The sequence below is a fragment of the Terrimonas alba genome (assembly GCF_042434975.1).
Taxonomy (GTDB): Bacteria; Bacteroidota; Bacteroidia; order Chitinophagales; family Chitinophagaceae; genus Terrimonas_B; species Terrimonas_B alba.
The window spans coordinates 57,672-115,342 of sequence record NZ_JBHMQM010000001.1; the positions used below are offsets into that span (position 1 = coordinate 57,672).

54 protein-coding genes (2 of these 54 cut by a window edge) are annotated in these 57,671 nt (G+C 40.5%); 35 read left to right on the forward strand and 19 right to left on the reverse strand.

Annotation, left to right across the window (positions count from 1 at the left end):
* Positions 1-101, forward strand: the final stretch of a protein-coding gene (locus tag ACFEL9_RS00260; protein WP_385885070.1) for a hypothetical protein. 1,192 nt of this gene lie to the left of the window's left edge; 101 of the gene's 1,293 nt are visible here — the last part of the coding sequence; its start codon lies beyond the left edge, outside the window; it ends in the stop codon at positions 99-101.
* Positions 102-483: 382 nt separating this feature from the next.
* Here the strand turns inward: ACFEL9_RS00260 and ACFEL9_RS00265 are convergent, their stop codons facing one another.
* The 7 genes from ACFEL9_RS00265 to ACFEL9_RS00295 form a co-directional block, all read right to left on the reverse strand.
* A complete protein-coding gene (locus ACFEL9_RS00265; RefSeq protein ID WP_385885072.1) occupies positions 484-1,251 on the reverse strand; it encodes an ABC transporter permease subunit in 768 nt (255 codons plus the stop codon).
* A gap of 149 nt (positions 1,252-1,400) precedes the next feature.
* The gene (locus tag ACFEL9_RS00270; RefSeq protein ID WP_385885074.1) at positions 1,401-2,168 is read right to left on the reverse strand and encodes an ABC transporter ATP-binding protein; all 768 of its coding nucleotides are present in this window, start codon (positions 2,166-2,168) and stop codon (positions 1,401-1,403) included.
* Positions 2,165-3,397, reverse strand: coding sequence for a nitrous oxide reductase family maturation protein NosD (locus tag ACFEL9_RS00275; RefSeq protein ID WP_385885076.1), 1,233 nt, complete (start codon positions 3,395-3,397; stop codon positions 2,165-2,167). The genes ACFEL9_RS00270 and ACFEL9_RS00275 overlap by 4 nt, the downstream gene beginning before the upstream one ends.
* Positions 3,394-4,434: a nitrous oxide reductase accessory protein NosL gene (locus ACFEL9_RS00280; protein ID WP_385885077.1), complete on the reverse strand. Its 1,041-nt coding sequence runs from the start codon at positions 4,432-4,434 to the stop codon at positions 3,394-3,396. The genes ACFEL9_RS00275 and ACFEL9_RS00280 overlap by 4 nt, the downstream gene beginning before the upstream one ends.
* A 172-nt stretch (positions 4,435-4,606) precedes the next feature.
* Positions 4,607-5,173 (reverse strand): fasciclin domain-containing protein, encoded by a 567-nt coding sequence (locus ACFEL9_RS00285; protein WP_385885079.1) that lies wholly within the window; start codon positions 5,171-5,173, stop codon positions 4,607-4,609.
* A gap of 64 nt (positions 5,174-5,237) precedes the next feature.
* Positions 5,238-7,268: a Sec-dependent nitrous-oxide reductase gene (nosZ, locus tag ACFEL9_RS00290; RefSeq protein WP_385885081.1), complete on the reverse strand. Its 2,031-nt coding sequence runs from the start codon at positions 7,266-7,268 to the stop codon at positions 5,238-5,240.
* Between the two features lie 37 nt (positions 7,269-7,305).
* Entirely contained in the window at positions 7,306-7,788 is a 483-nt protein-coding gene (locus tag ACFEL9_RS00295; protein ID WP_385885083.1) for a c-type cytochrome, read from the reverse strand.
* Positions 7,789-7,961: 173 nt separating this feature from the next.
* Between ACFEL9_RS00295 and ACFEL9_RS00300 the strand changes: the two genes are divergently transcribed.
* The 5 genes from ACFEL9_RS00300 (at position 7,962) to ACFEL9_RS00320 (ending at position 12,315) form a co-directional block, all read left to right on the forward strand.
* On the forward strand, positions 7,962-8,402 hold the full coding sequence (locus tag ACFEL9_RS00300; RefSeq protein WP_385885085.1) for an RrF2 family transcriptional regulator: 441 nt from the start codon (positions 7,962-7,964) through the stop codon (positions 8,400-8,402).
* An 84-nt stretch (positions 8,403-8,486) separates the two neighbouring features.
* Entirely contained in the window at positions 8,487-9,236 is a 750-nt protein-coding gene (locus ACFEL9_RS00305) for a DUF542 domain-containing protein (RefSeq protein ID WP_385885087.1), read from the forward strand.
* Positions 9,237-9,261: 25 nt separating this feature from the next.
* Positions 9,262-9,798 (forward strand): flavodoxin domain-containing protein, encoded by a 537-nt coding sequence (locus tag ACFEL9_RS00310; RefSeq protein WP_385885088.1) that lies wholly within the window; start codon positions 9,262-9,264, stop codon positions 9,796-9,798.
* A gap of 96 nt (positions 9,799-9,894) precedes the next feature.
* A complete protein-coding gene (locus ACFEL9_RS00315) occupies positions 9,895-11,106 on the forward strand; it encodes a PAS domain-containing sensor histidine kinase (protein ID WP_385885089.1) in 1,212 nt (403 codons plus the stop codon).
* Between the two features lie 153 nt (positions 11,107-11,259).
* Positions 11,260-12,315, forward strand: a complete 1,056-nt coding sequence (locus ACFEL9_RS00320) for a response regulator (RefSeq protein WP_385885091.1) — start codon at positions 11,260-11,262, stop codon at positions 12,313-12,315.
* Here ACFEL9_RS00320 and ACFEL9_RS00325 read toward each other — a convergent pair.
* A complete protein-coding gene (locus ACFEL9_RS00325; RefSeq protein WP_385885093.1) occupies positions 12,309-12,713 on the reverse strand; it encodes a hypothetical protein in 405 nt (134 codons plus the stop codon). The genes ACFEL9_RS00320 and ACFEL9_RS00325 overlap by 7 nt on opposite strands.
* Before the next feature lie 192 nt (positions 12,714-12,905).
* Between ACFEL9_RS00325 and ACFEL9_RS00330 the strand changes: the two genes are divergently transcribed.
* Together ACFEL9_RS00330 and ACFEL9_RS00335 are read left to right on the forward strand one after the other, a co-directional pair.
* The gene (locus ACFEL9_RS00330) at positions 12,906-13,253 is read left to right on the forward strand and encodes a hypothetical protein (RefSeq protein ID WP_385885095.1); all 348 of its coding nucleotides are present in this window, start codon (positions 12,906-12,908) and stop codon (positions 13,251-13,253) included.
* A 308-nt stretch (positions 13,254-13,561) separates the two neighbouring features.
* A complete protein-coding gene (locus tag ACFEL9_RS00335; RefSeq protein ID WP_385885097.1) occupies positions 13,562-14,794 on the forward strand; it encodes a DUF2130 domain-containing protein in 1,233 nt (410 codons plus the stop codon).
* 3 nt (positions 14,795-14,797) lie between these two features.
* On the opposite strand, the gene ACFEL9_RS00340 is transcribed toward ACFEL9_RS00335, so the two are convergent.
* Entirely contained in the window at positions 14,798-15,421 is a 624-nt protein-coding gene (locus ACFEL9_RS00340) for a 4'-phosphopantetheinyl transferase family protein (protein WP_385885099.1), read from the reverse strand.
* 62 nt (positions 15,422-15,483) lie between these two features.
* Here ACFEL9_RS00340 and dcd point away from each other — a divergent pair, with 62 nt between their 5' ends.
* Positions 15,484-16,020: a dCTP deaminase gene (dcd, locus tag ACFEL9_RS00345; RefSeq protein ID WP_385885101.1), complete on the forward strand. Its 537-nt coding sequence runs from the start codon at positions 15,484-15,486 to the stop codon at positions 16,018-16,020.
* Here the strand turns inward: dcd and ACFEL9_RS00350 are convergent.
* Positions 16,017-16,502, reverse strand: a complete 486-nt coding sequence (locus ACFEL9_RS00350; RefSeq protein WP_385885103.1) for a TspO/MBR family protein — start codon at positions 16,500-16,502, stop codon at positions 16,017-16,019. The two genes, dcd and ACFEL9_RS00350, sit on opposite strands and share 4 nt — an antisense overlap.
* 34 nt (positions 16,503-16,536) lie before the next feature.
* Positions 16,537-17,649, reverse strand: a complete 1,113-nt coding sequence (locus ACFEL9_RS00355) for a DUF3810 domain-containing protein (protein ID WP_385885105.1) — start codon at positions 17,647-17,649, stop codon at positions 16,537-16,539.
* A gap of 128 nt (positions 17,650-17,777) precedes the next feature.
* Between ACFEL9_RS00355 and ACFEL9_RS00360 the strand changes: the two genes are divergently transcribed.
* The 12 genes from ACFEL9_RS00360 (at position 17,778) to ACFEL9_RS00415 (ending at position 30,468) form a co-directional block, all read left to right on the forward strand.
* Positions 17,778-18,326, forward strand: coding sequence for a YceD family protein (locus tag ACFEL9_RS00360; RefSeq protein ID WP_385885107.1), 549 nt, complete (start codon positions 17,778-17,780; stop codon positions 18,324-18,326).
* A 31-nt stretch (positions 18,327-18,357) separates the two neighbouring features.
* On the forward strand, positions 18,358-18,549 hold the full coding sequence (rpmF, locus tag ACFEL9_RS00365; protein WP_276502630.1) for a 50S ribosomal protein L32: 192 nt from the start codon (positions 18,358-18,360) through the stop codon (positions 18,547-18,549).
* A 110-nt stretch (positions 18,550-18,659) separates the two neighbouring features.
* Positions 18,660-19,598, forward strand: a complete 939-nt coding sequence (gene plsX, locus ACFEL9_RS00370; protein WP_385885109.1) for a phosphate acyltransferase PlsX — start codon at positions 18,660-18,662, stop codon at positions 19,596-19,598.
* Between the two features lie 29 nt (positions 19,599-19,627).
* Complete coding sequence (locus ACFEL9_RS00375; protein WP_385885111.1) at positions 19,628-20,785, forward strand: hypothetical protein; 1,158 nt, start codon at positions 19,628-19,630, stop codon at positions 20,783-20,785.
* Between the two features lie 294 nt (positions 20,786-21,079).
* Complete coding sequence (locus tag ACFEL9_RS00380; RefSeq protein WP_385885113.1) at positions 21,080-21,883, forward strand: polysaccharide biosynthesis/export family protein; 804 nt, start codon at positions 21,080-21,082, stop codon at positions 21,881-21,883.
* Between the two features lie 4 nt (positions 21,884-21,887).
* Positions 21,888-24,245 (forward strand): GumC family protein, encoded by a 2,358-nt coding sequence (locus ACFEL9_RS00385; RefSeq protein ID WP_385885115.1) that lies wholly within the window; start codon positions 21,888-21,890, stop codon positions 24,243-24,245.
* Positions 24,246-24,374: 129 nt separating this feature from the next.
* On the forward strand, positions 24,375-24,905 hold the full coding sequence (gene nusG / locus ACFEL9_RS00390; RefSeq protein WP_385885117.1) for a transcription termination/antitermination protein NusG: 531 nt from the start codon (positions 24,375-24,377) through the stop codon (positions 24,903-24,905).
* Positions 24,906-24,951: 46 nt separating this feature from the next.
* Positions 24,952-26,310: a lipopolysaccharide biosynthesis protein gene (locus tag ACFEL9_RS00395; protein ID WP_385885118.1), complete on the forward strand. Its 1,359-nt coding sequence runs from the start codon at positions 24,952-24,954 to the stop codon at positions 26,308-26,310.
* A gap of 95 nt (positions 26,311-26,405) precedes the next feature.
* Positions 26,406-27,668, forward strand: a complete 1,263-nt coding sequence (locus ACFEL9_RS00400) for a glycosyltransferase family 4 protein (RefSeq protein ID WP_385885119.1) — start codon at positions 26,406-26,408, stop codon at positions 27,666-27,668.
* A 2-nt stretch (positions 27,669-27,670) separates the two neighbouring features.
* The gene (locus tag ACFEL9_RS00405; RefSeq protein ID WP_385885121.1) at positions 27,671-28,318 is read left to right on the forward strand and encodes an acyltransferase; all 648 of its coding nucleotides are present in this window, start codon (positions 27,671-27,673) and stop codon (positions 28,316-28,318) included.
* A 28-nt stretch (positions 28,319-28,346) separates the two neighbouring features.
* The gene (locus ACFEL9_RS00410) at positions 28,347-29,621 is read left to right on the forward strand and encodes an O-antigen ligase family protein (RefSeq protein WP_385885122.1); all 1,275 of its coding nucleotides are present in this window, start codon (positions 28,347-28,349) and stop codon (positions 29,619-29,621) included.
* A 97-nt stretch (positions 29,622-29,718) separates the two neighbouring features.
* Positions 29,719-30,468, forward strand: a complete 750-nt coding sequence (locus ACFEL9_RS00415; protein ID WP_385885124.1) for a polysaccharide deacetylase family protein — start codon at positions 29,719-29,721, stop codon at positions 30,466-30,468.
* An 81-nt stretch (positions 30,469-30,549) separates the two neighbouring features.
* Here the strand turns inward: ACFEL9_RS00415 and ACFEL9_RS00420 are convergent, their stop codons facing one another.
* A complete protein-coding gene (locus tag ACFEL9_RS00420; RefSeq protein WP_385885125.1) occupies positions 30,550-35,874 on the reverse strand; it encodes a PKD domain-containing protein in 5,325 nt (1,774 codons plus the stop codon).
* Between the two features lie 355 nt (positions 35,875-36,229).
* Between ACFEL9_RS00420 and ACFEL9_RS00425 the strand changes: the two genes are divergently transcribed.
* From ACFEL9_RS00425 to ACFEL9_RS00460, 8 genes are all read left to right on the forward strand, one after another.
* A complete protein-coding gene (locus tag ACFEL9_RS00425) occupies positions 36,230-37,135 on the forward strand; it encodes a glycosyltransferase family protein (protein WP_385885127.1) in 906 nt (301 codons plus the stop codon).
* A 56-nt stretch (positions 37,136-37,191) separates the two neighbouring features.
* Complete coding sequence (locus ACFEL9_RS00430) at positions 37,192-37,911, forward strand: polysaccharide deacetylase family protein (RefSeq protein WP_385885129.1); 720 nt, start codon at positions 37,192-37,194, stop codon at positions 37,909-37,911.
* 93 nt (positions 37,912-38,004) lie between these two features.
* The gene (locus ACFEL9_RS00435) at positions 38,005-39,111 is read left to right on the forward strand and encodes a glycosyltransferase family 4 protein (RefSeq protein ID WP_385885130.1); all 1,107 of its coding nucleotides are present in this window, start codon (positions 38,005-38,007) and stop codon (positions 39,109-39,111) included.
* Between the two features lie 110 nt (positions 39,112-39,221).
* On the forward strand, positions 39,222-39,962 hold the full coding sequence (locus ACFEL9_RS00440; RefSeq protein WP_385885132.1) for a WecB/TagA/CpsF family glycosyltransferase: 741 nt from the start codon (positions 39,222-39,224) through the stop codon (positions 39,960-39,962).
* A 3-nt stretch (positions 39,963-39,965) separates the two neighbouring features.
* Entirely contained in the window at positions 39,966-40,982 is a 1,017-nt protein-coding gene (locus tag ACFEL9_RS00445) for a Gfo/Idh/MocA family protein (protein WP_385885134.1), read from the forward strand.
* Positions 40,982-41,854, forward strand: a complete 873-nt coding sequence (locus ACFEL9_RS00450) for an aldo-keto reductase family protein (protein ID WP_385885135.1) — start codon at positions 40,982-40,984, stop codon at positions 41,852-41,854. Before ACFEL9_RS00445 ends, ACFEL9_RS00450 begins: the two co-directional genes overlap by 1 nt.
* Before the next feature lie 125 nt (positions 41,855-41,979).
* Entirely contained in the window at positions 41,980-43,368 is a 1,389-nt protein-coding gene (locus ACFEL9_RS00455) for an undecaprenyl-phosphate glucose phosphotransferase (protein WP_385885137.1), read from the forward strand.
* 86 nt (positions 43,369-43,454) lie between these two features.
* Positions 43,455-44,255 carry a hypothetical protein gene (locus ACFEL9_RS00460; RefSeq protein WP_385885139.1) on the forward strand — a complete coding sequence of 267 codons (801 nt, stop codon included), beginning with the start codon at positions 43,455-43,457 and terminating at the stop codon, positions 44,253-44,255.
* Between the two features lie 7 nt (positions 44,256-44,262).
* Here ACFEL9_RS00460 and bshC read toward each other — a convergent pair whose 3' ends face one another.
* Positions 44,263-45,867, reverse strand: a complete 1,605-nt coding sequence (gene bshC / locus ACFEL9_RS00465; RefSeq protein ID WP_385885141.1) for a bacillithiol biosynthesis cysteine-adding enzyme BshC — start codon at positions 45,865-45,867, stop codon at positions 44,263-44,265.
* 104 nt (positions 45,868-45,971) lie between these two features.
* Positions 45,972-46,430 (reverse strand): nuclear transport factor 2 family protein, encoded by a 459-nt coding sequence (locus ACFEL9_RS00470; RefSeq protein ID WP_385885143.1) that lies wholly within the window; start codon positions 46,428-46,430, stop codon positions 45,972-45,974.
* A 90-nt stretch (positions 46,431-46,520) separates the two neighbouring features.
* On the opposite strand from ACFEL9_RS00470, the gene ACFEL9_RS00475 reads away from it, so the two are divergent.
* Positions 46,521-47,801, forward strand: a complete 1,281-nt coding sequence (locus ACFEL9_RS00475; protein ID WP_385885145.1) for a sterol desaturase family protein — start codon at positions 46,521-46,523, stop codon at positions 47,799-47,801.
* 19 nt (positions 47,802-47,820) lie between these two features.
* Here the strand turns inward: ACFEL9_RS00475 and ACFEL9_RS00480 are convergent, their stop codons facing one another.
* Both ACFEL9_RS00480 and ACFEL9_RS00485 read right to left on the reverse strand, forming a co-directional pair.
* Positions 47,821-49,347: an aldehyde dehydrogenase (NADP(+)) gene (locus ACFEL9_RS00480; RefSeq protein ID WP_385886592.1), complete on the reverse strand. Its 1,527-nt coding sequence runs from the start codon at positions 49,345-49,347 to the stop codon at positions 47,821-47,823.
* A gap of 188 nt (positions 49,348-49,535) precedes the next feature.
* Positions 49,536-50,438: a prohibitin family protein gene (locus ACFEL9_RS00485; protein WP_385885147.1), complete on the reverse strand. Its 903-nt coding sequence runs from the start codon at positions 50,436-50,438 to the stop codon at positions 49,536-49,538.
* 144 nt (positions 50,439-50,582) lie between these two features.
* On the opposite strand from ACFEL9_RS00485, the gene ACFEL9_RS00490 reads away from it, so the two are divergent.
* A complete protein-coding gene (locus ACFEL9_RS00490) occupies positions 50,583-50,852 on the forward strand; it encodes a hypothetical protein (protein ID WP_385885148.1) in 270 nt (89 codons plus the stop codon).
* A gap of 806 nt (positions 50,853-51,658) precedes the next feature.
* On the opposite strand, the gene ACFEL9_RS00495 is transcribed toward ACFEL9_RS00490, so the two are convergent.
* Both ACFEL9_RS00495 and ACFEL9_RS00500 read right to left on the reverse strand, forming a co-directional pair.
* Positions 51,659-52,141, reverse strand: coding sequence for a hypothetical protein (locus tag ACFEL9_RS00495; protein WP_385885150.1), 483 nt, complete (start codon positions 52,139-52,141; stop codon positions 51,659-51,661).
* A 57-nt stretch (positions 52,142-52,198) separates the two neighbouring features.
* Entirely contained in the window at positions 52,199-52,810 is a 612-nt protein-coding gene (locus ACFEL9_RS00500; RefSeq protein WP_385885152.1) for a hypothetical protein, read from the reverse strand.
* A gap of 212 nt (positions 52,811-53,022) precedes the next feature.
* Here ACFEL9_RS00500 and ACFEL9_RS00505 point away from each other — a divergent pair, with 212 nt between their 5' ends.
* From ACFEL9_RS00505 to ACFEL9_RS00520, 4 genes are all read left to right on the forward strand, one after another.
* Complete coding sequence (locus ACFEL9_RS00505) at positions 53,023-53,541, forward strand: hypothetical protein (protein WP_385885153.1); 519 nt, start codon at positions 53,023-53,025, stop codon at positions 53,539-53,541.
* Between the two features lie 10 nt (positions 53,542-53,551).
* On the forward strand, positions 53,552-53,935 hold the full coding sequence (locus tag ACFEL9_RS00510) for a GerW family sporulation protein (RefSeq protein WP_385885155.1): 384 nt from the start codon (positions 53,552-53,554) through the stop codon (positions 53,933-53,935).
* A 247-nt stretch (positions 53,936-54,182) separates the two neighbouring features.
* Entirely contained in the window at positions 54,183-55,064 is an 882-nt protein-coding gene (locus ACFEL9_RS00515; protein WP_385885157.1) for a helix-turn-helix domain-containing protein, read from the forward strand.
* Between the two features lie 455 nt (positions 55,065-55,519).
* On the forward strand, positions 55,520-56,884 hold the full coding sequence (locus ACFEL9_RS00520; RefSeq protein ID WP_385885159.1) for a vanadium-dependent haloperoxidase: 1,365 nt from the start codon (positions 55,520-55,522) through the stop codon (positions 56,882-56,884).
* Positions 56,885-57,247: 363 nt separating this feature from the next.
* Here the strand turns inward: ACFEL9_RS00520 and ACFEL9_RS00525 are convergent, their stop codons facing one another.
* A protein-coding gene (locus tag ACFEL9_RS00525) for a Gfo/Idh/MocA family protein (RefSeq protein ID WP_385885161.1) crosses the window boundary here: on the reverse strand, positions 57,248-57,671 show its final stretch. It continues 671 nt past the right edge of the window; only the last 424 of its 1,095 coding nucleotides appear in the window; its start codon lies off the right edge, out of view — the gene reads right to left on this strand; the stop codon is at positions 57,248-57,250.

Below are 57,671 nucleotides of genomic sequence, written 5' to 3' on the forward strand. Positions count from 1 at the left end.
TTTTCTTGTTAAGTACTTTTTTTTCTGCGGGGTTGTTGCTAATATTTATTGCCCGGGTTAAGCAAACCCGTCACCCAAGCCTGCACAGATTGAAGGGGTAATTAACGTGAGTTTTGGGTCTCTTGTACCATCCCGTTAGGGATGATTGGCGGGTAGAATTGGGTGAAGGCAAGCACGATGCGTTCCGATAGGAACGCTTGGTGCAAACATTTTTTAATATCTACCCACCATTAGTTCCTAACGGAACAATCAGAACATTCATTCTCATTAAAAAAACATCCAAACTCACGTTAATTAACAAACAAATGCAGGAGGACTTTGAGATATTATAAATAAATCATTGCTGCCCGACTAACATATTTAACCCTTTGCCTGTTAAGACCTCCCCTCTCCATCCTTCGACAAACTCAGGAGAGACGAGGCTTAGAACCTTAACCAAAAAGAGTTTTCAAGGATTCGGGAAAATTAATCTGACAACAGTGATTATAAATCTTTTCTTTTAAAAACCCTTAAAGCCAATAACAAAGGGACTGCAATCCATAATAGCATGATGCCAACAGTAAAAAGAATACCGGTACCGCTGCCAAAAAAATCTTTATATAAGGCACCGGTGTAACCCATCAATGCACTCACATCCATTTTCAGCATGATGAAGATGCGGCCGAGATCAATGGGGTTGAGAGCAGAAAGCAGTAGCGTAAATTTTTCCATCGGGTAGTCGCTGAAGCTGAATAGTATGAGTAATACCAGGCCATCGTATATCAGGGCAAAATAAAACCATAGTAATAATGCAGAACCGATTCCTCTTGCTTTATCCCTGGCCTTCACTGAAGCTAAAAAAGCGATGGAAGTAAAAACCAGCGTCAATGCCCCACCTGTAAATAACAGAGCCATCCCTGTTGCATCAAACGCAAATAATACCACGGGAAGTCCTACGCCTATAAAAAAACCGCTGAGGAGCGATAAAGCTACACCGCCATACTCGCTGAGTAAAATACGGGTGCGGCTTAATGGTTGTGATAGCATCAGCTCAATAAACTCATAGGAGTTGTAATAATGAATGGTGGTAAAGATCATACTGATCAGCGGCACCACGATCAATACAATATTTAGCAGGCTGAGTATAGCCTTGCTGTGATTTTCTTCCAGTTGAAAAAGGCTGAAAGAAACAACAAAAAGGAACAAGGTGTAGGCAATTACTACCTTGCTGCGAAGTATATCATATAAAACGTATCGTGTAAGTTTCAACATAAAATTCTTTTTAGGCCTCACCCAACCAACTCAATGCCGTGGTTCGTCTCACGAACCATTCCTTTCATCATTTTTCCGGTTCGTGGAACACGAACCGGGGCTGAAGAGTTTAACAGAGCTCGTAGTTTTTATTCAAAAAAAAATATACTTTATTCAATTTTTTCTGCTTCTTTCAATGCCAGCACTTCACTGATCCATAAGGCTTCTTTTTTCCCGCCCCGCATGACACGGGCAATGGCTTTACCCAGTTTATCTTCACCGGTTTCGGTTCGCAGGGTGCCAATATCTTTCAGGAAGATCATTTTACCTTCCTGCAAATACATTACATCAGTAGTCAGTTCATCAAGGTCGCTCAGGATGTGCGATGTGATAAGAATGAGTTTATTTTTTTTCTTCTCCTGCATGATCTTTTCTTTCAATATCTCAGATGAAAGCGGATCAAGGCCGGCTGTGGGTTCATCCAGGATCAGGATATCGGGGTTGAAATAAAAAGCCAGTGCAGCACTCACTTTTTGACGTGTACCACCACTCAGAGTCCGCATGGGTTTTTCAAAAATGGATACAAGGTTAAACTTGACCAGCAGGTCTGTATCGAGTTCTGCCTCCGCAACCTTTCTTATATTTTTCATCATCCTGAAGAGATGGCCCACCTTCATATTATCAGGATAGCGGCCAATCTGCGGCATATATCCAATCTGGCTTCGGTAAGATGGATCACCGTTTATAGGCTGCCCGTTTACATAAATGCTGCCTTCATCTGCTTTTACCATGCCCAGTATGGATTTGATCAGTGTTGTCTTACCTGATCCGTTGGGGCCGATCAATGATACTACCTGCCCTTTATTAAACAATGCATTGATATCATCCAATGCCTGCAATTTTTTAAATCGTTTCTTTAGGTTTTCGATCCGTATCATAATTTATTGGGCTTTATCGTCGGTTTATTATCAACCAGGTTTTCAGGGGTAAGGCTGGGAATGGCTTTCTCCGCTCTGTCTAACAGCGACACCATAAAGCTTCGCATCAGCATCAGCGTAGTAGGATTTTGCTCCACTACCATCGCATACATGCTCACCGGGTGATAAGGCACATCGCCGATACCATCTTTGTTCATATCATAGCCATCATATTTGTCCCAATAGTTATTGTAAAACTTGTTCAGCGTCATGGTGCCATTGGTGGCCACATCAAAAGAGTTGCCGTAAAAATTATTTTGATAAAATGTATTATCATCACAACTGGCCTGCACTTTCAGTGCCCATCCATTTGATTTAAAAATATTCCTGCCAATTTCAATACGGCTGCTGCCTTCCATATGAATAGCCACGGTATTCTGAATAAATTTATTATGCAGGATATGGCTGTTAGAAATATCTTTTAATAAAATGCCATAGGCGCTGGGTCCCCAGTTTTTATCAAACAGGTTATTTTCCATCCGTACATTCTTGCTGTACATCACGGCTACGCCGGCGCCATTATTTTCAAAGGTATTGCCCAGGTAAGTATCGTTGTGTGAAAACATAAAATGCAATCCATACCTCACATTTTCTTCGCTCCGGTTTTTTTGAATAGTTGATTCGGTAACAAATTCCAGGTAAATGCCATCGCGGTGGCCGCTGATGGTATTGCCATCAATCAGCATAGCCGAACATTTCCAAAGATGTATGCCATTGCCGGATAAATGTTCCGACTTATCGGTTCCCCTTATTGTATTGTTCCTGACAATTGAGCTAGTGGAATTGGCGATATGTACCCCGAAAGATGCATTGGTGATGGTATTATTTTCTACTAAAATATTAGTGGCATCAATGATCTTTAAAGCGGCATAGTCATTCATGGATGAATAGCCCGCATTGGCAAAATGGATCCCCCTTATTATAATTTTTTTGCCGGTTAGTGTAAGAATCTCATGTTTATTATCGCCATCCAGCACAGGGGCATCAACTCCAATTAAATGAATAGCTTTATCAATGATGATATTACCTTCCTTGTAAGTTCCTTTATGCAATAAAACAGTATCGCCGTCTTTTGCTGTTTTTATGCCCTGCCGCAGAGTGCTGATCGGCTTATTCTTTCCCACTACAATTGTATTGGCCGAAACATTGCATGTTACAATCAGCAATAATATGGACAGTAAGTTTTTCACTTGATCAAAATATTATAAAGCGTCGCCCAGTTGGTTACCTTACTTCCCTCTATTCCGGCGGCTTTCTTTTCGGCTTCTGCTTTGTTTTTAAAGGCAGCCGCATTCCCTCCCATCGGGCTTTTCAACTGGCTGCTCACAACAAATTCGGCATCTTTTACTCTTATAAACTCATCACCATTGTTGTAATCTACAAACAATGTTTGATGAATATCTCCCATTTCCACTCCACGTCTTTTCATAAACGTGGCTACGCAATGTGCATCGTCAAATTTGTAAATCTTACCCTTCTTTGTCACTATTTCAGCGGCAAATTTTGGATCCATGATCGTCATTTTACATTCGGCACAATTATCTTTTCCAAAAGCTATTTTTTCAGGTTTATGATTACACGCTGTTAAAAGAAGGAGAACAATAGCTGCAATGGAAACAGGAGTTATTTTCTTTTGTAGTGCCATCGTTTTAGTTTTTTTGTTTTTGCGCCATTCAATAAACCAAATAATAAAAAACACAGCAGTCACCGCAACCGCTATCCATCCGCCTGTATCGGGGTATGAATAAGAATCAAAGTTCAATAGTTTTTTGTGACCAATAAGCGGTGGCTGATAAGATAACCCCGGAACCTGTATAGCTGCTGTAGGGTCCAGGTCGTGCCCGTAGTCATAACCCCACATATAAAAATCAATCATTGCTGCTATGCCGCCAACGACACAAAGAACGAGATAAGCAAAAAGCAATTTGCGGCTGCCGGTAAAGGCCACTGTTAACCCAAACACAACATAGAAACCTAAAATATAGACAAGGTAGCTGAACTCAGGGAACATTTCCGCTTTAATATGCTTCATCCCGATATAGTGATTCAGTCCATTGATAATTTCCACCTGGCCGGTAATTTTATTTAACCATATCTGCATGGATAACCCTTCGGGATATTGCGGGGCGATAAGATAAATAGACCATACCGGCATAAAGAACATGATACACATGGCCAATGCCCCTATTACAATAATGACCCTCGAAGTAATGCTCATCTTTTTCATGTGTTAATTCTTTTATTTGCTTTTTGACCACATGGAATTGATGAGTATATCTATTATTTTATTTTGGTCTCATCGAACTCCGTTTCGACATAAAAACCTGATTAGTGAACAAAAATTTCCGGAAGGGTTGAGTTTCCGGAAACATTGTCAGCGTGAAACTCTTTTGTCTTTCTTATTTGGAAGGTGGCAACAGAACCGCGTCGATAACATGTATGATGCCATTTGCTGCAGGTATGGAGGTAATAACCGTTGCTGTATTATTGATCATTACTTTACCATCTTTTACGGCTATTGCTATATTGCCGCCATTTACCTGGTTTAAAGTTTGTCCATCCGTCATCATTTCGGTTTTCAAGCTGCCCACGTACACATGATATTGCAAAATATCCTGCAGCTTTTCTTTATTCTCATCTTTCATCAGGTTGTCCACCGTTTCTTTGCCAACTTTGTCAAAAGCAGCATTGGTGGGTGCAAAAACAGTGAACGGGCCCGCATTGGAAAGTGCGTTTACCAAATCTGCCTGTTTAATAGCTGCAACCAGTGTAGTGTGATCCTTTGATGCTGCAGCTATTTTTACTACATCTTTTGCTGACTCATCATCCTTTACTGATGCCTGTCCACCTCCATCAACAACTGTCTCAGGTGCTCCGGCTGTTTCTTCTGATTTTGTTCCTGCTTCATTACAGGAAAAACTGATGATGGTTGAAACTGCGAATACAATGTTTAATATTTTTTTCATATCGCTGGCTTTGGTTTGTTTAAAGAGGGCAGACCATTAAGAGCATCTGCCCCTTTTGCCTATTTTATCGTTTGCTTGTAGCCTTTAGTGTATCCTTAACTGGAGTGCCTTCTGTAGTTACCGCAGGCTTGTTGGTACCCGTGCTGAAATGCAGGGCTACATTGGATCCAACAGGTGATACCCGCAGGTAACCTGACATTTCCTGGTGCAATGCAGAGCAAAAGTCGGTACAATAGAAGGGGAATATACCCGTTCTGTCAGCCACCCACTTCAGCGTTTGTGTTTCACCGGGCATGATCAGTATCTCTGCGTTGTTTGCCCCTTTGATTGCAAAGCCGTGTGGCACATCCCAATCCTGCTCCAGGTTGGTTACGTGGAAGTACACTTCATCGCCCATTTTCACACCTTCAATATTATCGGGTGTCAGGTGAGAACGGATAGCTGTCATCCAAACATGCACCTGGTTCCCTTTACGTTCTACTTTGGCCTGGCCTTCCCCTTTTGAAGCATAAGGATGAGTATTCTCTTCTATTTTAAAGATCTTTCTTTGTTTGTCTTTTATCATGGCCGCCGGTAATGCTTCGGCATAGTGAGGTTCACCAGTTGTTGGAAAATCAAGCAGCAGTTTCATTTTTTCGCCACTGATATCATACAGCTGTGCACTTTGTGTCAACTCCGGACCGGTAGGCAGGTAACGATCTTTGGTGATCTTGTTATAAGCGATCATATATTTCCCATGCGGTTTAGCCGTCGGACCTCCGGGCACTGATAAGTGACCAATGGAATAATAAGTTGGCACACGGTCCAACACTTTCAAATCACTTATACTCCATTTTACTATTTCGGAAGAAACGAACATAGAAGTATAAGCATTTCCTTTCCCGTCAAATTCAGTATGCAAAGGACCCAGTCCCGGTTTCACTACTTCACCATGCAAAGCAGCTTCGTATTTAACAACAGGGATACCATCGTATTCACCATCAAAAGCTTTGTCAGCGATAGCTTTCTGCAGTTTGGTGTAAGAAAACACAGGGATACTTGCTGCCAGTTTGCCAGATGCTACAATATATTCACCTGTCGGGTCCACATCGGTTCCATGTGGTGATTTGGGACAGGGTATCAGGTATAACATGTCGGGGCAATCAGCAGGATCCAATACCAGCACTTCATTTTTAATAGTTGAGGTTGCAGTATGTGTAGCCTCATCATACACATTGTGAGCATACTTAACAACCTGTTTTTTTGCTTTGCCGGCTTTCAAATATTCTTCAGCTTTTTTCCAGTTCACCGCCATTACAAAGTCTTTGTCTTTGGCAGAAGCATTGACTTCCAAAAGCGTATTGGCCTTTTCAGAATTGTAACAGCTAAAAAAGAACCAGCCATGCGATTTGCCTTTGCCCGCACGGGAAAGGTCAAAGTTTACTCCCGGCGTACGGATCTGGAAAGCGATATTCATCTCGCCGGAGGTTGGATTGACAGATACAAAGCTGATAGATCCTTTAAAGTTTTGCTTGTACGTATTGATAGGCACATCACCATTTTGATCATCAAGCGGCACGCTGAAACGGGTAGCCGCTACAATGTATTCGGAGTTTTCGGTGATAAATGGTGAGGCATGGTTACCGGCACTGTTGGGTATCTCCAGTATCTCGGCGGTGCGAAAAGTAGTAAGATCCACTCTCGCCAGGCGGGGGGTGTTGTTACCATTGGCAAAAGCCCAGCGGCCATCATGCTCTCCTTTAGTTTGTGAAAGAGCAATATGGTGCAAATCATCCCAGGGAACAAAACCGTGAGATGTATTCAGCATTGGTTTTGTTTCCTCACTAAAACCATACCCGCTTTCAGGGGATTGTGAAAACACCGGCAAAATGCGGAACAAACGGCCCGAAGGAATACCATAAATTCCTATCTGTCCGTTAAACCCGCCGGAAACAATGTTATAAAATTCATCGTACTTGCCGGGTGCCACAAATGATTTGGCGGCATCACCGACAGCGGCGGACTGAGCAGTTTTGGGTTTACAACTCTGCACTGATAAAAGACAAGCAGAGCCCAGTATCAAAACCGCGGAGGTTTTGAAATAATGAAATTTCATATGTTTATTTATTTAAATGAAAAGAATGGTTGTCATTTTATTTAACCCCATCATTGGATCGCATAAACTCGAGTATTTTCCGTGAGTCATCTTTTGTTATATTTTGATTGGGCATACGCACCAAACATTGCTCTAATAGTTTTTGTGCCTCGGGATCTGTTTCCAGCATCATATCCACATTGGTAATCATATTCATGATCCAATGCGGTTCTCTTTTTGTAGTGACGCCCTTCCAGCCCGGCCCTACCAATCTTTCATCCGTTAACTTATGACAGGCCTGGCATTTCAATTCATAAATGCCTTTACCACTTGCTACCCAATCCTGATTTAAGGGGGTGGTCAATTCAACATCGCCAGGCTTAATTTCCGTGCCATGTACTTCGGTTTGCTCTTTGGATGTCTCTGTTTTTGTTTCGTCGGTAGATTTTTCTTCTGAAGATTTTTGCTCATTGTTGCAGGCTGCAAAAAACAAACCGCCTGAAATGAAAAGTGCAATCGAAAGTAGTGATTTGGGTTTCATTTTTCTGAATTGAGGTTATTAAATAAAAGACATTGATATCCTTTATGGAACAAAAGTATTTTGCCCGGATAAAATTTTGATTGATAACCATCAACAGCACAACTGATATTCCTCAGTTACCGGCGTTTTTTTCATGGATATTTTTGTAGTGCATCAATTGTCCTGCCAAAAGCATGCTTTTTTCTAAATCTTTCGGATATGCCTTACGTGGTATTTTATACGTTGCCACACTTGCTGATAACAAGAAAAGGGTTCAGGTTGATGAAGTGGCTATGCAGTTAGTAGTTCCCAAACACTTTCTTGGCAAGATCATGAAAAAAATTGTAAAAAAGAAAATTTTGAATTCTACTAAAGGACCTTATGGCGGCTTATCAATAAATGAAAGAACACTTTCCACTTCCCTTATCGAACTCTTTATGATTACAGATGAGAACACCCAATTAAATAAATGTTTGCTCGGCTTAAAAGAATGCAATCCCCGCCGGCCTTGTCCGCTCCATCACAAAATGGCAAACCATAAGATAGAACTGGTAAAGCTCCTTTCAAATACGACGGTGGGCGATTTACTGGAACAAAACCGTCCCGGTTTCGTAAGGAGCCTGTCTGCACTATAGTGACCTGTTATAACTCAGGTACCCGGGTGATTAATATCATGTTCGCAACTACCTTATATAACTATTATTGTTTTTTGAAGAAATATGTTTTTAAAACCCTTTGATATCGACGATGAAAGCGTTGTCACTGATCTTGTTCTGCAGGATTACAGGACTTCGTATGTTTTCAGAAAGTACGGGATCGATTATTGCTGCGGCGGCAAAATGCCCCTGCAAATGGCTTGTAATATCCACGGATTGGACATTGATTTAATAAAATATGAGCTAACAGAGATTGTCCGTAACATCCAGGTGTCGACCTTTACTGATTTCAGGGCATGGAATACGGATTTCCTGGTTGACTACCTTATTAATGTGCATCACGCCTATTTATTAAAAAATTTTCCGGATTTAATTGAAACATTGGATCGTTTTGTGACCGGGCATAAATTAAAATATCCGTTCCTGGGCCAGTTGCTTGAAACTGTTTATAAATTACGTGACGACCTGTTGCCCCACCTTGAGCACGAAGAAAAGATCATTTTCCCCTATATAAAACAAATTGCGCATGCTTATGAAAACAATGAATCCTATGCATCCCTGCTGGTAAAAACCTTACGCAAACCCGTAGAAGCCATGATGACCCAGGAACATGAATACATTTCCAAATATCTTCATAGTTTAAGAGAATTGACTAATAATTACACCCCGCCTGCTAATGCCTGTGTATCCCATAAAGTATCTTTTTTAAAACTGAAAGAATTAGATGATGACCTGGCACAACATTTATTTCTTGAAAACGAGATTCTCTTCGCCAAAACAATACAAATGGAAAAAGAATTATTGGCTTCCTAAATTAAAACATCATTAAAATCTTAATATGAAAGGTATTGTCGTTTATAAAGGAAAGTATGGCGCCACGGCGCAATATGCGAACTGGCTGAGTGAAGAGTTAAACTTCCCGGTATGCACAGCCGGTGATTTGTCCAGTAAAGACTTACAGCCCTATGATCTCGTCATTATTGGCACGAGTGTGTACATCGGAAAATTACAAATCAGCCAGTGGTTGAAAGATAACCTGGCTATGCTCAAATCAAAAAAACTATTCTTATTCCTGGTAGCAGGCACCCCGCCTCACGAAAAGGAAAAACTGGAAGCCTATATCCGCTCCGGCGTTCCTGCTGAATTGATGGCTAACTGCATTATCTTTTTCCTGCCCGGCAGGCTTACTATAAAAAAACTTTCCTGGAAAGATAGGTTCATGCTGAAAATGGGCGCCAGGTTAACAAAAGACCCTGCTGTAAAAAAGGGCATGCTGACCGATTATGATCGTGTAAAAAGAGAAAACATCATAGTGCCGGTTAAGGAAATAAAAAAATACTGCGTCACCTTTGCCTCACCTGCAGAATCTATCTAAGGCGATAAATCATATCTGCAGTCAATAACCGCATCCTTTACTATATTTACGTGAATTACACATTCAATTATTTATTGTATGCTTGACCAGGCACACATGACATCGCTTTTTGAAAATGCTACGGAAGGCATCATACTAACGGGGAAGGACGGCAAGATCGTGTTAGCGAATCCTGCCGCTGAGCGGATGTTTAATTATGGCAGTAAAGAATTAACCGGTCACCCGATTGAAGTGCTCATACCCGACCGTTACAAAGGACATCATCACCAACTACGTGAAGGTTTTTACGACCATCCGTCCAACCGGGTGATGGGACAAAACAGGGATCTGTACGGAAGAAGAAAAGACGGAACTGATTTACCGGTAGAAGTAAGTTTAAGCCACTACCGGAAGGGCGATGAGCTTTTTGTGATTGCATTTATTGTTGACATCACCGGGAGAAAAGAGATCGAGAAGAGTATGCTTCAGCAGCAAAAGCAGCTGGAAAGAGTAAGTAATGAAATAAGAAAGCTCAATGCCGACCTGGAACTTAAAGTGGAAGAAAGAACGATGATTTTGAAGGAGGCATTACAACGCCTGGAGCAGTCACAAGCTGAATTGAGCGAAGCTCTCGATAAAGAAAGACAACTCAATGAAATCAAAAGCCGGTTTGTATCGATGGCTTCACATGAATTCAGAACCCCACTAAGCACCGTACTTTCGTCCGCTTCTTTGTTATCAAAATATAAAACAACTGAAGACCAGGAAAAGCGGAACCGGCATATTGATAAGATTCGAAATTCTGTCAGGCACCTGAATGATATCCTGGAAGACTTTTTATCATTGGGTAAGCTGGACGAAGGAAAGGTTGGAACCAGCATCTCCGAATTTGACCTGTATGAATTCGTTTATGAGACCATCGAGGAGATGAAGGGATTGTTAAAAAAAGGACAACAGATAGACTTTAATTGCCAGGGACAACACACTATTGTTTCAGATAAAAAATTGTTGAAGAACATTCTCATCAATCTTATCACAAACGCCATTAAATTTTCGGACGAAAGTGGCCTGATCTCCATCCAGGCTTCGGTTGGCAATGAATGGGCTGTAATCACAATCACCGATACCGGTATTGGCATTTCGCAGGAAGACCAGGAACATTTATTCTCCAGCTTTTTCCGCGGTGCCAATGCCACGAATATTGCCGGAACGGGACTGGGATTACACATTGTAAAACGCTATACTGACCTGTTGAAAGGAAGTGTACATTTGGAAAGCGAACTGAATAAGGGAACATCGATTACAGTGACAATCCCGGTAAATGAGTAGGCAGTTAGATCAACTTATTATCACATGGAACTTACTGCCTGACCAGAATAAACTAAAAATTATACGGATGAAACGTCCATATAAAATTTTTGAGCCACAGAGAATAGTTATGGGACGATCCATCAGGCCAAAATCAAGTAAAAAAATATACAGATGAAATCTATTTTAGTTATTGATGACAATGCTGATATCAGGGAAAACACGGCTGAAATATTAGAGTTGGCCGGCTATAAAACATCAACAGCGGAAAACGGGAAGAAAGGCGTTGAATTGGCATTAAAAGAAAAACCTGATTTGATCGTCTGTGATATCATGATGCCTGAACTGGATGGTTATGGCGTATTGCACCTGCTTCGCAAAAACAGCGAGACGCAATTCACTCCATTTATTTTTTTAACGGCTAAGACAGAACGCACCGACCTGAGAAAGGGAATGGAAATGGGCGCCGATGATTATATCACAAAACCTTTTGAAGATATTGAGCTATTGAATGCTATTGAAGCCCGCCTGAAAAAAACGCAGGTACTGGAGCAAAAATATGCGATGACCCAGCCCGGTATCAACCAGTTTTTAAAAGATATAAAAGAAACAGGTATACTTGATAAACTGTCGGAACAGTACAGCATTGAAACCTACAGCAAAAAACAGTCATTGTACCAGGAAGGAAAACGTCCCCGGTTCTTATATTATCTTGTTAAGGGTAAAGTAAAAACGAGCCGGATGCATGAAGATGGAAAGGAATATATAATTGATATTTTCACAGATGGGGATTTCATTGGCTATCCTGCACTGATCGAAGATAAAAATTATGACGACAATGCTGTAATGCTGGAAGAGTCTGATATCATGCAAATCCCAAAAGATGATTTTTTGCAAATGATCTATGGCGATATCACTGTAGCGGCAAAATTCATTCGTATCATCACCCAAAACGTTAAAGAAAAAGAAGAAAGACTGTTAAACCTCGCTTATAGTTCACTTCGGAAAAGAGTGGCAAAAGCTCTTGTGGATATTCATTCAAAATACAATAGCGGTGGTGAAACGAAGCCCATCGAAATATCAAGAGAAGATATAGCCCACTTCATTGGCACAGCCACCGAGTCATTAATACGAACACTAAGTGATTTTAAAGCTGAAAAACTGATTATAATAAAAGACGGCAAGATCACCGTTGCCAGTATTGACAAGCTGAAAAATCTTCTTTATTGAGTGTCTCCGTCACTTGTAGGTAGTGAGGTACTGGCTGGTTCTGATAGCTCACGACCATGATCGTTTTGCTGTTTTAGCGTCCAGCGATCAGTCATGGTAGTTTCCAGCCACACGGCGCCTGATTTCCTGGAAACCTGTACAAGCACGCCAAATTTTTCAAGAAAAGATTTTTCAAACTGACCGACGGTCATTGAATCAAATACCAACAGATCGCCTTCTTCCAAGATATTCGCTGTCTCCAACAGCGTGGAGTTGCCTAGTCTGATCCGGCCACCTTCAAATTGTCCCCTGCCTAAAGGTTTATACATATCAATTTTTAAAAAAGGATAAGCCTTATTAAATGCTGATTGTATATCAGTCACTGTTTTATTTCGGCGCACCTGGATCGTAACACTCATACCTGTTTCTTTCTATCAAAACTATCAAGCTGTTCCCCCGTTTTAAATGATGCAAAAGAGCGACCCACATGATTTTGATCAGCTCCGGATCACCTGATGTTTTTGAATGATATTAATCAGTTGAGAGTTTAACCCACATCATATTTTAAAAGCGCTTTCGCTATCAATTTTGTGGTCGAAAAATTTATTTATATGCAAATCATACAAAATATTTACAGTCCCGCTAACCTGGTGGTAACTCAGAAACAATCTGTTTTTTCAAAATTCATTACATGGTGCAACGAGCAGGAAAAATATCGCTTTGGCTGGGTAGCAGCAATTCTTGCTATTCATGGCTGCGTGTTGGCGCCGATAACCGTGTTGGCAATCGCTTTCACCGGAAACAGCATGATCTTTTGGGGTATGTTGATTGGTGGAATTGCGATGTCACTGATCGTTAATCTTGCAGCTATGCCAACAAAAATAACTATCCCTGTTTTCTTTCTAAGCATACTGATTGATATTGCAGTGATAGCCGGATCAGTTTATACAGCTTTATAAAGGAAAATACCATTCCTGTCCACTTGGCTTAATGATCATCCCCAATACGGATAAGGTCATTGAGCCTTTTTTATAACCGATATTTATCGATATGAATTTCATAGCGGATGTTTTCGCCGAAAGAATAACAGGAAAAAATTCAAGACCTGTCCTTTAAATACCTACAACTTTTGTTTTAACATAGATTTAAAAACCTGTTTTTATTTTTGAAATTTGAGACTCAAAGACTTTAATGCGAAAATTAAGATCCATCTATCGAATATATCGCTTTGTCCTTCCAAAGCATTTATTTTGTAAAAAACAGGTCTATGCCCGATATCAAATGTCCCAAGTGTGGTCATGAATTTCCCTTGGAAGAAGCGCTGAATGATGAATTGAAAGAAGTGATTGAAAAAGAAAAGAAGGAACTCCGCCAGCAAATGGTTGACTACAAGAGAGCCAAAGAAGAGGAATTGAATAAAAAGGAAATAGAATGGCAGCAGAAAGCCAATGCTGAAAAAATTGCTCTGCAAAAACAGGTCGAAGAAAGCCTCCGAAAAAATATCAGTGCAGATTTCGAAAATAAACTTAGCCTGCTTGAACAAACCAACAAGGATAATGAAGAGAAGTTGAAGGCATCCAGACAAAAAGAGCTGGAGTTTTTGCAAAAACAGCAAGAACTAAAAAATAAAGAGGCAGAGTTGGAGTTGACTGTTCAAAAAAAATTACAGGCAGAACGGGAAAAGCTCTCGGAAGATCTCCGCAAAATTGAGGAACAAAAGACAGCCGCCAGGGAAACTGAATTTCAACTCCGTGTAAAAGAGCTGGAGAAGCAATTGGACGACCAAAAGAAGTTGGCTGAAGAAATGAAACGCAAAGCCGAGCAGGGCTCCATGCAACTACAGGGCGAAGTGCAGGAACTGGCTTTGGAAGAAATTTTGACTACTACCTTTCCTTTCGACCTGATCAGTGAAGTTGGCAAAGGCGTTCGTGGCGCTGATTGTATACAAACTGTGCGGAACAACTTCGGGCAGGAATGTGGAAGAATCATATATGAAAGCAAACGAACCGAAAACTTTGGCGGCGACTGGATTGAAAAGTTGAAAGCAGACATGCGAAGCCTGGGGGCCGATGTAGCTATTATTGTTACCAAGACAATGCCCAAAGGCATGGACCGCTTTGGAGAAAAGGATGGTGTATGGATCTGCAGCTTTAATGAAATAAAAAGTGTAGCCTACATGCTGCGGGATGGCATCATCAAAATATTTACCGCTTCTAAAAACCAGGAGAATAAAGGTGATAAGATGCATATGCTCTATGACTATCTTACCAGCAATGAATTCGCCAGTCAATGGAAAGCCATTCGTGAAGGGTTCATGAGCATGAAATTGTCTATCCAAAAAGAAAGAGATGCCATGGAAAAAATTTGGAAGGCCCGGGAAAAGCAGTTGGAAAAAGTTTTATTAAATGCTGCGCATGTACGGGGTTCTATAGAAGGTATATCGGGGCTTGATGCTGTGGATCTGAACTTGCTGGAGTCGGGCGATGAAAATGACAGTTGATAGCTAACTTACCACCCAACTCAGCACCAATTGGTCGAATAAACGGTAATGAATTAATAAATGAACCTGTGCTTTTGTAAAAAAACATTGGATAGTCTCTTTATCATGTAGCCTGGATTGCAGCTGAATTTGCCCGCTGAAATCGACGCCACCATCGCCATACCATTTAAACACGGACTCTTTGCAGCTCCACAAAAGCGTCAACAACTGACGTTGCTCAACGCCAGCATTGAAAACTTCAAGCCATTCAATCTGCTCTGCCAGACCTAAAAACTTGTTCTTGACCTTTATAATTTTATCTACCGGAATTTCTATGTCAATTCCTACCCTGTTGTTTTTGCTGACAATCGCAGCGGCGTAATCGCCGCAATGAGAAATAGAAAAATGATATTCCTCGGCTGGCAGAAATGGTTTATTTGTATCAGCTATCTGAATGAGATGGTAAGGAAAGTCGGGAAAAAGAAACTGTAACAGGAAGCGTCCTGCAAGATGTTGGATACGCTTATGCGGATGCGTCACATCCCTGTGCAAGGGAACATTACCTTTAAAAAACTCCTCCGTTTCTTCAATTTTCCATATACCCAGCCGGGTCGATTCGTTGATTCGATGTTGAAAAAAAATCGGCATACATCAGCTTTTCATCATTATTTTGCCAAGCTTAGTGATCAATAAAAAACCGAAGATAGAAAATGATACTCTCCGATAAGCGGATATTACAGGAAATAGAAAAAGGTACTATCAAATTATCTCCTTATAACAGGGAATGCCTGGGCAGCAATTCCTATGATGTGCACCTGGGAAAATGGCTGGCTACCTATAAAGAACATATCATTGATGCCAAAAAACATAACGAAATAGATTACTTCGAAATACCCGATGAAGGTTTTGTACTCTACCCGCATATCTTTTATCTCGGGGTTACATTGGAATATACCGAGACCCATGCCCACGTTCCATTCCTCGAAGGTAAGTCTTCTACAGGCCGGCTTGGTATTGATATTCACGCCACGGCCGGTAAGGGAGATGTAGGTTTTTGCGGGCATTGGACGCTGGAGATATCTGTCAAGCAACCGGTGAAAGTTTATAAAGGCATGCCTGTGGGTCAATTAATTTATTTTCCGGTGGATGGTGAAATTGAAGTGAAATACAATGAGAAGAAAAACGCCAAATACAGCGGTCAGCCAGATAAACCCATTGAAAGTATGATGTGGAAGAATAAATTTTAGATTAATACACTATTCAGTTGCCAAATCGTAAAGTTTAAAATACCGGCAAAACTCACCCAACAGATATATGGCACCAGCAGCCATGCTGCTACCTTGTTAATCCTCGCAAAAGCAAAAATCGTCAACAGAATAAATAACCAAAGCAAAACGATTTCGGCAAATGCCAGACCGATCTGGTGTTGATTAAAGAAAATAAAAGACCACAGAAAATTCAATAACATTTGAACGATGAATAAAAGAATGGCTTTTCTTTTCAATGCCGGATTACTGACCGCATTCTTCCAAACCAGGAATAAAGCAATGCCCATCATAATATATAAAGAAGTCCAAACCGGTGCGAAGACATAAGCAGGAGGGTTCCAGGAAGGCTTTTGAATGGTCTGATACCAGCCGCGTATTTCCGGTGTGGTGAAAAGGCTTGCAGTAAATCCCACTGCCAGCGGGATGAAAATCGAGATGATGAGTTTCAAAGTTTTATTCATGTTTCAGTTTAACCAATACTCAGACCAAATTAAATCAAAGACTGTTAAGGCCATATTTTTTATAATAAGCTATTAACCAGGCCACCACTTCATTATAGGTCTGTTTACCTGCAGGCTGATTATTTGCTTTTAAAAAATGTCCGTAGGTCCATGTTATAACCGGCTCAATAGGATTGCGGTAGGCGCTATAAAAATGTCTTAATTCTTTGAGATCTTTTAACGCCTGGGGATGTAGTTTTTGCTGGTAAGCCCTGGCTCTCAGCGGATCTCTCTTACGTAGTTCACTAATCGCATAGTTGTAAAGGTCGAAATACATCGAATACTTAAAAACAGGTGAAGGATGATTTTTGCAGGCAAGAAAAGCGACAAAATTCGCCTCATTTTCTTTACCATACCCAAGCTGGTGGGCTATTTCATGGGCAGTTATAAAAGGCTCGATAAAACGGGGTACCGTAGTGTTGACCTGTGCCTCTCCCGAAAAGGGGTTATAATATCCCTGAAAACCAAGATAGTTTCCAAGATAACTAAACAAAGAAGGTTTTACCGAAGCGGGGCAATAAGTCAGAAACGGAAACTTTTTTGCCACGATCTCGTATGCATGGCTGCTCTCCCTGAACAGGTCCCGTTTCTTTGCGAAAGAATCCCTTTGTACTTCACCGGCCGAATCTGCATATTGGTTGACCCTTAGCTGCAAAACTGATGTTAGTGAATCGATATCGGACAAGGAATATTTACGAACCTCAATCCCTAATTGCGGCGAGATACCTTTGCGATTATAGTTCAGACCCCACAACAGGTTAAAAAAGACGTATACAAAAAGGAAAAAGAAAATAGCCTGTTGCATGGCGCCGACAAAAAAAGCCCGGGTAAGTTTTTTTTGAAACAAGAACTTAAAGAATCGAAAAGTGCGAAAGATGACAACCAAACCCAGGAAGCCATAGAAAAGGTCGCCGATACTAAAGGGTATCCATCCGAATAAGAACCGCTGCACCCTGGTAATCAAAGGATAAACTCCATATGTATATTGATTTTCTACCCAATCAGGGTACCAGGAAGCCCATTTTATCAAAATCGTTAATACAATAAGCAATACCCAACTCCAGCTTTTCATTAACCGTTTAAACAGACGGGAGAGAAATTTTTGCAAAACCGTTTTTTTAAAAGTACTCTAAATCAGGCCATTAAATTATGTACAACTCTTCAAAATAATTCATAAAGGGGCAATAATTTTTCAGCAAATCCCCTTACCTTTGCCAACTCTTAAAAAGTTGACTAATGGGCTACCGTCGTGAATTTGAGATAGCTTTTGTTGGGCTTAAACCGGGAATCCATGAATACAACTATGAGATCACAGACAAGTTCTTTGAGCGATTCCAGCAACAGGATTTCAGTAATTGTAAAGCTAATGTGAAGCTTACACTTGATAAAAAAAACAGCTTTATGCTGTTAAAATTTGAAATCGGTGGAAGTTTACTGGCTAATTGCGACCGTTGCAATAATGAGCTGACGCTGGAATTGTGGGATGAATTCAATATAGTGGTGAAAATAGTGGAGGAGCCTGAACTGATGAACGACCAGGAAGATGATCCGGACGTTTATTATATCAGCCGGGGCGAGAGCCACATTGATATCGCAGATTGGATCTATGAATTCATCAATCTTAGCATTCCTATGCAAAAGGTTTGCAGCCGAACCGATAAAAATGGTCAAAGTTGTAACCAGGATGCACTGGATGCCTTAAAGAAAATGGAACCCGAAGAAGAAGAGAAAAAGATCAATCCCATTTGGAAAGGATTGGAAAAATTTAAAGACTTAGATAACTAATTATATAATTTCTGATTTTAATTGTTGAGTTATGCCAAATCCCAAACGCAGACACAGTCAGCAAAGAAGTGCAAAGCGTAGAACACACTATAAAGCTACCGCGACCACATTGACAACAGACAGCGCAACCGGCGAAACACATGTTCGCCATCGTGCCTATGTTAGCGAAGGCAAGCTTTACTATAAGGGTAAAGTGGTAGCCGAAAAGTCACCAGTAAAGTAAGACAGGAAATCGTTTCCTTCTTCCAAAAAGCTATAATTCCAAAGTCTGTTGGACGAATGTCTGACGGAATTTGGAATTTGTTATTTTAGAATTTGTATTTTACGCTTTCAATGAATATCGGACTAGATATGATGGGTGGCGACTTTGCCCCGCTTGAAGCGGTGAAGGGCGTTGCACAATACTTCGAAGAAACAAATTCCCAGGTTACTTTAACCCTTATTGGGGATAAGATCCAGTTAGATTCTTTACTACAGGAATATAACATCCACTCAGGAATTGTTAAAGTCGTTCATGCGGAGCAGGTTATCGATATGCATGAACACCCAACAAAAGCTTTAAAGGAAAAACAGCAATCATCTATCGCTATTGGGTTTCATTTGTTGGCGACCGGCAAAATAGATGCGTTTATAAGTGCTGGCAATACCGGGGCCATGCTTGTTGGGGCTCTTTTTAGCATCAAAGCCATTGATGGCGTTTTGCGGCCAACAATTTCTACCATTATTCCAAAAGAGAATGGCGGAACAGGTTTGTTGCTGGATGTGGGGTTAAATGCCGATTGCAAACCTGAACAGCTTAACCAGTTTGCTGTTATGGGATCGGTTTATTCCCAATTGATACTGGGAATTGAAAATCCTAAAGTAGGCTTGATGAATGTCGGAGAAGAAGAAGGAAAAGGAAACCTGCTTTGCCAGGCTACTTATCCCCTGCTTAAAGAAAACAAGCATATTCATTTTATCGGCAATATTGAAGGCCGGGATGTGTTGCTTGACAAAGCTGATGTAATGGTTTGCGAAGGTTTCACGGGTAATATCATTCTCAAACTGGCCGAATCACTTTACGATATCACACAGCGCAAAAAAGTCGATCACCCTTATTTTGATCAGTTCAACTTTGAAAATTATGGGGGCACTCCCGTTTTAGGAGTATCCAAGCCGGTGATTATCGGGCATGGAATTTCAAAAGCAAAGGCTTTTAAAAACATGATACGGGTGGCCGAAAAAATGATTGAAAAAGATGTGCTTACCAAGATGAGAGAAGAATTGCAATAGCCGCTAAAAAACACGCCAGGCTGAAATCTATGAAACCAGAAGCATTATCAGCACTAAAAAAGGAAATTGAACAGAACTTTGGGCGTAAAATCTCATCTTATCGCGACTGCATACAATTAGTAGAAGATATTTATCAAAAGACTGATTTAAACGTAAACGTAAACACAATCAGGCGTTTTTTTGGCTTAGTAAAAACGGATTACGCTCCTTCCCATTCTACCCTGGCTATTTTTTCAAAATATTGCGGATTCAGCTCCACAGATGAGCTGGAAAATATTTCGAAGGCTCCCACAAGCGAAAACGATATCAATAAAGAAGAGGTATTCCACTACCTGGTTTCACTTTTTAAAAATATCCCTGTATCGGAGATCTACATACCGGTTATGGAGCCAATCGTACAACAGACTATTATTTTTCTGGAGAGAAACCCATCTCTTATCGACAGGTTTCAGAGAGAAATCGCTACCACAAAAGGAGGTCAATATTACTACTATGAGCGATGTGTGAATATGGATCGGCTTAATGGCTATTACGGTGATGGATTGAAATATTATTTGAGAGGAAAAAACAACAATGAATCAAAGATTTTTGCTAATTCCTTATTGGTTTTGCGGTACTGGATGACGGAAGATCTTTCCCTCCTTGAAAAGCATATGAAAGAGGCCTTACGAATCTACACTGATACGGATTATTCACCTAACACGATGGGCCGATTTTTTGCAGCCCGGCTATATTATTTAAACGCAAAGAATGATTCACCCGAAAAGATCTTAGCAGATATTGCAAAATATTATAATGCCAATATTTATGAGGCTAAAGAAGTTTCAATCTTATCTTTTGATCTTGTAATATGCGAGGCGCTTACTCTGACCAATCAAAAGACAGAGGCCTTGGATTGGTTAAAAAAATCGAAAAATCTTTCCACCAAAAAAGATTACAATGACATTAATGCTTTGACAATTTTAGAGAACATTCTTCTTAACTCCTATGCACCTGCTAAAACCCGGAATTATCTGTTGAATCCTAAAAAAGGTAAGCGACACCCTTCTGTTCAATCGGCGTTAAATAAAAAATATCTTAGAATTCTTCAACTTTCTTTAAAGCCGGAAAAAAAGGAATATCATGAATTGAATACCTTGGTTGAAGCAACGGGATATAGAAGGGCTTTGAATTTTAAACACTACTAAATTCTGCTTCACTCTCTGATAGAAATATTTTCATGAAAAATCGACAAATTATCCAAAAGGGAGGATATTGAAACAGATAATCAATATCTTCTCTGACTCTGAACAAAAAAGAACAAGAATAATAGCCTAATCTAATTTACTTTAGTGGCACAATCGTAAGATTCCCTTCCTATAGAAGTCCGCCCCTCATTTCTTTCCAATTCTTCTGAATACTTCGTGACTAGTTTTTCTGATTAGTGTAAGATGCTTTAAGCTAATTAAAGCTATTACTGATTTTATATACTACAAAACTCTATGCTAAAGAAAATCTATTCGTCGTACCTGCTAACTTTTATTATTTTTTGTCTGCTAGCACCCTTGATTTTTTCATCATGTGTTAGCACAAAAAAATCAACCTATTTCTATGGATCTACAGATGGAAAAATCGGCAGTGATAGCCGTGTTCCTGAATCAACTATCCAGAAAAATGATATCCTTAGTATATTGGTAAGCAGCCCCAATCCGGAAGCTACCGCAATGTTTAATCCGCAAGTTAGTGCTGGCACTTACAACCAATCTTTAATAACAAACCAGGCAAGCAATACGGGTTATCTGGTTAACACTGAAGGTTATATTCAATTTCCGGTATTGGGAAACATCAAGGCAGAAGGCCTTACGAAAACTAAACTCGAAGAAGAAATCGCAAAGACTTTACTACAAAAGGAATTATTGCGTGACCCCGTAGTAAGCATTCGCTTTTTGAATTTCAGGGTTACAGTTTTAGGAGAAGTTAACAAGCCTTCAGTTGTGACGATGCCAAATGAAAGACTTTCTCTGTTGGAGGCGCTGGGCTTGGCCGGAGATATCACAATCTATGGGAACCGCGAAAACGTGATGGTAATACGGGAAGAAAATGACCAAAAAACCCTGAAGCGGCTAAATCTGAATTCTACTGAATTATTTACTTCATCATACTATTATTTAAAATCAAATGATATCGTGTATGTAGAACCGACAAAAGCAAAAGTAGCTACGACGAGCAGAGCGAATCAATGGTTGCCGATTCTTCTAAGCGGCCTGTCATTTGCAGCAATAGTAGCTGATCGTGTAATTAAATAATGCTATGGCACATTCAAATTTAAAAATAACACCCAGTAAAATTAGAGAGAACAGAAGCGGTCTGCAAGACCTGCTCTTTCGCTATGTTCCCTATTGGCCAATCTTTTTGCTTTTCCTGATATTATTTGGAGCAGCGGCCTGGTTTTATTTACGTGTCACCCCTCCTCAATACGAGGTAACGGCCTCTATCATGATCAAGGATGAAAAAAAGGGGTCGACAGATGGCCAAACAATTAATCAGCTGAATCAAATGTCGGAAAAGAGAATTGTTGAGAATGAAAGTGAAATATTTCAGTCCAGGACGCTGATGCAGGAAGTAGTTAACAGCCTATGCTTGTATGCAACTTTTTTTGAAAATGATGAGTTTGCAGCCAAACCTGCCTATTCGCTGTCGCCGGTAAAAATTCATTTTGCTGATCCGTCGGGCATAAAACCAAGCGATGAAAAAATACCATTTAAGTATTCAGAAAAAGATAGTTCGGTAATCGTCGGAGCAAAAAAATACCCCTTAAAGCAGTTTGTAAGCACAGACTATGGCTTCTTACAATTTTTACCAAACAAGTCCTATAAACCGGATGCAAAAACTAATAGTCAATTATCATTTACGCTTTCAAACCCACAAAAAATAGCTGCCTCATTGTTATCGGAATTAAAAGCAAGTCCGTCTACTAAACTGACGTCGGTACTCCTGTTGAGCATAAAAGACTCCGATCCCAAACGTGGGGAAGATATCATCAATGAACTTATAGCAGTATACAACAGGAAAACTTTGCAGGACAAAAACAGGGTGGCTGATTCTACTTCTGCATTGCTTGAAACCCGGCTAAAATTGGTTGAGCAGGAACTGTCTGATATTGAAAAGAAAGCGCAATCTTTTAAGGCAAATAGAGGTGCAGTAGATATAAGCACCCAGGGACGTCTTTATTTGGAAAATATAGCGGCTACTGACAATCAGCTGACAGATATTAATGTTCAACTTTCATCATTAGATGAGGTGGAAAAATATGTCAGGGCTAAAGATAATAGGTCAGGAATAGTTCCTTCATCCGTTGGCGTCAAAGATCCTATCCTCACCGATCTTTTAAATAAGAAGTACCAGTTAGAACTCGACTATGAAAGACTAAAGAAAACAACTGGTGAAAACAATCCGATGGTTACATCTATCAAGGACCAGATTTCCAAAATAAGTCCAAGCATTCTTGAGAATATCGAAAACCAGAGGAAAACACTTGAAGCAGGAAAACAAAATTTGAGCACTGCTACCAATAGTTATTCGTCCATGCTTTATTCAATTCCTGAAAAGGAAAGAGAGATGATTGACATTAGCAGGCAACAATCAATAAAAAGCAACTTATACGCTTTCTTATTGCAAAAGAAAGAAGAAAGTGATCTGGCGCATACATTTAATCTAGAAGACACACGGATTATTGACAAAGCCCAGGCAAGTTTCTTACCCGTATCGCCTAATAGAGGAATTATTTATGGTATCGCCCTGATTCTTGGCTTGGGTCTTCCTATCGGACTCCTGGCGTTTAAAGAACTGTTCAACAGAAAAATACTTTATAGGCATGAGATAGAAAAATTGACAGCGGCTCCGATTATTGGAGAGGTTGCTCATGATAAAAGCAAAGATGCAATTGTGATCCAGGAAGGAAAGCGAACTTTTGTTGCTGAACAATTCCGTAGGTTGCGTGCATCACTGGGTTATTTGGGTGGAAAATCTGGAAAAAAGAAAATATTGGTCACCTCTTCACTTCCAAAAGAAGGAAAAAGCTTTGTGGCGCTTAACCTGGCATTAAGCCTTGCCTTGACTAATAAGCGGGTCATCCTGATAGAGCTTGACCTGTCCAATCCTTCTTTAAGTAATAAACTGAATGTGAGCTACGATGAAGGAGCAAGTGATTATCTATCAGGCGAGTCAGAACCGGAGGATATAATAAAGAGAACCACGGCTCATAAAAATCTCTTCTTTATTCCATCAGGCACACTGCCTGATAACCCTTCAGAGTTGCTGTTGAACGAAAAACTGAATGAGCTTTTAAATTATCTGGAAGAGGTCTTTGATGTTATCATTATTGATTCTGCCCCTGCGAGTTTACTATCTGATGCTTATATCCTGTCTCCGCTTTGCGACACTACTTTGTACGTCGTCAAGCATGGGTTTACACCAAAATCTTATCTGGAAAGACTGGATGAAGAAACAGATTCAGAAAATAAGCTTACAAACATGAAAATTGTCTTTAACGATATCCGGGCACGTGGCTTTATGAAAAATGCCTATGGTTATGGATATGGTTACGGCTACATTCATAACAATAGTATTAAAACAAAAAAGAAACGCTCCTTACAAGAAAAAACATAAATCATGTAAACCCGAAAGTTCTTATAAAGTCTTTACAAATCCCTAATCTGTACCCCGTCGAGAATCGCCAAGTCTTATCCTGGAAAGCCATAGTTAGATATAGATTTTTCACTTCTAATGATCATAACTGTGGAAACAAAAAAACAATGGCGAATAGCTTATACCCGTCCCGGCTGCGAAAAAAAGGTGGCCACACTTCTTGAGAAAAAGAAGCTGGAGGTTTATTGTCCCTTAACTACGCTCCAGCGGCAATGGATCGATCGTAAACGGGTGACATATGAACCCCTGTTTACTTCATATGTCTTTGTTAACTGCCCTGACCGGGACACGACAGGCATTCTACAAACAGATGGAGTACTCAATTTTGTCTACTGGTTAAAACATCCGGCCATAATATGCAATGAAGAGATTGAAACGATAAAGAAATTTATCGCAGAATATGACTATGTAAGCATAGAGAAGACGGAAGTCCTGCCAAACGATAAAGTGAGAATCATCAATGGCCCCCTGGTCTTGTGGGAAGGCAATGTGGTTGAGGTCAGAACGAATACAGTGAAGATACTTTTGCCTTCTTTAGGTTATTCGCTGGTGGCCGAAATCAGGAAAGACAATTCACTAAACGATACTCATGCAAACTACGACATAAAAAAAGTGATATAGAAATAGTTTTACTCGGTTAATCCTCCCTTAATTTGTGAAAATATTTATGCTAAGTTTTATTCCGGCAAAATTGAAATTTTTATATAGCGCAACGCATGAAAGAACCCGGTTAGTTCAAAAAAATATAATTCTATCGTTTCTTATAAAGGGCCTGAGTATTGCGATAGGCCTTGTTTTTGTCCCCCTGACAATTGACTATATTGATGCCGAGCGGTACGGCATCTGGCTGACCTTGAGTTCAATTATTATTTGGTTCAATTTTTTTGACCTTGGCCTCGGAAATGGATTAAGAAACAAGCTTGTAGAAGCGATTGCCAAAAACAATATCGAAGAGGAACGACGGCTGATTAGTACTACTTATGTATCTCTGTCCATAATCGCTGTTGCTATAATAGCAATTTACCTTTGCTTAATGCCATTTTTAGAATGGGATAAGCTTCTGAATGTATCTTCAGTCTATCGACAGGAATTAAGGGATCTAGCACTGATAACTGTTATCATGTTTTCGCTGCAATTCGTTCTGCAGTTAATCAATTCCATTAACTCGGCGCATCAAAAAGTGTTTTTAACTTCTTTGGTGTTTCTCATCGGGAGCATTTTTTCGCTGCTTTTTATTTTGATACTTCGTTCTGCCATTCCCGGCAATATTCTTCTTGTTGGTACGGCTATGTTTGCTGGCAATTTGCTCGCTTTGATCTTATTTACCATCCATTTTTTTGTTTTTACACGACCCGATCTGTTGCCAGGCATTAAATATTTCTCCCGGAACACATCAAAAGGTTTGCTAACCCTGGGTGGTAAATTTTTCATTATCCAGATTTCGGCGATTGTACAGTATCAAACTACTAATGTCTTAATCAGCCGGTATTTTTCTTCTATCCAGGTTACAGAATACAACATAGCATATAAGTTATTTAGCATTTTCATCATGGCGTTTTCGATTATCATTAGTCCGTTGTGGAGCGCCGTTACTGATGCTCAAACTAAAGGAGACTACGAGTGGATTAAGAGAACTGAAAGAAAACTGCTTTTTTTATGGTCCCTTATGGTGATTGCCGGACTTATCATACTCGTGGGCAGCCAATTTATATATAAGTTATGGATTGGCGATTCAATTCAAATCCCATTTTCCATTAGCCTGGGCGTATTGCTATACACCATTTCAGTCAACTTCGGGATGATCTATGTGTACATTCTCAATGGGCTGGGCAGATTAAAAACGCAATATTACTTGTCTATCATAACAATGCTTTATTTCATCCCGCTCTCCTATTTGCTATCCGTTAAACTAAGCTGGGGTGTATTGGGCATTTGTATTGCGCTTATTCTTGCAAATATTAATGGATTAATTGCTGCGCCTATCGAATATCGCAGGTTTATTAAAGCTAGATCAGTTAAACACTAGCCGGTTGTTTTATAAATTTACACCGTACAATAATCCTTCGAAACCGTTGTTTTTTTTTGTAAGCATTACAATAAATTTAAACTTATATATTTTTCATGCGGGTCCTTTGGTTTACACCTACGTCATCACAATATGATAAAGGTTCGCACTACTATCATGGTGGCGGGTGGATTGAATCATTGGAACAGGCATTCATTGAACTGCCGGCAATAGAACTCGGAGTATCATTTTTCCACGCCAGTGCAGATGCAAAAAAACAAAACGGGAAGGTCACCTATTACCCAATCAAAACAGAGAAAAAAGGGAATTTTGGCAAGCTTATAAAAAACTGGAGTTGTGAGATTGGCTCTGGGAAATATTTGAAAAATCTCCTCGATGTTATTGCTGACTTTAAACCGGATGTAATACAGGTATTCGGAACCGAGAACAACTTCGCTGAAATACTAACACACACCAAAATACCGGTTGTTATTCATTTGCAGGGAATCATTAATCCATATGACAATGCATTTTATCCGCCCGGGATAAACAGCCTTAATATAATGACTCACCTGCCTTTTTTCAAAAACCATTTACTGGGGAATAGCCTGCTTTTTGATAAAAAAAGATTTGAAAAGCAAGCGAAACGGGAATGGTTCTATTTTAAAAAAGTTAATTACCTTATGGGAAGGACGTGCTGGGATAACAAAATTTCCAGTTTATTAGCGCCACAGGCGAGTTATTTTCATGTGGATGAAATTTTGAGATCATCATTTTATACTGCAACGCCCTGGTCGCCCAATTCACAGGGGCGCTTAAAAATTATCTCAACCATATCCAATACAATCTATAAGGGTCTTGACCTCATTTTAAAAACAGCATCTATATTAAAGGAAACTTTTGAAGACCCATTTGACTGGCATATAATCGGGCTCAATGAAAACAGTAAGATGGCTAAGTTTTTTGAGTCCACTTTCAGAAAGAAATTCAGAAGTTGTAATATTACCTTCATGGGAATCTTTTCTGAAGCAGGTTTGATCAAATCGCTTAAAGAAGCCGATATATTTGTCCATCCTTCTTATATTGATAACAGCCCAAATAGTCTTTGTGAAGCGCAAATGCTTGGCATGCCTGTTATTGCTACCAATGTTGGGGGTGTAGCGACATTGATCGATCACGGCACTACGGGATTGCTTGTTCCCGCCAATGCTCCTTACGAATTGGCCCATTCAATCGCTTTATTGGCCAATGACAGAATTAAAGCGGGACAGTTAGGCAAACAGGCCCGCATTGCTGCGCTGGACAGACATGACAAGGCAAAAACTATATCATCGCTTATAAATGTGTATCAAACGATGCACAACAAAAAACAATATTGATCATGCAGGGCTTTTTTGTAATACTTTATAAAAGTTTCCGACGAATCAAATATTCGCTGCTTGCTCCTTTTCAATATTGGCTAACCAGCTTGTTATTTTATTGCAACAATGTAAAAAGAGGAACATTTTCAACCCGGGGAATACCTTTTGTATGTGTTGCCCGCGGCTCGCGGTTCGTTATAGGAAATAATTTTACGATGAACAATATTATGGCAGCTAATCCAATCGGAAGAGTTCAAAAATGCAGTTTTTTTGTGGATCGAAATGCGAGCCTTGAAATTGGCAATAATGTAGCGATGAGTTTTACTGCAATTAGCTGTTCTTTAAAGATCATAATAAAAGACAATGTAATGATCGGCGGAGGCACCTGCATCTACGATACGGACTTTCATCCCCTATCTCCTGAAGACCGGCTGGCAGACAAAAATGAAAATACTGTGAATAGCCCGGTAGTGGTAGAAAGCAACGTATTTATTGGAGCCAATTCAACTATCTTAAAAGGCGTCACGATCGGCAAAAACTCAATTATCGGCGCATGCTCGGTTGTAACGAAAAATATTCCACCCAATGAAATTTGGGCAGGTAATCCGGCAAAGTTTATTAAAGCACATTCTACTGAAGTTGAAAAATTTACCGGGCAGGTAAAGTGAGAAAGTATCAAAATTTGATTTTTTCTAAATGATGCATTTGTTTAAAATATCGGAACAAAGAAAACAAGGCAGTCTTTTCGGGACAATAAACCTTTTTCTTCTCCTGAGTCTCTCCGGTATAAACTTTTTTAGCGATAATGAAAATCTGCTTATAGTTGTCTTTCTGATTAACCTGCTCGTTTTTCTGTTCAAAAATGAAAAGATCGACAATGGGTTCCTGGGCTTTCTTTTATTCTTCATTTTTTTATCCATTGGACAGTTAATCTGGTTGTCGAACGGAAACTTAAAAAGTTCGCTTGGCTTTTTTCTCAGGTTGCTCACCGCCTACCTGGCTCTTAGAAATACTACTGATTTTATTCAGACTTATCTCCGTCTTTTGTTTTTCCTGAGTATAGCGGCAATATTTTTTTATATATTCTTTTTAATTTTTCCCGCTATCGAGGAACAGTTTTTCGTAAACAAGCATTTTTGGGATAGTCCTTCTACGAATGATGTAAAGAAAAGCCTTATTATTTACAATATTTTCCGGGAGCCACTGGCCGGAGCAGATTCATTGGGCCTGTTTGGCCTTCCCCGCAATTCGGGTCCTTTTTGGGAACCCGGCGCCTTCGCTGGTTATCTTACCATCGGTATTGTTTTCGAAATGATATTACTACGAAAGGTTACAACAAGAGTTGTTATATTCCTCGTTGCATTGTTGTCGACGTTTTCTACCATGGGTTATCTGGCCTTAGCATTTTTCTTTTTGCTATATTTTCTTTTTCTTGAAACCAATAAAAAATTAAAATGGGTGATATTCCCCGTTTTGCTTGCCAGTATAGTTTACCTGATTCTTGAAGTTGATTTTCTCGCCAACAAAATAGCTGCACAGGTAAAAGGTTTTGAAGAGGGACAAATTTATCTTGGTCAGTCGGATGATGACACCCGCATCGGAAGCACCGTACTTGACTTTAAGGACTTCCAGCGTTCACCTGTGCTTGGAACAGGTCCGTCAGATGAAACCAGGTATGGCAAGTCGGAAATACTATTTATGCGAACGAATGGCGTCACTGACATGCTGGTCAGATTTGGGCTAATTGGGTTTGTTTTTATTCTTTATTTCTTTTCAGTGTCGGTAAGAAGATATTTTTCAAGAATGGAAATTTCGAAACCAAAAGTTTCTGCCAACATATTGATTTTTGTCATTTTCCTGATCGCTTTATCTGAGACATACTTCAATATGCCTTTCTTCTGGTCATTGTTCTTACTTCGCTATGCAGAGACAGCACCCGATGAATCATCATATGAAATTGTTGACAGATAAAGCCAATACGTCTTAAGATGAATAATTAAGTTAACAATAGTAGCCAAGATCGAATCGTAATCGTGTAACCCTTATTTGTAAAAGAATAGTATAAAAAATGGGCAATAATCTAAGAGTGTTGATGTATCATAGAACAATACCCGATGGTACTCCGGATTTACTAACGGTCACGGCAGAACAATTGGAGGATCAATTTAAAGCTATAAAAAAAGAGGGCTATAATTGCGTCACCGTAAATGAAATCATTCATCACATAATGAACGGTACACCATTAAAAGAAAATGCAATTTTGTTGACTTTTGATGATGGTTATAAAAACAATCTTACGGTACTATATCCTTTATTAAAGAAGCATGAATTGAGGGCTCTAATTTTTCTTGTACCTGGCTACACAGAGTTGGCTAATTCAAATAAATCCGGAGAATATTTAACTATTGACGATATCCGGTCGATGGATCCTCAGACTATTGAATATGGGCTTCATACTTTTAATCACGAAAGTTATAATACTCTTGATCTAACAGCAATAGAAGCGGATATTATTAAAACCAAAAACTGGTTTCACACCCATGAAGTAAAGTACGAACCCGCCTTAGCTTATACCTATGGAGAGTTCCCGAAAAGAAATAAAAATAGGTTAAATGCCCTTTTTAAACTATTTGAAAAACATGACATCCAGGCCGCTTTCAATATCGGCAACAGGGTAAATATTTTACCCATTCAAAAAAAATTCGTCATCCAACGAATCGATGTCCGGGGAACCGAAACGCTGAACAGGTTTATTTCGAAAGTTAGAACAGGCAAGCCTATTACAGGACTAATAAAAGACCTCCTTAGAAAACCTTAGTATTGTGAACATGAATTAAAAAGCTGGGCTATGATTGCCCAGCCTTTTACCTTTCGAATTGATTACAATGCTTTCTAAAACTTATTGTTTTAAAAACTTAGCGCCAATTTTTTCTTTATTATTCATTATCGCCTCAAACAAATAAACGCCAGGCTTAAGATGTCCAATATTAATCTCAGTTTTAAACAGATTTAAAGAACTTGCAACTTCAATAGAAGCCATTACTTTCCGGCCCGTCACATCATAAATGTTTATTTGTGCTTTGTTATACTCCTCGCTATAATAATTGAAATTAATTTTATCTGTCGCCGGGTTTGGATAAAGCATCAACCCGCCTGCAAAAGACCTGAAGTTATTAACTACTGCAATTCGAACTGTATCCTTTGCAGTTGCGTTTAAGTTATCTCTCACGATCAATTGGAATACATAATCACCTTCTTTAAAACCTGTAACGGTAGTGATGGAAGAAATACCGGATGAAATAATTGCATTTACAGGGCCACTAAGCTGCTGCCACTGGTAGCTTTTGATGGTACCGTCGGGGTCTTTTGATAAACTTCCATTCAAAGTAGCCTCATTGGTCGACAAAGTAATAACCTGTGAAGTTCCTGCATTAGCTACAGGCGCCAGGTTAGCAGCCGCATTCACAGTTACACTTAAAGTTGCGGAGGACGAAGCTCCCCTGTCGTCTTTTACAATAAGACGGAAGCTGTAAATACCTTTTACAAGACCTGAGAAAGTAGCCGTTGATTTGTTACCATTGGCAATTACAGCTGTGTTAGGACCTGATACCTGCGACCATTGGTATGAAACGATCGTACCATCGGGATCTGTAGACTTGCTGCCATTTGCTGAAACTGAATTCATAGGTAATGTAATAGAAACAGCATTTCCGGCATTAGCAACAGGTGATCTATTGGGCGCCGCATTTACTATAACGCTTACAGTTTCGGTCGCTGTAGCTCCTTTATTATCTTTAACCGTCAAACGGAAACTGTAAGTGCCTTGTGTCAGGTTAGAGAGAGCTGTAATGGCCTGGTTGTCGTTGGTCATTGTTGCCGTATTCGGACCCGATACCTGAGACCATTGATAAGAAGCTATCGTGCCATCAGGGTCAGATGAGCCACTGCCGTTTAATGATGAGGTATTGGCAGGCAATGTGATGGTGATATTAGATCCGGCATCAGCAATCGGCAACTGATTTACCGCCGAACTGACTGTCACACTAACATTAGCCGTAGCCGATGCTCCGTCATTATCCCTTATTGTCAAACGGAAACTATAGATCCCCTCCACTAAACCTGAAACAGACGCTGTTGCCCTGGTACTATTGGCGATTGTTATGGTTGTAGGTCCTGACAACTGCGTCCATTGGTAGGATGCAATGGTTCCATCAGGATCAGATGATCCACTTCCATTTAGATTAGCTGTGTTTACCGGCAAGGTAATCCTGATATTGGCTCCTGCATTTGCTATCGGTGCTTTGTTTGGCGCAGGGTTTACGGTTATCGTTACCAGGTCAGAAGAAACTCCACCGTCGTTGTCTCTTATAGAAAGCTGGAAGCTATAAACTCCTTCAATCAAACCTGTAACACTCGTGCTTGCCTGGTTATTGGCTGTAATTCCTGCTGTATTTGGACCAGATATCTGTGTCCATTGATACGATGCTATCGTTCCATCTGCATCGGATGAGCCAGTTCCATTCAAAGTAGCTGTGCTCGTTGGCAATGTAATGGTGATATTGTTACCTGCATTTGCCACCGGCGCCTGGTTAGGCGCAGGCTTAACTGTCACCATCACCTCATCCGTGTCTGTTGCGCCATCATTATCCCGAACTGTCAAACGGAAATTATAGGTCCCTGCTATCAAACCCGATAAGGAAGCTGATGCCTGGGTAGTATTGCCAATCGTTGCTGTATTGGGACCCGATACCTGCGTCCATTGATACGATGCTATCGTTCCATCTGCATCGGATGAACCAGTTCCATTCAAGGTAGCTGTGCTCGTTGGCAAAGTAATGGTGATATTGTTACCTGCATTTGCCACCGGTGCCTGGTTCACGACTGGGGCTGGGTTAACTGTTATAGTCACTTCATCGGTGTCTGTTGCACCATCATTATCCCGAACTGTCAAACGGAAATTATAGGTTCCTGCTATCAAACCCGACAAAGAAGCCGATGCCTGCGTAGCATTGCCAATCGTTGCTGTATTGGGACCCGATATTTGTGTCCACTGATAGGATGCTATCGTTCCGTCTGCATCAGATGAACCACTTCCATTCAAAGTAGCTGTGCTCGTTGGCAAAGTAATGGTGATATTGTTACCTGCATTTGCCACCGGTGCCTGGTTCACGACTGGGGCTGGGTTAACTGTTATAGTCACTTCATCGGTGTCTGTTGCACCATCATTATCCCGAACTGTCAAACGGAAATTATAGGTTCCTGCTATCAAACCCGACAAAGAAGCCGATGCCTGCGTAGCATTGCCAATCGTTGCTGTATTGGGACCCGATATTTGTGTCCACTGATAGGATGCTATCGTTCCGTCTGCATCAGATGAACCACTTCCATTCAAAGTAGCGGTGCTCGTTGGCAAAGTAATCGTGATATTGTTACCTGCATTTGCCACCGGCGCCTGGTTTACCACCGGCGCAGGGTTAACTGTTACAGTTACCTCATCCGTGTCCGTTGCGCCATCATTATCCCGAACTGTCAAACGGAAATTATAGGTCCCTGCTATCAAACCCGATAAGGAAGCTGATGCCTGGGTAGTATTGCCAATCGTTGCTGTATTGGGACCCGATACCTGTGTCCATTGATACGAGGCTATTGTTCCATCTGCATCGGATGAGCCAGTTCCATTCAAGGTAGTTGTGCTCGTGGGTAAAGTAATCATGATATTGTTACCTGCATTGGCCACCGGTGCCTGGTTCACGACTGGTGCCGGGTTAACTGTTACAGTTACCTCATCCGTGTCTGTTGCACCATCATTATCCCGAACCGTCAAACGGAAATTATAGGTTCCTGCTATCAAACCCGACAAAGAAGCCGATGCCTGAGTAGCATTGCCAATCGTTGCTGTATTGGGACCCGATACCTGTGTCCACTGGTAGGAAGCTATCGTTCCATCTGCATCGGATGAGCCAGTTCCATTCAAAGTAGCGGTGCTCGTTGGCAAAGTAATGGTGATATTGTTACCGGCATTTGCCACCGGCGCCTGGTTCACGACTGGGGCAGGGTTAACTATGACAGTCGCTTCGTCGGTGTCTGTTGCCCCATCATTATCCCGAACCGTCAAACGGAAATTATAGGTTCCTGCTATCAAACCCGACAAAGAAGCTGATGCCTGGGTAGCATTGCCAATCGTTGCTGTATTGGGACCCGATACTTGCGTCCACTGGTAGGATGCTATCGTTCCATCAGCATCGGATGAGCCAGTGCCATTTAGTGTAGCTGTGCTTGTTGGCAAAGTAATGGTGATATTATTACCTGCATTTGCCACCGGCGCCTGGTTTACCACCGGCGCAGGGTTAACTGTTACAGTTACCTCATCCGTGTCTGTTGCGCCATCATTATCCCGAACTGTCAAACGGAAATTATATATTCCGTCAACCAAACCCGACAAAGAAGCTGATGCCTGGGTAGCATTGCCAATTGTTGCCGTATTGGGTCCGGATACTTGTGTCCACTGGTAGGATGCTATCGTTCCATCAGCATCGGATGAACCAGTTCCATTCAAAGTAGCGGTGCTCGTTGGCAATGTAATCGTAATTGCATTACCCGCATCCGCCACAGGAGCCTGGTTAACGACCGGTGCCGGGTTAACTATTACAGTCGCTTCATCGGTGTCTGTTGCACCATCATTGTCCCGAACCGTCAAACGGAAATTATAGGTTCCTGCTATCAAACCCGACAAAGAGGTCGATGCCTGGGTAGCATTGCCAATCGTTGCTGTATTGGGTCCGGCCACCTGTGTCCACTGGTAGGAAGCTATCGTTCCATCTGCATCGGATGAGCCAGTTCCATTCAAAGTAGCTGTGCTCGTTGGTAGAGTAATCGAAATATCATTACCAGCATCAGCCGCAGGCGCCTGATTCGGCACCGTTTGACTGTTTGACACGGTTAAAACAACCCAATCCGCATCCGCAGCACCTTCCGCATCATACGCTTCCAATCTGAAAGTATAAGTTCCGTTTACAAGTCCACTAAGACTAACATTACCTGAGCTGGCATTTGTTAAAGTCGCATTGTTGGGACCGGAGACCTGCACCCATCGATAGGTATTTCCACCAGAGCCTGATAAAGTGGTGGTAGTGGTTGTAACCGTTTTGTCTTCACCTGCATCGGCGGTAGGCCTGGGCAACCATGGTGGCATTTCATTCACCTGCACAGTTACCACAAACTCCCTTGACTGTTCACGAACCTGCCACAACTCATCTTCAGTAACACAAGTAATCAATTGTTCGGGAAAACTCATTGATGCAAGGCTTTGTCCACTGGAATTGAGGCCATCCCAGGTAATGGGACCGCAATTTCCTCCATCCCAGAAAGGATTATTGAAACCATCCTTATGTGTCCAGGTAGATTTATTTCCCTCAACAGTTATTTGAGAGCAGGACGCTCCCTGTTGCGCCCAAACGTAGATACCCACATTTGTCCAGGGTCTGCGTTCGGAGTAAACAGAATTATTTAACAGCTTAATGTTATTACCACCTGCGATGCCTATCCCATAGTTACCGGGAAAAACAAGCTTATTGTTTTCTACAATTACATAACCACCATCAAAATCTCCGCTCATCAAACCGCCACCAGAAGGACTAGGACCGCCTCCCCTGAACAGGTTATCTTTCACCAGTACAGGGCTTGCGGAAGTACCGTTTGAACGGTACATATTAACAAGGTCCTCAGCATAGGATTCGCCCCGAAAACATTCACCGCGATTTCCGCTCACACTATTGCCACTTCCTGTAACTGAATTGAATTGAACAAATTGACCCCTGGGGAAAGGCCCCTGTGCATTGATGAATTGATTGTTATTGACTTTTATGCCCGAGCAAGAGGTTGCGTATACACCCGATTTATTATTAGCGAAGAAGCAATTCTCGATGGTGATATTGCTACAATTTTCAAGCTCTACACCGATTCCTTGTGAAACGCCGAAATAACAATTGCGGATCGTAATGTTATTTCCATTAAAAATCGTGATATTATTCCCATTCATATTTGTGAAAGAAAGATTTTCAATCACAAAATTTGACTGGCCATTATAAGTTCGGGGAGCACTGGCTGGAAGTTTTAGATAATTCGTCTGCGAAAAAGAAACCTGACAACAAAATACACAGACAAGCGCAGCCACATAGTTTCGGATAACGCTACCAGAGGTAACGTAGTTTTTCGTAGGGTACATACGTATAAGGTATTGGATTATAATAGGTTCTAATGTGAATTTAAACAAAGTATATGCCAATTGCAAACAAAACCTTAAGGAAGTTTTGTTTTGTTGTGTGAGATCAATCCACCGCAAAATTTATATGAGAAAGCCCTTAGCATTTTGACGAAGCAGGATTTTTATCATCCCGCATAGTCTGTCTAAATTCTTTTTTGAATTAATAGTATAATGCCGATTTTATTTTTATTTTTACTCATATGATCGCCGTTCAAGATCCTGTGATTAAATCCTAATCAGAGTTTTTGCACTCTTTGGACTCCACTACTCCGGCTAAAACCGCTTCAGTTTTTTAATTCCGAGTAATTATTTATTTATGAAAACTCTTGCACCAGTAGTGCTTTTCTGCTATAAGCGGCTAGATACTCTCAAGCTTACGATCGAAAATCTCCAACAAAATTTTCTTGCGTCTGAAAGTGAATTATTCATTTTTTCGGATGCTGCGAAGACGAAAGCTGATGAGCCGCTGGTTTCAGAGATCCGCCATTACCTGAAGACGGTTGAAGGTTTTAAAAAGGTAACCATCACAGAAGCTGCTGAAAACAAAGGGTTGGCCAAATCCATCATTGGCGGAGTCACAGATATGCTGAATAAATATGACAAGGTCATTGTGCTGGAAGATGACCTGGTTACAAGCCGGAATTTCCTTGTTTATATGAATGATGGATTAAATTATTATGAGAATAATCCTAAAATATTTTCGGTTGCAGGTTTTAGTACGCCTGTTAAGGGCCTGAAAAAGAATACTGTTTTTTTTACAAAACGTTCAGATTCATGCGGATGGGGTACATGGAAAAGCAGGTGGGAAAAAATTGACTGGGAGGTAAAGGATTATTCCTCGTTTATGAAAGATAAGTCAGCGCAACGAAAATTCAATGAAATGGGCTCAGATATGACAGGTTTATTGAAAAAACAGCGGGAGGGTAAAATAAATTCCTGGGCCATAAGATGGTGTTTCCACCAGTTCAAACACGACCTGTATTCGGTTCATCCGGCCGTTTCAAAAATTCAAAACGTTGGGTTCGATTCTTCACATGCAACCCATACAAAAGAAAAGTTCAATCGGTTTTACACGCATCTTGACAACGACCCGACTTTATCAACAGATTTTTCAGTCCCGGTCAAAATAGACAAGAAAATCATTAATCAATTTACCCGACCCTATAAAATCTATAACAGGGCCTGGTATAAAATTGTAAATGCTGTATTATCAAAAATATAATTTCTATTTTCACCAATTATTAACCCCTTAAAAGTAGCTGTACAAGAATTTATAATATGGCTGAATGTGCGATAATAACGACAAGCTGGGATGATGGACATCCGTTGGATTTTAAAATTGCCGAGTTATTGGACAAATACAAACTGCCGGGAACATTTTATATCCCAAAAAATAATGCTGAAAATAAAGTGATGGATGAGAGCAGTATCGAGGCATTAGCAAAAAGATTTGAAATTGGGGGACACACATTAAATCACCTGACTGCTGAGGAAATTGATCTGAAAGCCTGGGAAGTTGAAGTAGAAGCATGTTACAATTGGCTTTCAAACATAACCGGAGAATACCCTATTAGCTTCTGTTTTCCAAAAGGAAAGTACAACAAAGGTGCGGCTGATGTAGTTTTCAAAACTGGCTTTAAGTTAGCCCGGACAACTGAACTGATGAATTTAACAACAGGCACAGGCAGAATAATTCCGACTACTATTCAAGTCTATGAACATTCAAAGGTAACATACTTCAAACATCTTCTAAAAAGAAGAAGATTTAAAAATCTCTTTTTATGGATGCAGGGAAATTGCCAAACAGACATTGAACGCCTGGCAGACAAATACCTTGAAGAGTCGATTGCAAAAAAGGGATGCCTGCATATATGGGGGCATTCCTGGGAAATAGAAAATAAAGGACTCTGGAAAAAGATGGAAAATGTTTTCAAAAAAATTTCTGGCATTCCAGAAATAAAATATGTTTCCAACAAACATCTTATCCAATTTTCATAGATCATTGGTCTTTCCAATCTTTTTGAAAACCATCGCTTTGACACATAACTGAAAGTCATTCGCAACCGGAACCTATAAAAAGAAATTTGCTTAATGAGACCAAAAATACTGTTCATATTACACCTGCCGCCTCCTGTACATGGTGCCGCCCTGATGGGTGATTATATAAAAAAGAACAAAAGAATCAATGAAACTTTTGAAAATAGCTTTTTAAATCTTTCGGCTTCAAAAAGTATAGATACAATCGGCAAAGCAAGCTCAAAAAAGGCGCTGTTTTTCGTTCAGCTTGTCTATTCTACCATTAAATCTCTTATTCGCACTAAGTATGCGGTATGCTATGTCACATTGACCAGCAAAGGCTCTGCTTTCTACAAGGATTTTCTGATCGTAACTATTTTAAAAATTTTCCGCAAAAAGATTTTACTTCATTTCCATAATAAAGGCGTTGCCGAGGGTAGTAAGGCTAATAAAATCAACCGGTTTCTTTATCATTTTGTACTGGGTGGAAAAAAAACAAAGATCATCCTTTTATCACCCTTCCTATATTCCGATATCAGCCAATACGTAGAACCTGCACGAATATTTTATTGCGCCAATGGCATACCAGAAAGCAACAACACTCCTGCGATAAAAAGGAAGCAAAGTCGAACCCGCTTGCTTTTTCTATCGAATATGATGGTGGCGAAGGGAGTCTTTACTCTCCTCGAAACTTGTTTGCAGTTAAAGAAAAAAAACATCGATTTTGAATGTCATTTTGTTGGAGATTGGTTGGACATTACGGAGGATATGTTTAACGAAAAAGTCAATCAACTTGGGCTGGATAACATTGTCACTGCACACGGGAAAAAATATGGAATCGAAAAAAACAAATTTTACCAGGATGCAGATATTTTTGTCATGCCCTCGTTTGACGAAGCCTTCAGCCTGGTGCTACTTGAAGCCATGCAATTTGGATTGCCGGTTGTCGCCAGCAATGTGGGCGGCATCCCCGATATTGTTGCTGATAATATAACCGGCTTCCTTGTTCCGCGGCAAGATGCCGGTGCCCTGAGTGAGAAACTGACCACCTTGATAAACAACTATGAATTGCGTACATCTATGGGTATTGCAGCAAAAAAAAGATATGAGGAGAATTTTACGATGGACAAATTTGAAAGTAGATTTTTAGACATTTTAAACCAGGTTGCAGAGGCTGCTTAATTTCGCAGCGATTTACGGACCGAACAGTTACCATTTCAATTAAACCTTACCAAATTTAGTATTGCTGTAATATTTGTACCACGCTTACTTACTACGAAACACTAAATAATATGAAAACAATACCAACCATTAATGTATTAGGTTATGAGGTGTTTAATTCCACGCTTGACAAAATTTCTTATGACCAAAAAACATTACTTAATACTTTTAGCCCAAACTCTTACGGCCTCGCAACAAAAGATAAGGCTTTTGAAAAAGCACTAAAAGGAACGGACGTTCTTGTTTTAGATGGAGTGGGTATTGCCATGGGCTCTATACTGTTGCATGGAAAGAATATCAGGAAAATTGCCGGACAGGATTGTTTCGATTATTTTGCGGCAGAAGCAAATAAAAATAAACAGAAAGTCTTTTTTATGGGTTCCTCAGAGGCAACGCTGTCAAAAATTATTGCCCGGTTAAAAAAAGAATACCCTGACATTAGCGCTTCTTCTTACTCTCCTCCTTTCAGGTCTGAATTCACGCAGGAGGATAATAATAAAATTATTGATGCCATAAATGCATTCGAACCCGATATTCTTTTTGTAGGGCTCACAGCTCCCAAGCAGGAGAAATGGGCCTATGAACACAAGGACCGCATTAATGCCAGAATAATCTCTACAATTGGAAATGTATTTGACTGGTATGCGGGCAATAGTTCAAGACCGGCCAAAATATGGATAAAACTAAGGCTCGAATGGCTGGTTAGAATTTTTTTACGGCCAGAGATATTCAAACGCAACACAGGCAATCAATTAAAATTTGTAAGAGACCTTCTATTGCATATTACTTATATAAAAAGAATTAAAGATTAAACTATGTTAAAAGTCGCATTGATTGGAGCTGGTAAGATGGGAATTTCTCATTTGTCAATTTTAGGAGCATCTCCTGAAGTGGACGTAGTCGGTGTTTGTGATACATCCAAAATGGTTAATGATTTTTTATCCAAATATGGAAATTTTAATTGCTTTACCGATTATAAAAAAATGATTGCTGAAGTGAAGCCCGACGCTGTGGTCGTAGCTGTACCCACCAAATTTCACTATACAGTTATAAAAGATTTACTGGAAAACGGCATTCATGTTTTTGCCGAAAAACCTTTTTGCCTGACCGTACCTGAAGGAAAAGAATTGGTAGAACTGGCAGCGAAAAAAAATCTCGTCACACAGGTTGGCTATCACAATAAATTCATTGGCACCTTCCGGGAAGTGAAAAAAATAGTGGACAGCGGTGTGCTTGGCGAAATCTATCATTTTATTGCCGAATCGTACGGCCCGGTCGTAACAAGAAAAAAACAAGACACCTGGCGCTCCGATCCATCAGAAGGTGGTGGCTGCCTGCTCGACTATGCCTCTCATGTAATTGACCTGATAAACGACATACTTTCTCCTGTGAAAGCTTCAAAAGGCACACTCCTGAAGTCAATTTATTCAAACCAGGTGGAAGATGCGGTTTATTCCCTGTTAGAGCTTTCATCCGGCGTCACCGGGGTGCTTTCCGTAAACTGGAGCGACGATACTTATAGAAAAATGTCGACTTCCATTACTATAGCAGGAACAAAGGGAAAGATTATTTCTGATGCCAACGAATTGAAAGTTTACTTAAAAGGCGATGACCAATTAAATGGCTATTCGAAAGGCTGGAATGTAAAATACATTACCGAACTAACCGAAGAAGTTGATTTCTATTTACGGGGAGAAGAATACTCAGCACAGCTAGACTATTTTATCCAGGCGGCTCAGAAAAAGAAACCGAATACCATCAACACCTTTGCCAGTGCACACAATACAGATTATGCCATTTCAATTATTAAAAAAAGTTCAACTAATATATAATGGAAAAAATTCTTTTTGGAGATAACCAATTCTTTGCCGTTAACCATATTTCAGACGAAAAATCAAGGGCGCAGTCCATTCGCTTTAAAACAGATGAAGCCATTATAAAAACGCTGAATGCTGCAAGAGATGAAGGAATTAATACTTTCATGTGCACCACCCACGACAGGATCGCAAATATTTGTGATGTCATCCGGAAACAACCAGAAAACTACAAGGGCTTTAAAATTTACCCCTGTATGCCATATGCTCATAAGTACGCTAACGCCGTTACTGAGTTGGGCATAGCCGGTACACTCAAACAGTATGTCCCAGGCAATTTTTTTGGATCTTTATTTAAAGGAGGGGTTGCCTATTTATCGAAAGATTATATGGCAATTATGGAACTGCTGATCGATTCGGAAATGAAAATGTTCAAAGGGATAGACACCCCGGTTATTTTCTTACAAAACGTGATCACAGATTTGCTATTGGGATTAAGGGCGGGAGAGGTTTTTGTCGCCTTCCATAAATATATCCAGAAAAAATATAACGCGGAGGCGGGTTTTATCACGATGAATATGCCAAGGCTGTTGGATGTATTAGAAAAAGGAGGAATTAAAAATCCCATCATCTGCTCGTCCATTAATAAGGCTGGTTTCCGTATGTCAGGCGGTAAAGAAATCTATGAAAAAACCTTAAAGACAAGAGAGTTGAGGGCTATTGCAATGCAGGTATTAGGCGGCGGCGCCATTTCCCCGAGAGAAGCAATCGAATATGTTAGTAACTTGCCAAATATTGAATCGATTTTGTTTGGGGCTTCTTCTAAAGGAAATATTCATGAAACGGCATCACTGATCCGCCATTATGATCAAAAGCGTTTATCGGCTTAATATTTAGTAGTGCAATCCATTTAAAAAGTATCCTATTGTAATCCTGTTATATTTTTCAAGATTTGTATGAATGCCAATGAAATTGAAAAACTAAGTGTAGTTGGAAAGCATTCAAAAAAAATACAATGAACCACAGACTTACAAATTTACTACGGATAACTTTTATTGTATTAGACTTAGTTGTATTGAACCTGGTATTCCTGATCTGCCAGTATGTTTTTGCGGAAGCTATTCAATCCAATAAGATACAATACACCTACCTATGGTTTTTTTCTAATGTAGCCTGGGCCGTTGGAAGTTGGGGCACTCGTATTTATCACGATTCGTACATTTATTCCTTCGAAAGGTTTTCGAAGCGAACCATGTCGGCTTATGCATATTTCCTTGCATTGGTGATGCTCTACCTCTTCTTTTATAAAGAAGCGGATATTTCACGTTTATTCCTGGTCAGTATTCTTTCTTCCTTTGCCATTAGCTTGTTGATTAACCGGTTCATGCACCTGGCCATGCAACAATATTTTCAAAGTAAGGATCACATTGTTCGAAAAGTGATGATCATTGGCTATAATGACAGGGCAAAAAAATTGGCAACCTATCTTGAACAGGAGCCTCTTAAAACCGAAGTTGTGGGTTTTTGCGAAGAGGAGGAAAATGTAAATGAACTCTCGGTTTATCCCATTGTAGGAAGCATCAGTGATGCCATCGAAGCGTCCAAACAATATAAAGTCACTGAGATATTCTCCACCATTGCTCCTGAACAACAATCGGGGATCTACAGGCTAATTAATGAAGCAGACCAGGCTTGTATCCGTTTTCGGATTGTTCCCGACTTCAATCATTTTATTCGCAAACCTGTCCATCTCGATTACTTAAAAGATATCCCGGTTTTGTCATTACGTAAAGAACCACTGGATGATGTCGGTAATCGCATTAAAAAAAGGTTTTATGATGTGGTAGTAAGTTCACTGGTAATCCTTTTTATTTTGTCCTGGTTGATCCCTATTGTCGGTCTTTTAATCTGGCTGGAATCCAGAGGACCTATATTTTTCACCCAACAAAGAAGCGGTAAAGGTGGTAAGGCATTTGATTGTTTGAAGTTTAGAAGCATGAAGGTGAACAAAGAATCCAATGAAAAGCAAGCCACTAAAAATGATGCCCGTATTACCAGGCTTGGAAGCTTTTTAAGAAAATCGAGCCTTGATGAAATGCCGCAATTTCTGAATGTATTTATGGGTGATATGAGCATTGTTGGCCCCAGACCGCATATGTTGAAGCATACGGATGATTATTCGAAGCTGCTGAATCGCTATATGGTTCGCCATTTTCTGAAACCCGGCATAACAGGTTGGGCACAAATTCACGGCTATCGCGGTGAAATAAAACATATGCAGGATATCAACAACCGGGTTGAATACGACCTCTGGTATCTCGAAAACTGGAGCCTTTGGCTCGATACCCGCATTATTTTGATGACTGCCTTTAACATGGCGAAAGGAGAAAAAAACGCTTATTAATAACATTGTGTTATCTGCAGCGAGCCTAGAATGATATTTGCTAAGGTGTAACCGCAATTAGTTTTATTAGTTATATCTTAGGTTTAGTGAAAAAAAATATTTTCCTTTTTATTTCTGCCTTTTACTCAAGTTTATTGTCAGCCCAGGTTAATAGCCGTGGCGCTGAAAAATTCATCCCGCAAGTTTACTTTATTACGCACAAGTTAGGTAGCACCGATGTCAGGCTAAAAATGCTGCAATATGGCCCTGTTTCCAATTATTTATTTATCAATCTCCATGACGATGAGAACACTTCTGTGGAAGGAGTGTCAAATACATTAGAAAATAACGGAGGTACTTTAATAAAGATTGAAAATAACGGCAAGCGAAATATTCAATTCAGACATCGTGGGAAAAATTATTCCATTGACCCAAACCGGATATTTTCAAGAACGGGTATTAGAAAAACATTGGCACAATCGGGAAAAGTAAACTCAAAACTAGTGGATGAAGTAGGAAGCTTTGCTTCCCATATTCTAAAATTAATACCTGGCGAAACAAGATTTGTGATTGCATTGCACAACAATGCCAACGGCAATTTATCCGTGACTGAATATTTGCCTGGTAACAAAAGAGAAAAGGATGCCCAAAAAGTATTTGTAGCAACCGGCCAGGATCCTGATGATTTTTTCTTAACCACCGACAGCCTCTTCTTTCAGTATTTATCTGCTAGTCATTTCAATTCTATTCTGCAGGACGATATCAATGTTGAGCAAGACGGGTCACTAAGTGTATATTTTGGCGGCAAAAATATTTCCTACCTGAACTGTGAAGCAGAACATGGAAGGGTTGCACAATATGAAAGAATGATAGCCGCAGCTTTGAAATATATTACTGCAAAAAATTAGACTGAACTTACCTGTCAATAACCTGCAACACCACAAATTCCTGTTCCATGTTCAATGAATGCTCGTACAGTCTTTTAATAAATGACTGACCCCATTTTGCATAATAATAGAGCATGTTGTCACGGCGTTCCTGCAGCCCTTTATTGGGAAACAAAGCCATCTTGATCTTTTCGACCTGGCGTTGCTGATCAGAAAATTTTCTTTTTTCAGCTCTAAGCATTTTCTTTTCCAGTTCTTTCAACCGGTGCAGCGTTATTGTTTTTAAAGATTCAACATGAATCCCGAGAGTGACGTCAATTGATGCGGCCTGGTCCTTTATGGCTTCGTATAATTTTTCTGTATCTGTCAACGTTCCATTCAGCCGGAGCTTCTTATCAGAATCCCGTTTTACCAATTTATTGACCAAATCCTGTTCCGGTAAAAAAAGATCTTCCACGGTCAGCTGAAGCTTCTCAACTTTTTCCTTCCATTTATCTTCAATGATCAGAAAAGAATTTCTTAAAACTTGTACAGGGTATGGAACCTTGTAGTGGTCAAACAAATTCTTTAATTCCAGCCAATAGGACAACTCTCCTCCTCCCCCGATAAACGCTACCCCTGGCAATATCGTTTCCTGGTACAATCCGCGAAGTATTACGTTAGGACTAAATCTTTCCGGGTGATTCTTCAGCTCCCGGAGCAATTGGTCCTTTGTGAAAGATATTTTAGTATTCAATACCTCGTAACGATTATTCTTTAACTCAATTCTTTCACGAATATCATCCTGCAGGTAAAATAAATTAATATCCCTCGGATGTGCCTGCACTTTATAAAGCTCCCCTAACTTCGAAGACGTGTTTTCAACAATGGCTGATGCTGTTTGCCGCAATAAGTCGTCTTCGAAAACATCAATCATCTGTCGTTTTAAATTTGCATTGTCAGGCAACAATACTACCAGGCCGTATTCGGCGAATAATGCATTGACAATTTTAAAAGTCGCAGTTTGTAAATCATCAAGATGAGAATAACTATTTCGCAGCAACTCAACGGTCTCCTTTCCATGAGACAATACGGCCAGCTGACCTTCAATCTTATCTATTAATTGCAGAAAATCTTTGTCGACCTTCATCCGGCCAACGGCCCCTTTTTGTTTTGTATTCCAAACAATTTTCTCACCATCCAGGCTGATGTTATTTAACTCATCCAGGTCCGCATCTTCCGACCCAATGTAGTATACGGGAACAAACTTATGTCCGGGTAATGCCTCCGTCAGATGATCGGCCAGTTTAATGGCATGAATAATTTTATAAATAAAGTATAAAGGCCCTGTAAAAATATTATTCTGATGCGCTGTTGTTATAACAAAAGTGTCACCGGACAACAGGCTGTCTATATTTTTTTTAACTGCTTCAGCCGCTTCTACAATTTCATATTGTTTTCTTAGCTCCTGTACCAGCAACTCACGGTTTGTTGCAAACTTTTTTCTCGACCCGATAGCTTTTTTAATTCCATCTAATGTGGGAGGATGTGCTATAAAAGAAGTCAATTTTTCTGAATGATCAACATAATCCTGGACGAGTTTAGTAAAAGCCCCGGTCTGGCGATAAGATAGTCGTGTAGATATACAGTCCATATTGCTATAAAAGTAAGAAGTTGCTAAAGATGCTGCCTACCTCTCAACAATTTTTTAAGGATTTCGTTCAAAAGGAACGGTCGGAAATCAAAACCTGATCAAATCTATTTAGTTATTTGGGTACAATGCTCTGCCACCAATACCAGCTGGCCGTTTGCTTTTTGAATTACCAGCCCACATCGCTGGTCGTCATTAAATTTTTCCTCACCAAAACTGCCATTGCCAATCCAACGACTGTTGACTATAGCTGTATTCCCGTTTATTTGTATGCTGATCTCTGTACGCTCTGCCTTTTCAACCAGATATTTGTCCGCCGGATTAAACCAGCCTAAAATATCTGTCCTCCCTATTGTTGATCCTTTAGATGAAAAGTAAATATAATTTTCATCCATCGCCTCCTTCATACCCGTTGTGTCCCTGCTGACCCACAACCGATCATATTTACCTATAAAGTCTTTTACCTCAGCCTCCGTTAACAGGCCGTCGTTTTTTCCAACCTGTTGATCTGACTGGCAGGAAAACAAGAATATAGAACTGATAATCCAAATTGCAGTAAATCTCATCGCAGTTTTTTTGCTAAGATAAATTGTTGACCGGGCAAACACATTTATAATTCCTTAAAACATTTGTAAATTCGTGATACAAGCTTGCACATGGAAACTTATGGTAAAATTCTCCTCTTTGCCATGCCCGCCTTCCTGGCCCTGGTATTATTTGAAAAATGGTATGGCGTCTACAAAGGAAAAGATACAGTCCGTAATCTCGATATGATTAGCAGCCTGAGCAGCGGAATCACTAATGTGACAAAAGATGTGATTGGTCTTTCGTTTATCGTTCTGTCCTATCCGTTTTTATTAAAACACCTGTCACTTGCCGACATACCAAATAAGGTGATTGTTTATATCATTGCCTTTTTTGCATTAGATTTTGCCGGTTATTGGGTTCATCGCCTGCAGCACGCCACCAATTTCTTTTGGAATGGACATATTGTTCATCACAGCAGCGAGGAGTTTAATCTTGCTTGTGCCTTACGGCAAAGTATATCATCTATCGTAAAGACCTTTGCTATTTTTCTCTTACCTGCTGCTTTACTCGGTGTTCCTGCCGAAGTAATTAATGTGGTGGCCCCGCTTCATTTATTTGCCCAGTTCTGGTACCATACCCAACACATTGACAAGATGGGTTTTTTAGAAAAAATTATTGTAACCCCTTCACATCACCGGGTGCATCATGCCATCAACCGGGAATATATTGACAAAAACTACGGCCAAATTTTTATTTTTTGGGATAAATGGTTTGGCACCTTCCAGGAGGAACTGCCAGGCATTCCGCCTGTATACGGCATTACAAGACCTGTCAGAACATGGAACCCCATTAAAATAAATTTTCAGCATTTTGGGTTATTGGCGAAAGATGCCTGGCGAACCCGGAGTTGGAAAGATAAGTTTACCCTGTGGTTCAAACCCACCGGTTATCGCCCGGCCGACATGAACGAAAAATACCCTGTTTACAAAATTGAAGACGTTTACAATTTTGAAAAATACGATACCCGGACATCATTTGCTTTTAATACCTGGTGCTGGATTCAATTGGTCATGATACTTTTTTTCATCAGCTATTTATTTGGCAATATTGCAGCTATCAACCAATTGGATGAAACTTATATTTTCTGGTATGCAGGTTTTATTTTTTTAAGCGTATATGCACTCACAGACCTGATGGACAGAAATATTTCCGCTATAGTTTTTGATATTCTTCGTTGCGGACTCGCTTTGTTCTTTTTGTATGAACAACAAGATTGGTTTGGAACAAATGAGTATTCCAGCTCCATTAAATATTCCCTCGCATTTTATTTTGTTGTTTCACTTTTGATCAACTGCTGGTTTACATGGAGCCACAACAAAGAAGACCATTCGCTGGCAATAAGTTCATAATTTTATGCAAGACCCTGAATCAGGAAGATGCCCTGATCTGTTCTTTCGTCAATTCATTATTGACCGTCCGCCAGATTTGTAACGGGTTTTCATTTTTTAGTTCATCCGGTAACCTGTCATTGGTCCAGTTTTGAAACACAATAGGTCTTACAAAGCGTTTTATTCCGTCTGCTCCTACTGAGGTGAAACGGGAGTCTGTCGTAGCAGGGAAAGGCCCGCCATGATGCATGCTGAGGCAAACCTCTACGCCGGTTGGAACATTGTTTAAAATGAACCGGCCACAAATATTTTTTATTTCCTCCACTATCAGTTCGTGTTTGGCCAGGTCGGCTGATGTAGCCATTAACGTAGCAGTCAATTGCCCTTCCAGGTGTTTGACTACCTCTGCCATTTCATCGGCATCTTTACAACGAATAACCAATGAATAAGGACCGAATACCTCCTGGTGCAAAACAGGGTTGTTCAAAAATGCCTCGCCGGTAGCAGAAGCAATGGTTGACGCGGCTTCGTTGAGTTGTGGATCTTTTTCCGAAACAGCAATCGTCTCTACGTTTTCCTGCGATAAGGCATTGCCCCGTCTTTCCACATAATTTTTATAAATACCGGGATGCAACATAGTGCCGGGAGCAACCTGCTTTATAGCGTCTCCAAGCCGTTGAATAAAATGTTGAAGACCGTCACTTTCTATGCCAATAATTAAACCCGGGTTAGTGCAAAACTGGCCAACTCCCAGCGTAATAGATGATGCATACAGGGTGGCCAATTCGTTAGCCGATTCTCGTAATTTTTGTGGAAATACAAAAACCGGGTTGACACTTCCCATTTCAGCAAAAACAGGAATAGGTTTTGGACGTTGATTGGCCCAGTCAAACAATTGCTTTCCGCCAAGATAAGAACCGGTGAACCCGACAGCCGCCGTGTGAGCATGTTCAACCAGGGCTTTACCCACTTCAAAACCTGCTCCATGAAGATGAGCAAATATGCCTTTAGGCATATTAGATTCCTCAGCGGCTTTCAGGATTGCCATAGCTACCCTTTCACTCGTCTGTGCATGAGCCGGGTGAGCCTTTACAACAACAGGACATCCTGCTGCAAAAGCACAGGCTGTGTCGCCACCCGCCGTTGAATAGGCAAAAGGGAAATTGCTTGCTCCAAAGACAATAACAGGACCCAATGGAACGACAGTCTTCCTGAGGTCCGGCTTGGGGGGTGTTTTATCAGGGATGGCGGTGTCAATTCTCACTTCCAGCCAATCACCTTTTTCACAGGCATCGGCATAGCTATTTAACTGAAAAATAGTTCTTGCTCTTTCGCCTTTTAACCTGGCTTCGGGCAAGTTTGTTTCGTTCATGGCAATTTGAATCAATTCATCACCAGCCGCTTCCAGTTCTTTGGCTATTGCTCTCATAAAACCGGCCCGTTGTTTCAGCGAATAGTTGCGGTATTCACAAAATGCTTTCCATGCCATTTGCATGGCTTCATCTATTTCCGGTATTGTAGCATCGGTAAAATCCATAATTCGTGTTTTTTTAATGTTATCAGCTATAGTCTGACAATTAAATTTCGTACCAAAACATTAAAGTTAGAAAAGATTGTAAAGTAAACTTCTTCCTGCAATTATATTATAATACACGGTGTTGCAGAATACCGACATTCACCAACATCATTAGAAATGAAAGGTCAGTTTTTATTCTGTTTTCGGAGAAATTCAAGAACGATTCTGGAGAGGACTAATTAATTTTTTGTATCAAGTATTACAGGGGCGTCGCCTTTACCCATAATGATCACTTTGGCGTTTTGAGATTTTGCCAGCTCCAAATACGCTTTTATCTGTTCATATTGCAACTGCTGACTCGTCAGCCCTATGTTGATGATGCGCTGGTAATCAGCAATACCCTGTGCTTCTACTCTTTTGCGCTCGGCTTCTTGTTTTTCTTTCTGCAAAACAAACTGCATTTTTTGTGCATCCTGCTCCGCATTGATCTTTTGCTCTATCGTTGCTTTTACAGATTGAGGTAAGGTGATATTTCTTACCAATAATTGTTCTAATACCAATCCTCTTATTTTAAAATCTTCATCAATGCTTTTAAAAATACGCAACTGAAATTCATCTCGTTTGGTAGAGTACAAAGAGATAGCATCGTAATAAACGGCATTGTCCCGGATCTTGGTCCTGGTAAGCGGACGAACAATTTTGTCGGTGTAATCAACCCCCGTTTCACGAACCAGTTTCGGCGCTTCTGATGGAAGTAGTTTATATAAAACGGTCAGATCAATAGTTACTTCCAATCCGTCTGCTGTCAGCACACGGATAGCGTCATCATCCTTTTTTTGCCCTTCATCAGTCATACCACTCATAGTATAATTCTGTGTTTTTACATCCAGGCTTCTTATTTCTATAAAAGGGTTAATAAAGTGCAGCCCGCTACGCAGTACTTCGTTTTGTACTTTACCGAACAATACTTTTACACCAATCTGCCCCGCGTCAATTTGTACAACACTTTTTATCAATATCCCGGTTATCATTATTACGACCCCGGCTATCTGTAATATTCTTGAATAACGGAATAACTCCGGGCTTCTTTTTACAATAAAGCCCGCAATCAAAACAAGAATACCAATAATAAAAATCGTCATATCAAACTCATTTAAGATGAATAAAATTGGGCTGTTATGATCTGAAATTCCCACCCGGCCTGCGCCCGTTTTTTTTTTAAACCCAAAAAGTAAAACAACTGTCCAGGTCACCGATGCTCATCGTAAATGCCATTTGCCTGCTATGTGAAAGTACTGAAAGGAAAGCTGTTCTGTGCTAATATAACGGAAGAGAGTTTTCTGAGGGCCATCCTGCCAGTTAACTCTTTTTCAGCTATTCACTATGTTGCTCTACCTGCAGGCATGGGCTTCTTTTATTATTTGTTCACACTAACCATAGCAGTTGCGGTGTGGGATATAGGTGCAGTGGGGCCCATCTTTTTATATAAAGGATCATTGAAGGGTGTTTTCGTCAGCGGCGTACCCAACCAATACTATTTGTTTTTTCTTAAGTGATAAATGGCAATAAAAAGTAAAGGTAGGGTAATCAGTAAAACCCAATAATCTTTGCCGCCTGATACGTAAGCTGATTTCAGCACGATGATATTTATCAAACAAATGAGCAATACAATCATCATCCTGGCTGAATTCTGTTTGTAATCCCCTGGCATAAGAACAAATTATTCAATAAAAAGGGAAAATCGGGTCATAGGATTGTTATGAGGCAAGGGGCAAGTGTTGTATGTTTATCTATGCCTATTGAAACAAAGGTAATCTTTATGTGCCGGCCCGTGGTGCATGCAGGCGCATCCGAATACTGCCAGGATGTCTCTTTCATACATTCTATAGGCTTTATCCATGCCTTTGAGTGGGCTTTGACCGGGATGGGAGGGCGGGTTGTTGGTGGGATTTTGCCAGTATAAAAGGATGAAAACGGCCATATTGACATTGTCAAAAAGCACTGTATGTCCGGATACTGCTGCATCGTATAACGACTAAATTCATACACTATACATACAGTATCCGTACAGTACCCATACAGTATCTACACACTAACCAGACCTCCCTCCTAAATCCTCCCTCTACTGAAAAAAACTTTACCGTGCGGAAAGCTATTGATTTTGTCATTGAAATTACGGGTGGGAAGGACCTCCCTCCTAAATCCTCCCTCCAAGGGGAGGGAGGACTTGTCTCCGTAGCAAATACTATGTATAAAATGATTTGCGTTTGTGTGCTGTATTGATTTCTACATCCTCCCCGGGGGAGGGATGTTGCCTCCGTAGCAAATGGCAGGATCATAAAGGGGCGGATTTGGCTTTAGTCTATTTGATTAGCTGCTGAATTTTCTCTCTCCTTTTACCGGCTTTGCATCTTAATGCCCGAAATGCATAAACCAGGAAATGCGGTAATGATTTTGCCGCCGGCGTCAGTAAGGATTGTAATGATGTGGTTGGCTGACCGTTTTTATCAAAGCCGACCGGCTGTTCTGTTTTTATCGCTCGCTGAAAGTTTAAACACCCGCTAACGGGTGTAACGGGTAATGAATGAGCTTCGCGGATGTGGTGGAATATTTCAGTTAACGGGATATGAAATTTACCTGCGTTGGGATAGCACGGTATTTTATAATAATGTCTTTCCAATATATGCGCCAGTGCCCTGATGCCGAGATAATAGTTTTTTTGAAGGAATTTCTTTTTATCCGGAACGGGTAACTGGCCGAATGCTTGTTTTGACAAATCATCAATCCATGCCTGTGTATCAGACAAGAGGAAAACGAGTTTGAGCCATTCGGGTTCATTGAACATAGAAAGCGTATTGTTTATCATTATAACTTAGGCGTGTCGAAACCGGAAGTGCTATACTTAGTCATTCTGCTTTGATTCCTGCTGCATATGAAGGATATAAATATCACCTACCAGTTCGGTTAACTGTTCATATAAAAAAATCATCTTGCTGCGGTCGGTGGTCAGAGTTTGATCATCTTCATTGCTGAGCGAACGCTTGAGCATGGCCCACAATTCTTCTCTCGCACCATCTTCACCAAAAAACAAAAAAAACTCTTTGATATGCTCCCGTGCCAGTTCCACCAGGGAAGGTTTATCATTTTCAACTTCCGCGGCTAATTTGTTTTCTTTCGTATCAGCATCCGCTAATTTTTCAGCCTGCCAACCTTGTTTCCATTTTTTGCGGGGTTGTTCTTCATCACCAATGGTTCGCACTTCTATAAGATGGGTTGCTTCCAGCAATTTGTGAAGGTGAAGCCAGGTTCTGATCATGCTGGTGCCATCGTCAAATTCATGAATACTGGTGGGCGACAAAGCATGATGACAGAGTTCTTTCAGTATCTCCCGCCATTTGTTTAACGGACGGTAACGGGTAAATTTCCGGAGTGGCTTATAAGGATCTTTGAATTCCGTTGTGGACAGATGCCGTGGAAAATAATCCCAGGGTGTGGAGGCCCGGTGCCAGCCCATATTCTGTTGTTATCAAAGATCGTCAGAACTGAAATTGAAAGCAAATCACAACGAGTTGGGGACCATTAGATGAAAAAGGTAAGTTGTTATCAAAGATCGTCAGAATCCACGCATAAAAATATTCCCGTCCCACAAGGATTTAAAGAATCAGCATCACGCAACATGCTGATCGTTGTCATTGACGGGAGCAAAAATGAAATGGAAATTTATTCATGGGAATTATTATCGGAATAAGTATCATTCTTTGTTTATCAGGCTGGCTGTTTTTTTCAAAATTCATCATTTCAATTGATACAAGAACGCCATTTGCAGAGTTGAAATGGATCAGCATTGGCAATGTAAGGATGTTTCACCGGGATAATGAATGGTACATCATATTCCGGATTTTTTTCTTTAAAAAAGAGGTGTGCCTATCTAAACGGAAGGCAACAAAACAACGGAAAAAAAAGAAAGAAAAGAAGAGAAAAAAAACAAAGACCCCCATGAAGATGGCAATGTCCATAATACGGGTTATTAAAAGCTTTAACGTTCAACAATGGCAAGTGAGCCTGGATACCGGCGATTATGCCATCAATGGATGGCTGCATACTGTATACTGTCTGCCCGCCTTTCGCAAGCATGTATTCATCAATTTTAACGATGAGAATCACCTGTACCTGCAGGCAGAAAATACACTAATCCGGGTGCTGTTTGCATGGCGTGGTATTTCATTTTCATTTTTCAATAATTAAATTTTGTTTTATGCCTTTAAATCTTGAAGAAACCATTAGCAAGCTTACTGATTTCCTTAAATCGGAAGCAAATACCGAAACAGTAATCGGTAAATCATTTCAATTGGGAGAATTCACCTGTTTACCCATTATTAAATTTGGCATTGGCTTAGGCTATGGAGCCGGAGAAGGCCAGGGTTCTCAAAACGAAAAAGGAAGTGGTTCCGGCACCGGAGGCGGTGCAGGAGCCGGCGTTGGCGTGGAACCTATAGGCTTTCTGGCAACCCGTGGCGATCAGATTTCATTTATTCCCACAAGCAACAAAAAAGGCCTTAGCGCCGTATTTGAAAAACTGCCAGACCTTTTTGAAAAAATGGGAGAACGGAAAAAGGAAAAAGAATCAGTGAAAGCGTAAAGCTTCCAAAAACAGCAGCCTGAAGGTTGCTGTTTTTGGTTTTATACCAATTTCATGAAATTGGTATGGCATTCATATTAATCCCGGATATCAGGCCAGGGACAATACAAAAAAGTTGTTAAAGAGCTAAGCTACGTGATAACCCCGATGATATATGCGGGACAAGTTATAAAAGCAAATCACAACTAGAATTCCCCATCTATCCTCTGCCAAAAAATTGTAATTTTAAACAGCAAAAATTCATTGCTTGTACAACTATTACGAAAGGGTAAGATCCCGCCCGGAAATTTATAACCAACTTGCCTGCCGGGAACTCCTGTTTGTTCATTATAAATGCCCGATGGAGGTGAACAGGCAGGATAGCTGGTCGCAGCATAATTATATCCAGTATATACTAAGCGGTAAAAAAGCCTATCACACCCCGGGCCGCTCCTGGCTGATGAAGGAAGGAGATGCTTTTTTTGTAAAGAAAGGCGCCTGGATCATCGAAAAGTTTTTTGAAGACCCCCTCTGTATCATGACCTTTTTTATTCCCGATTCCTACCTTCAGTCTTTTATGCGGGAAAATAATTTATCGAGACAGGCTGGCCAGGCAGAGCCCCCAAAAAATGAATTGCTGATACCGCTGCGGGTGAACAGCATCATGACCGCTTATTTCGATTCACTCATTCCTTATTTTTATTCGGAAACAAAACCATCGGAAGATCTGCTGGAACTGAAATTCCGTGAACTGCTGCTGAACATTCTTGACAATCCTGAAAACGGTGAGCTGAAAAACTACCTCCTGCAACTTCTTTCACCGCAGCATGAATGCTTTCAGCAGGTGATGGAGGCCAACTGTATTTACAATCTTTCGCTTCCCGATTATGCCAAACTGGTCAACCTTAGTTTATCCTCTTTTAAACGGCATTTTATTGCCGTGTATAAAACCACACCGGGTCACTGGCTGCAGGAGCAAAAACTGAATCATGCATACCACCTTCTTGTGAGCAGCGATAAACCAATAACGGATATTTCTTTCGAAAGTGGGTTTGAAAACAGTACTCACTTCAGTCATCTCTTTAAAAAACGGTTTGGCCTTTCCCCATTAAAATACCGTAAGGAAAACATTGTCTCCCCGGTTTCCTGAAATTGAATTTTTCTGACAGCAAATTGAACCTTATAAACAGGCCTTAAGAAAAGGGCGGGTTTAATTTTATTACAGATTTTCGAAAATCAGTTATAAAATGACAGGATTATAAACTTAGACGCAAAGACCTATAAATTCTGAATACTCTATTTACTTTTTGTCTTGACACAAATCCTTCGGCTACGCTCAGGAGTAACAAAAAAGTCAAGGCTCCGGAAAAAATGCTAAAAATTTCCCTGCCAGGCTAAAATGAAATAGCTCAAGCTGCAGTACAAAGCCGGGCATGAATGCGACTTATGAGCTAAGAATATAGCCATTCGATAGAATATTATTTCATTTTAACGCCTTCCAGGCAAATTTTCTTAACGCATTTTTTCCGAGGCCGTTCCCAAAACCGGCATGCAGCTTAAATTAATTATTCTATAAAATGATTTGACTATTAAAAAAACCTGTTTATGAAAAAGCAAAATATTTATTCGGTTTCATTATTCATTGCCCTGGTTTTTATTTTTTCAGTACAGATGCAAACCGGGAGCAAAGGAAAAAATAACAAAATGCACGCACCGGCATCCGTCATCAATGGAAGCCACTCGGTTCAGGCTAATACTTATTTCTCTGAAGTTGCTTTTAAGTGGATAGATATGCAACTGGAACTGATGCGTACCAGTTCGCCTTTTATCGGCGGATTGCCGCCTTCAAGGATTTTTGCTTACACCGGCATAGCTTTGTATGAAGCGGTGGTACCCGGAATGCCTGCTTACCAAACATTGTCCGGACAATTAACCGATATGCCGGGGATGCCTGAAACTGTTCCGGGTTTTGCCTATCACTGGCCTGCCTGTGCCAATGCAGCATTAGCTGCGATGAACCGCAGTTTTTTTCCCAACGCTTCTGATGCCAATAAAGCAGCCATGAATGCACTGGAAAATGAGTTGAATGCAGTGTATAAGACTGAAGCAGGCGGGGAGGTGTTTCAGCGTTCTGTACAATTTGGTAAAGCGGTGGCACAATTAATTTTTGATTGGTCCAAAACTGACGGAGCTGCAAATGCTAATGCGCCGTTTACTCCACCTGTTGGTCCCGGTCTTTGGGCGCCAACGCCTCCCGCTTTTGCACCGGCTTTCGGACCGTATTGGGGAAACAACCGGTTATTCGTTGCAGGCAGTTTGGATGGTACTGTCCCAAATGCTCCGCCAGCATATTCCACAGATTCTGCTTCTGATTACTACCAGATGGTAAAAGAAGTATATGATATTTCACAAACTTTAACGGCTGATCAAACCGCATTGGCCTTGTTCTATCGTGACAAGCCCGGCTATGGCGACGGGCATTACCTGTCGATATTAAAACAGGTACTGCAACAGGAGAAACCGAAACTTGATTTTACGGCAATGGTTCTTGCAAAAACAGGCATTGCCTGTGTGGATGCAGGCATTGGTTGCTGGAAAACAAAATTCCAACACAACCAGCAACGTCCCATAAAGTATATACAAGAAGTATTGGGTCATCCCGAATGGAATACTTTGTTCGACACGCCGCCTTTCCCTGATTTTCCTTCCGGCCATTCCACTATTGCAGGATCGTTTGCAGAAATACTCAAAGGTTTTTTTGGAAACAATTATCATTTTACCGATCACACTTATGATTATCTCGGCATGGCGCCTCGTTCATACAATTCTTTTGATGAGTTGGCAAAGGAGATCGGCGATTCCCGGGTGTATGCCGGCATTCATTACCGTTATTCCTGTGAAAAGGGATGTGAACAGGGCAGGAAGATCGGTCAGAACATTGAAAACAGGCTGAAGTTTTTGAAGGAGTAATTCATACCGACGAGACATTAAAATTATATCATTATCCCTTCACCAATGTCTGTCGGCATTATACCAATGGCTATGACATTAAATTAATATCCAAATGCTATCACGTGTTAATGAGGATTATAAGTTTCTTTACAGACAGAAGTCATTTTTCTGCCTGTAATTTTTTTGAATGAAATGCAAGAATTAATTGGTATTAAAGATCGTCAGAACAGAAATTGAAAGCAAATCATCCCGATGATGCCAGTGAGTGTATTCCAATTTACCGCTATTCGAAGTAGAAAATATAACCACTGAGAATACCAAAGAAGGCGTCGAGTGCACAGAGAAAAACCTTCGTGCCGCTGTGTAAAACTCTGTGGCTAATCAATGCCTGATTATTACCCGGCTGTTTTCCTTTACTGACCGGTAAATAGCTTCTACAATGGCGATGTCCTTTAATCCTTCTTCACCCGGCACCAACACTGGCTTATTTTGAATGATAGCTAACGCATCATCATCCATTTGCTTTGCCTGTTGATTTAACGGCGAAGCTACCAGCTGTATTCCGTCACTGGTAGTTCCACTGACACCGCTATACGCCTGGAACGGTTCTAACTTGTACCCTCCATTTTTACATTTTACTGAAAGCGTATTCATATTCTTTCCAAAACTTGTTTCGCAACTGGCTATGGCGCCGCCGGGAAATTCAAGCGTAAACTGCATGGTCTCGTCAACTTCCGTATAGATTTGAGGTCTTGTAGTACTTTGTTTGGCAGTGACAGCAATAGGCTCTTCGCCGGTTACATAG

Coding starts and splice junctions, on each gene's coding strand:
- ACFEL9_RS00430 (WP_385885129.1), top strand. CDS start 37,192: ATGGCTGAATGTGCGATAATAACGACAAGCTGGGATGATGGACATCCG.
- ACFEL9_RS00470 (WP_385885143.1), bottom strand. CDS start 46,430: ATGAGATTTACTGCAATTTGGATTATCAGTTCTATATTCTTGTTTTCC.
- ACFEL9_RS00280 (WP_385885077.1), bottom strand. CDS start 4,434: ATGAAAAAGATGAGCATTACTTCGAGGGTCATTATTGTAATAGGGGCA.
- ACFEL9_RS00325 (WP_385885093.1), bottom strand. CDS start 12,713: ATGAGTGTTACGATCCAGGTGCGCCGAAATAAAACAGTGACTGATATA.
- ACFEL9_RS00340 (WP_385885099.1), bottom strand. CDS start 15,421: ATGCCGATTTTTTTTCAACATCGAATCAACGAATCGACCCGGCTGGGT.
- ACFEL9_RS00440 (WP_385885132.1), top strand. CDS start 39,222: ATGAAAACAATACCAACCATTAATGTATTAGGTTATGAGGTGTTTAAT.
- ACFEL9_RS00435 (WP_385885130.1), top strand. CDS start 38,005: ATGAGACCAAAAATACTGTTCATATTACACCTGCCGCCTCCTGTACAT.
- ACFEL9_RS00405 (WP_385885121.1), top strand. CDS start 27,671: ATGCAGGGCTTTTTTGTAATACTTTATAAAAGTTTCCGACGAATCAAA.
- ACFEL9_RS00350 (WP_385885103.1), bottom strand. CDS start 16,502: ATGAATAAAACTTTGAAACTCATCATCTCGATTTTCATCCCGCTGGCA.
- ACFEL9_RS00520 (WP_385885159.1), top strand. CDS start 55,520: ATGAAAAAGCAAAATATTTATTCGGTTTCATTATTCATTGCCCTGGTT.
- ACFEL9_RS00395 (WP_385885118.1), top strand. CDS start 24,952: ATGCTAAGTTTTATTCCGGCAAAATTGAAATTTTTATATAGCGCAACG.
- ACFEL9_RS00315 (WP_385885089.1), top strand. CDS start 9,895: ATGACATCGCTTTTTGAAAATGCTACGGAAGGCATCATACTAACGGGG.
- ACFEL9_RS00320 (WP_385885091.1), top strand. CDS start 11,260: ATGAAATCTATTTTAGTTATTGATGACAATGCTGATATCAGGGAAAAC.
- ACFEL9_RS00310 (WP_385885088.1), top strand. CDS start 9,262: ATGAAAGGTATTGTCGTTTATAAAGGAAAGTATGGCGCCACGGCGCAA.
- ACFEL9_RS00300 (WP_385885085.1), top strand. CDS start 7,962: ATGCTTTTTTCTAAATCTTTCGGATATGCCTTACGTGGTATTTTATAC.
- ACFEL9_RS00285 (WP_385885079.1), bottom strand. CDS start 5,173: ATGAAAAAAATATTAAACATTGTATTCGCAGTTTCAACCATCATCAGT.
- plsX (WP_385885109.1), top strand. CDS start 18,660: ATGAATATCGGACTAGATATGATGGGTGGCGACTTTGCCCCGCTTGAA.
- nosZ (WP_385885081.1), bottom strand. CDS start 7,268: ATGAAATTTCATTATTTCAAAACCTCCGCGGTTTTGATACTGGGCTCT.
- ACFEL9_RS00265 (WP_385885072.1), bottom strand. CDS start 1,251: ATGTTGAAACTTACACGATACGTTTTATATGATATACTTCGCAGCAAG.
- ACFEL9_RS00380 (WP_385885113.1), top strand. CDS start 21,080: ATGCTAAAGAAAATCTATTCGTCGTACCTGCTAACTTTTATTATTTTT.
- ACFEL9_RS00475 (WP_385885145.1), top strand. CDS start 46,521: ATGGAAACTTATGGTAAAATTCTCCTCTTTGCCATGCCCGCCTTCCTG.
- ACFEL9_RS00445 (WP_385885134.1), top strand. CDS start 39,966: ATGTTAAAAGTCGCATTGATTGGAGCTGGTAAGATGGGAATTTCTCAT.
- ACFEL9_RS00375 (WP_385885111.1), top strand. CDS start 19,628: ATGAAACCAGAAGCATTATCAGCACTAAAAAAGGAAATTGAACAGAAC.
- rpmF (WP_276502630.1), top strand. CDS start 18,358: ATGCCAAATCCCAAACGCAGACACAGTCAGCAAAGAAGTGCAAAGCGT.
- ACFEL9_RS00505 (WP_385885153.1), top strand. CDS start 53,023: ATGGGAATTATTATCGGAATAAGTATCATTCTTTGTTTATCAGGCTGG.
- ACFEL9_RS00495 (WP_385885150.1), bottom strand. CDS start 52,141: ATGTTCAATGAACCCGAATGGCTCAAACTCGTTTTCCTCTTGTCTGAT.
- ACFEL9_RS00385 (WP_385885115.1), top strand. CDS start 21,888: ATGGCACATTCAAATTTAAAAATAACACCCAGTAAAATTAGAGAGAAC.
- bshC (WP_385885141.1), bottom strand. CDS start 45,867: ATGGACTGTATATCTACACGACTATCTTATCGCCAGACCGGGGCTTTT.
- ACFEL9_RS00330 (WP_385885095.1), top strand. CDS start 12,906: ATGCAAATCATACAAAATATTTACAGTCCCGCTAACCTGGTGGTAACT.
- ACFEL9_RS00420 (WP_385885125.1), bottom strand. CDS start 35,874: ATGTACCCTACGAAAAACTACGTTACCTCTGGTAGCGTTATCCGAAAC.
- ACFEL9_RS00270 (WP_385885074.1), bottom strand. CDS start 2,168: ATGATACGGATCGAAAACCTAAAGAAACGATTTAAAAAATTGCAGGCA.
- ACFEL9_RS00485 (WP_385885147.1), bottom strand. CDS start 50,438: ATGACGATTTTTATTATTGGTATTCTTGTTTTGATTGCGGGCTTTATT.
- ACFEL9_RS00415 (WP_385885124.1), top strand. CDS start 29,719: ATGGGCAATAATCTAAGAGTGTTGATGTATCATAGAACAATACCCGAT.
- ACFEL9_RS00400 (WP_385885119.1), top strand. CDS start 26,406: ATGCGGGTCCTTTGGTTTACACCTACGTCATCACAATATGATAAAGGT.
- ACFEL9_RS00410 (WP_385885122.1), top strand. CDS start 28,347: ATGATGCATTTGTTTAAAATATCGGAACAAAGAAAACAAGGCAGTCTT.
- dcd (WP_385885101.1), top strand. CDS start 15,484: ATGATACTCTCCGATAAGCGGATATTACAGGAAATAGAAAAAGGTACT.
- ACFEL9_RS00295 (WP_385885083.1), bottom strand. CDS start 7,788: ATGAAACCCAAATCACTACTTTCGATTGCACTTTTCATTTCAGGCGGT.
- ACFEL9_RS00335 (WP_385885097.1), top strand. CDS start 13,562: ATGCCCGATATCAAATGTCCCAAGTGTGGTCATGAATTTCCCTTGGAA.
- ACFEL9_RS00305 (WP_385885087.1), top strand. CDS start 8,487: ATGTTTTTAAAACCCTTTGATATCGACGATGAAAGCGTTGTCACTGAT.
- ACFEL9_RS00360 (WP_385885107.1), top strand. CDS start 17,778: ATGGGCTACCGTCGTGAATTTGAGATAGCTTTTGTTGGGCTTAAACCG.
- ACFEL9_RS00450 (WP_385885135.1), top strand. CDS start 40,982: ATGGAAAAAATTCTTTTTGGAGATAACCAATTCTTTGCCGTTAACCAT.
- ACFEL9_RS00455 (WP_385885137.1), top strand. CDS start 41,980: ATGAACCACAGACTTACAAATTTACTACGGATAACTTTTATTGTATTA.
- ACFEL9_RS00510 (WP_385885155.1), top strand. CDS start 53,552: ATGCCTTTAAATCTTGAAGAAACCATTAGCAAGCTTACTGATTTCCTT.
- ACFEL9_RS00425 (WP_385885127.1), top strand. CDS start 36,230: ATGAAAACTCTTGCACCAGTAGTGCTTTTCTGCTATAAGCGGCTAGAT.
- ACFEL9_RS00500 (WP_385885152.1), bottom strand. CDS start 52,810: ATGGGCTGGCACCGGGCCTCCACACCCTGGGATTATTTTCCACGGCAT.